Below are 57,671 nucleotides of genomic sequence, written 5' to 3' on the forward strand. Positions count from 1 at the left end.
TTTTTTTAAGTTGTCCAAAAGTTTTTTACTTTTACTATTAATAACATAATTAAGAATATCAATAAATGATTTACTATTGCTAACAAAATTACGAATTTCAGAATTATCTAACTTATTATTAATAACAAATTTTCAAAATTTTTTCATAAATTTATAACACTCATTGTTAAAAAAATCTTTATTAATGATTTTTAATAAAGATTTTTTTTCATTAAATAGTGAAATAATAAAAATGATCTCTTTCTTATTTAATTTATGAAAAAAATTTTTAGATTGGTTGCTTGATTTAGAAATTAAATTATTAAAGTATTTTTCGGTATTAAATAAGTTTTTATTATCTTTTTTATTTTTTAGAAAGATATATTCCGAAAATTTAATAGAATTAATATCATTTATCAAGCTACATTGTTCGCATAGATAGTTTATTAAAGAAAAAAATATTCATATATTTTTTTGTTTTGAAATTATTTTAGGTGTATCTTTGAATACGTTTAATTTAAGAAATTTAAAATTTTTCCGAGCTTTTGAAAGCGGTGGCAATTTCAATTCATCAACTTCTAAAGTGTTTGTTTTCGTGCATTTATTAATGTTGTCCCATAAAACATAAAATAATGTTTTTTCTTGATTTGAAATATTTTGTGCTTGAAGAAAACCCGTTATCTCAGATAAAAGAAAATTATCATTAAAACTACACCCGATGAATAAAAATATATATTCTTTTTTAATACATTTTTTTATAAAATTAACGAAATTTTTTGAGAAGGACTTATCTGTTTTTCATTTTTCAGTTAACCGTCGATTGGTATCAATTATATGACTATCATCGTTAACTATAGTCCCATGAATAGGAACTATAATTTTTTCATTATTTGTACGAGGTATTTTTATATTTTCTATATTTTCTTCGTATTTTCAAGCTAGTCTTAATTCTTTTCCATTATCATAATTAAATATATCATCATAATTAATAGTTAAAATGGTATTAAAATGTTGATTTATTAATGGTAATATATTTAAACTAATTCCGCTTTTAACATAATCTTTATTATCATTTATATGTGAAACTAGCGATAATTCTTTTTTATAAAGTTGATTTAATCATACTCTTTCTTTCTCATCGGTACATTCCAATATTATATCTAAAATCTGCGAAATTGGTTGTTGAAGACAATCTTGGTTTAACGCATCTAAGATATTTTGTAATTTTTTTTTATCTTGAGATGTTGTTCCGTTATATAATCTGTCCTTAGTAATTATTATTAATAAGTTTTTTAAATTTGGTAAGCCAAAATTAGAAGAAAACCCAGCGCCCAAAAATAAAATAACTTTGTTTTCTACTATTTTTTTACTAATTAATTTCAAGTCGACAAAATATTTTGAATTTTTAATCGTTTTTTTTATTTTAGAATGATCTTTGTTGAATATCTCTGGAAGCATATATTTTTAAAAAATTTATAAAGATTAAATTTAAGATATTTTTAAAAGACTATTATTTTATCGGTTCAGATTCTTTACTTATAACTAAATCAAAAATTAAAATAATTAAAAAGTATCCTAAACCAGCGATAACAAAGCAATCTGCGATGTTAAAATAACCAGCATGTAAATTAAATAATTGAAGATAATCAACTACTCCATGATATTGAAATCTATCTAATAAATTACTAAAACCACCAACAAAAATCATTCCACAAGATAATTTATGAGTAAAGTCTTTCGTGAAAATAAAAGCTAAAAAGAATCCAATAATAATAATGAAAAGAATTACATAAACAGGAGTGCTAAAATTTCATAAAATACCACCAGCTAAACCTTGATTTAAAGCAAAACCGAAATCAAAAAATGCTCAAAAGCCAGTTCTATTTTGATGTCCTTGTCACCCTGGTTGATGATTGTGAAAAATTAATGATTTTAATACTTGATCGATTATTAATCCAAATAATAAAAATATAGAAAGAAAAATAAAACATAAATATTCTTTTTTTAAGTATGTTCAATAAGAAAAAAAATAAGATTCGATCTTTCCTTTAAATGAAGAAAATTTTTTATTTATCGGTGTTGACATAAATTTTAGATTTTAAAATTAAATTTTATATTTACCTTCTGCTTTAGTAAAACCAAAAGCATAAGGATCTAAACCGTGTCTTTCGTTTTTATCTAAACTCTTAATTAATTGCATATCTCCATCACTAATAATAAAGTTATCTAAATCTTGATTTTCAAAAATTCTATTTTCATGAACTGATTTAGGAATAATTATGATTCCCCTTTGATATGCTCAACGCAGTGCTAATTGAAAAGGTGTAACATTATATTTTTGAGCTAATTTTTTAATTTCTGCTACTTCTCCAATTTTTCCTTTCATGATAGTTTGTCATGAAGTAATTTTAATATTTTGACTTTTAGCAAATTGAACTAAATCATCTAATTGTAAGTGCGGATGTAACTCTACTTGATCAACCGCTGGTATAACTTCTACTTGTTGAATAAAATCTTGAAGTTGATCTTTCATAAAATTAGATACCCCAATCGCTTTAATGATACCTTTTTTATACAATTTTTCTAAACCTTTATAAACATTTACTGAACTAGGAGTTGGTCAATGAATTAAACATAAATCTAAATAATCGGTTTCAAGTTCTTTTAAAATTCTTTCAACAGCTTGAACTACTTCTGCGTCAGTTTCAATGTTACGTCAAATTTTTGAAGTTATAAAAATATCTTTTCGATCTATTCCAGATTCTTGAATTGCTTTTGCTACAATATGATGATTTTTATAAAAATCTGCAGTATCAATTAATCTATAACCTATTTTTAAAGCGTATTTAATGGCATTAACTCCAATAATAGGATCTTCGATCATGTAACTTCCAAATCCTAAAGCAGGTATTTGTACCCCATTATTTAATGTTAATTTTTGATCTAATATTTTTTTCATATCAATAACTTTTACATGGATTAGAGTTTTAACAAACCCTATTCATTTATATTATGTTTTTTAATTTTTTATATTTTATTAAAAAAATCATTCTTAATTAGATTAAAACAAATGAATTAACAAAATTAAAATTATCATTTTTTATTATTAAGATACATTTTAATAAAGCTAAGAATACGCCTTACTAATCTTAATAATAATGTGATGGGAACGAAATTGTTCTTCATTTTTTGTTAATAATCATGATCTTAAAAAGATTGATCTATTTTTTATATATTATATAGATAATTAATTGATTAAAAATAGACTATGACTTTTAAATACTTAAAAGATAAAAAGATAGTATGCTAATTTAATGAATTAATAAAATCGGTAAAATGTTTTGGAAAAATTCTAATTTTTAAAATGTTTTGGAAAAATTCTAATTTTTAATATATTGTTATCTGACAACTAATTCAATTTATTAAAATTTTACATTATTTTAAATTAAAAGTTAAAAGAAGTTGGTAATTTTAAAATTGTTATATAGTTATAAAATCGGGGCAAATAAGTAATCATTCATCATAAAAAATTTTTAAAATATCTTAATTTTATGTCATCTAAAATATCATTTAATGAAAGCGTGTTTTCTTTAGCACCTTTCTTGAAATGGAAATGAAAAAAAATATTTTTTGGTTTATAAAAATCTTTTAAATTTTTATCTGAACATATATTTTTATCCATTTCAGAAAATCTATTTCTTATATGATCGTTTAGTATCTCTTTAAAAGAAATATCTAAATCATTAATATATAGTGTTGGAAAATTACAAATAAGGAAAAATTCTTTATCATTAGTTTTTAAATGTTTAAATGCCGCAAACTCATTAATCTTTTTTTCATAATCAATAAACTTTTTTAGTTTTTTAATAATTAATTCCTCAAAATTTAAGGACTGTAATAAAAATCAAATAGATCAGCTGGATCAACTGTTAATTTCATTACTTGTTCAAATTTTATTAATATTGTTCAAATATTCAAAAATAAAATCATCACTATGTTTATCCATGTCAAGTCTATCTGAGGCTTTGTTAAGGTTTTTAAGTTTTTTTAAAATTTTTTTATATTGGGTTTTTTCTTTTTTATTAATTAAAAAAATAATTCCTTTGTTGTCATCAATATTTTGCGAGCTATAATCTTTCATCCATGGTTCAAGTAAATCTATTGATAATGAACATTTATTATTAAATTTAAATTTTTCTTTAAATTTTTCTAATGTATCAGAATTAATTTTACATCCTAATATAATTATTAAATTTTTTGTTGTTTTTTTTAATTTTGTTAAAAACGCATGAGTTTCGTCTAATTGGTTAAAAATAAGCAGATAATCTAAAGAAACAATTTCAAACCCTAAAATTCTTTTGTCGTTTGTTAAAATAAAATCTGGGGATTCGGATTTATAAATTCTATATTGATTAATATTTGATAATAAATGTTTGTTTGTTTTTAAAAAAGAATACATTGGAATAAATTCATTGTTTATTGCTTTAACATAAGCTGAAACAGAATTATCATTAAACAATTTAAAACCTGATAATCCATTTATAGAATCTTCTAAAGGAAAAACAAATTCATCAAAAAAATTCTTTAAAAAGTCTTTATTAATTGATTCTTCATTTAACTTATTTAATAATTCATTACTTAATAACGGCTTGCAAATAAAATGCTTACCCTGTATATTAAAGTTTGGAGTAGTATAATATCGTGAAAATTTTATATCTTTTAAATAAGGATAAATTTTTTCAAAATCAAAAATATTTAAAGAATTAAAATATTTAATTTCATTGGAATTTAAATTTGATTTATCAAAAATTAAATAATATTTTTGATTTTTTATATCTTTAATTATTATTTTAATGTTACACAATATATTTTTTACTTCTAAAAAGTATTCTTTATTGCTGATTAAACATAAAAAAGTGTTTAAAAGATTTAAAGGTTCATCTAAATCAAAAGATTTATTACATACTTCGTTTTGGTATAAAATGGATGTATCGATTTGTTTTAAAAATCCTTTAAAAACAAAAATTTCTTTTCCTAGTTTAATATTAATTTGTTTTATTAGTTTATTTAAATCTATTAAATCTAATGAATTAATAAAATCAGTAAAATATTTTGGAAACTCAGTTTTTAATTCAAATGGTTTATTAGTTATCGGATGAATAAATTTTAAATAATAGGCGTGTAAAAATTGGCTATGATAATTTTCATCTCTTATTAATAAAATTTCATTTTTTATAAATAAAATGTTTTGTTTAAAAAATGGATTATAAACTTTATCAGCAAAAACAGGACAATTAATTGCTTTTAAATGAACCCTTATCTGATGAGTAGATCCTGTTTTTATTTCAGCTTCAACTAAAACCAAAGAATATGGTAAATCTTTAATCTTTTTAAAATAAGTAATTGATTGTTTACCTGTTTCAGCAACTATTTTTTTAGCAAAATTTCTTTTATCATTGCTAATCGGCAAATTAACTTCAAGCGTGGAATTTTTAATTTTACCTTGACAAATTACATAATATTTTTTTTGAATTTGATGAGTTTTAAAATATTCAAAAAACTTTTCTGCAGCAGAATTGGTTTTTACAATAATCAATAACCCTGTTGTATCTTTATCAAGGCGATGAACTATTCCATCGCGATTTTGACCACAAATTTCAGCTAATGGTTTTTTTAAATAATAGAAAAAATAATTGTAAACCGTTTTAAGGGTCTTTAAATTAGGATCATAAACAATAATATCCTTTGGTTTATCGATGATCAAAAAACTTTCATCTTCAAAAAGAATTTTAATTTCAAAGTTAGAAAAAATCTCATCCCAATTAATTTCTTTAGAATGATCAGGAATTAATTGATCATCTATCGTTCAATCTATCTTAATCGAATCATTTAAATTAACCAAAAAACTTGGAGTATTTTTTTGATTTTCATTTACCAAAACCCCATATGTTTTTATTCATTTAACAATTTGTGTTCTTGAATAATTTTTTAAAGTATTAAAGATTAACAAATCTAATCTAATTGATTTTTGATCTTCGTTTATAAAAGTTTTATTAATCTGAATCATTTATTTTAACATTGTCCGTGATGACAATGACTATCATCATTGTTATGACAACCTGCAAAAGTAACAACAAAAGCTGAAAATGTTAAAGGAATTAAAACTAATTTATAAAGTTTTCGTGATATTTTTTTTTCATAATAACTATTATTATTTTATAACTTTATGACAAGATTGACAAATTTCACCGACCATTTCTGATGCTTTAAAATATTTTCAACAACGAAGACATTTTATTTTTTGACTATTTTTAATGTAAAAATAACAATTTGAAACATTTATGAATTTATCATTTAAATCTGCTTCAGATTTAAAAAATATTTCTCTTACAGTTAAAATTTGTGAAAGATTATCAATTGATTGAATTTGATTAAATTTTTGATCTTTAAAAATTACTTCAATTTCAGCTTCTTGTCAAACTTTAATAATTTGATTATTTTTAGCTTCTTCTAAAGCTTTATTTAATTCTTTTTTGAAAAGAATAAAATTGTCTCATTTTTGTTCATTAATAGAAACTTGAGGTAGTCTTAAATTAGCAAAAGTTTCTAAGAAAATAGTTTCTTTTTTATCTTCTTTTTGAAAGACTTGATAAAACTCTTCTGCTGTTAATGATAAGATTGGGGCAAGAAAAAGTAAAAAATGATCAAGAATATAGAAAAAGACAGTTTGAATTTGTCTTCGTCTTAAAGAATCTTTGTTTTCAATATAAATAATATCTTTAGCAAAATTTAAATAAAAAGCGCTTAAAGTGGTTGAAAGAAAATTTTTTAACAATTTTAGATTTGAATTAAAAGCAAAATTTTGCATATTTGTTTGATAAAGATCTTTTAAATTTTTTAAATTAAATAAGATATATGTATCTACTTCTTCAAACTCAGTAACTAAATCACTTTTATAATCAAAATCAACTAAATTTGTAATTAAAAAACGAAGTGTATTTCTGATTTTTTGATAATCATTTTTAATAACTTTAGTTATTTCATCTCCTAAACGAATATCAACTAAAAAATCAACTGATGCTGATCATAATCTTAATATATCAACACCGTTTTCTTTTAAGAAAGTTTCAGGAGCGATAATATTTTTTAGCGACTTAGACATTTTATGCCCTTTGCTGTCTAAAACAAACCCATGTGATAAAATATTTTTAAAATTTATTTGCGTTTTAGAGTTAGTTTTATTTCAGATTGTAGAAGTAATTAAAGAGGAATTAAATCACCCTCTAAACTGATCATTTCCTTCAAGAATTAAATCAATATCAAGATTAGTTTTTGAATTAAGACTAAATAATAAAAAAAGAAAAGCAATTCCTGAATCAAATCAAACATCAAGAATATCTGTTTCTTTTTCAAGATCTTTATATTTAACTTTAAGTTGCTTTAAAGTTTTTGAACTTAAAATATCTTCTATTTTGTTATTAAATCAAAATAATATCCCTTTTTCTTTGATAACTTCGATAATTTCACTAATAACATCTAAATCTAAAATTGCTTGTGTTTTATTTTTAGTAAACAAAATTGGAATCGGAAGGCCTCATTTTCTTTGTCTTGAAATACATCATGATTGTCTTTCTTTAATCATGTTTAATAACTTATTTTGACCTAATGGCGCAAAAAAATTAATTTTTTTAATTGTATCAAGAATCTGATCTTTAACCTTATTGATATCAATAAACCATTGTTCTTTAACTAAATAAACAACCGGTTTTTTAGTTCTTCAATCGTGCGGATATGAATGATTAATCGTTTTAGATAAAAATAAAGTTTTGTTTGTTTCAAGGTGCTTTAAAATTTCTAAACTTGCTTTTTCATAAAATAAAGCATGAAAATGACTGTCAGGATAATGAATAAAACCGTGATCATCAATAACTGAAAAAATGTTCAATTTATGTTTTTTTGCTAATGAATAATCATCTTCACCATGTCCTGGAGCAATATGAACAATCCCTGTTCCTTCGTTTTCAACAACATGATGACTTAAATAAACTTTATAAATTTTCCTATCTATAGGATGATGATAAGAAAAAGTTAAGATATCTTTAATTGCGATATCTTTAATAATTTTTGTTTGATAAGATTGAAAAAGAGGATTTGAAGTAATTAAATTTTTATTAATAATAAAATAACCAAACTTATCATCTTTAACAAGACAATACTTAATTTTGTCATTAACAGCTAACCCTTGATTTCCTAACAAAGATCAAGGGGTTGTTGTTCAAACAAGAAATGAAACTGCTTCATTTTTAAATCGAAAATTACTAATCTTAACTAAGAAAAAAAGCGAATGAGATGGTTTATTCAAATATTCAACTTCAGCATCCGATAAAACCGTTTTTGAAGATCAAGATCAATAAATTGGTCTTAGATCACGATATATTAATTTTTGTTGAACTAAAATTTTAAAAAAATCTAATTCATAAGAAATGTATTTTTGATCTATAGTTTGATAATATTTACTAAAATCGCTTAATAAACCAAGCTTTAAAAACTGTTCTTTTTGATTTTGAATTTGTTTTTCAACATAGCAATACGATGATGAAAAAAATTGTTCTAAAGAAAATGTTTCGCTTTTTAAATTATCTTTAACCTTTTGTTCAATTGGTAAACCATGACAATCCCAACCTGGTAGATAATTTATTTTTTTGTTATTTAATAACTGATAACGAAGAATAATATCTTTAAGAACTTTATTTAGCGCGTGACCAATGTGAATATCACCGTTTGCATAAGGTGGTCCATCAAGTAATGTATACTCTTTTCGCGAAGTAGTTTTTGATTTTAATAATTCTTGAAAATTGATTTTTTGATAATATTGAGCAATTCTTGCTTCAAGTTCAACTAATTTCGCTTTCTGATTGACAGGGGATGTAAAAATATTTAAGGTTTTAAAATAATCCATCGAATTTAATCTAGAAAATTTAATGTATTTATAGTGCTTTATAAATTATAGATTAATACATAAGAAAAATATATAAAAATCATTTATAAAAGAAACCAAAAACCTTATTTATTTTTTTGGAAGTTTCTTAAGAAGGTCGTGATTTAGAAGTTTGGTTTCAATGCAATAATCAATGATTTTATTGACTTCATTTTGAATTTCATTGCTATTGATTAAAAGATCAATTCTTGTTAATTTTTTTAACTTTTCTTCTAGTTTAGAAATTTCTTCTTTTAAAATTTTTAGTTGATAATTATGTTCAATAATTTTTTCTTCTAACTTGTTAAGCGCTGCTTTATTAGAAAAAATACCCATGTTAGTATTCTTTATCGCCTAAATATTGCGTATAACCAATATTGTTTGGTGAAAGAAGAAAAATTCCGCTTTCAATTTTGTTGATTTGTCCATCAAGTGAATAGATAATTCCGCTTAAAAAATTAATGATTTTAATGTAGTTAACATCTTTTTTATCAAAACGTGATAAATTGATAATAACACTTTTTTTATTTTTTAAGTTATCAGCTACTACGACAACATCATCAAAGCATCTTAATTCAAATGAAGATATTTGATGTTTAGATTTTTTTGAAAAAATTTTAAAACTGTTGTCGTGGGCACTTGATTTAGATCATGCTGTTTCTAGTGGTGTAAAAATTGATTGATCATACTTCTTGTTAAAGATAGCCATATTAACTCCTTGAAATTTTTAATTTTATTTATCTTCTTAAAAATGATGGAATGTCATCATCTGCATCATCAGATTCTACATCGTGATTATCTTGAGCATCAAATTGTGGTTCTTGTTTTGAATAAACATTCATTGGTCTTGTTCAATTTTGGTTTTGTTGTTGACTTGAACGAGATGCTCATGGACTTTGTTGTGGTTTGTATGAAGATTTATTGAATTGTTTTTTATTACGTGGTGAATTGATTAACTCTTTTCTTTTTTGTCTTTCTGCATAAATGTTATCATAGTTAGGATAAATAATTGCTGATTCATCAAAACCAGTAGCAATAACAGTCACAATTACTTCATCTTCTAAAGCATCATTAACAGCGACCCCAAAGATAATATTTACATCATTTGAAGCAGTGTTTTTAATAATGTCAACCGCATCATTAGCATCAAATAAAGTCATCCCTTGACCGCCTGTAATATTAACAATTGCATCTTTAGCTCCAACGATAGAAGCTTCTAAAAGAGGTGATGCAATCGCTTTTTTAGCGGCTTCTTCAGCTTTATTTTCGCCTTTAGCAGCTCCAATTCCAATTAAAGCATACCCTTTTTGTTCCATAGTTGCTTTTACATCAGCAAAGTCAAGATTAATTAAAGAAGGAACAGCAATTAAATCAGTAATTGTTTGAACCCCTTGTCTTAAGATTTTATCTGCTTCTTGAAAAGCTTCTTTTAGTGGTATAGTTCCGATAACTTCAAGTAATTTATCATTTGAAATTACGATTAATGAATCAACATATGATTTTAATTCTCCAAGACCAAGTTCTGCATTATCAAATCTTGTTTTACCTTCAAAAGTAAATGGTTTGGTAACAATTCCAATTGTTAATGCTCCTGTATCTTTTGCTAATCTTGCAACTGTTGGCGCAGCACCTGTTCCAGTACCTCCACCCATTCCAGCAGCAATGAAAACCATATCTGCTCCTTTAACAGCTTTTTTAATTTCATCTTCTGATTCAATTGAAGCTTCACGTCCTTTTTCTGGATTTGCTCCTGCTCCAAGACCTTTTGTTACGTCTTTCCCAAGGACAATTCGATTACGAGCTTTTGAGGCTGAAATTACTTGTGAATCTGTGTTAACAACTCAAAACTCTACTCCTTGTACCCCTTCTTCGATCATACGGTTAACAGCATTACAACCGCCGCCGCCTACTCCGAAGACTTTAATTGTAGCAACGCTTTCAAACGGATCGTATTGAATTACTTTGCTATCTATTTTATTATCTGTTTTCATGGTTTTTTGTTTTTTTTAATTTAATTCTTTCTTAATAATTGTTGAAATTTGTTGTTTTTTTGACTTAGTTTTAATATTTTTAGGTTTAAAGTGTTAAAAATTCGTTCTTTTAGTGATTTATGTTTTAGTGAATTAATTTTATGATCGCTGACATAATTTACCATATTTTGATATATACCAATCCCAACCACATTACAGTAAATAGGATTTTTTACACCAATATAAGTAGATTTATAAATTTTGTAATTAGTAAAATAATTTTCTTTTTCAAAAAAGCAATCTAAGCCTTTAATAGCACTTCCGCCCCCTGTAATAATGATTTTAAATTTATCACTATCACCATGTGTTAATTCTCTGATTAATTCTGTAATTTTATAGAAAATTTCTTTAGTTCTTCAATAAACTATTTCTTGCAATTTATCTTCATCAATTAATGGTTGTCCATCGGTTGAATATAAAACTTTGAAATCATTGTTCAAAAGAAAACTATCTTTATCTTTATTGATATTTAAATAGCCAGCTTTTAAATCAGCATAACGAAGTTTTAATAATTCAATGTTTTTGTCACCAACGTCTTTTATTAAATATTTGATATCTTTATTAATTGAATTTGCACCCATTTTAAGAACGCGATAATCAACTAATAAGTTTTGGTGAAATAAAGATATTTTAACAGACTCTGCTCCAAAATCTACGATTACACATCCATCTTTTAAATAAGTTTTGTTGGCTACTTCATAAGCGGTTGCGTATGCTTCTAAACAAAAATTTGAAACCGAAATTTTTGCTTTTTTAAAGATCTCAAGTAAACGATAATATGTTTTAAAATTACCTAAGTATACAAGAGAATTTAAATATAGTTTTTGGATTTTTTTACCAATTGGTGGGATCAGGGTTCTATGATGGTCATATTCATAACTTTCTGGAATCAAAGTCAAAAGGACATTATCATTTAAACCGTTTAGTTCCTGAGAATATCCAATTAACTTCGCTACATCTTCAACTTCTAAAGTCTTGTTAATCAATATTCCACGTTTGCTCTGCTTTATTTTACAGTTAATCATTGGGAAGTTTAAAATTACATTATCAACAGTATAGTCTAAAGTTTTTTCGCAATTTTTTACTGCATATTTAATAATCTCAACCAATAATTCATCATTGCAAATCTCGCCATTAACATTCATAACTTTTGCTCTTTTATAGTATGTTAAGATTGGATCTACATGATTTTGAGAAATTTTTATTACAGCAAATTTAACACCGCTAGTTGAAATGTCAAATGTTGCATACATTTTATTCATAAATTCTCCTTTTTAATTCCTTCATTTTTATTTTAGTTTTTGAAAAGTTCATAACTTAGCTGAACTTGCTCTTTTGTTGGTGATCACCTCGCTAAGAGATGGTAAAATTGGTTTTTTGTTAATAAGTTTATAACATTCAACTTCTTGATCTATAACTGGTAATTTATATAACTTTGGATTAGGTTTAAAAGCTTTAAAAAAGTTTTTTAAAACCCTTTCTTCCAATGAATGAAAAGTAATGACAATTAAAAGTCCTTTGTTTTTTAATAATTCTCAAATTCCTTTCAATCCATCTGAAAAGACATCTAATTCTTTATTAACTTCAAGTCTTATCGCTTGAAATAGCAACTTTACATACTTTTTAATTTGGACTTCAGAACCAAAAACAGTTTTTCGAACAATTTCAGTTAATTGTTCTGAACGAGTTATTCCCTCTGCTTTACGATAATGAATTATCTTATTCGCTAGTTTTGAACTAAAAAGGCCCAAACCATATTTTTTGAAAATTCCAATTAATCTTTCGTTTGAATATCTATTTAAAATATATTGAGCATTAACTTTGCTAGTAGTGTCCATTCTCATGTCTAACAAACAGTTTTGGTTGTAAGAAAAACCGCGCTTTAAATCATCAATTTGTAAACTTGAAACCCCTAAATCAAAAAAAGCAACATCAATTTTAAAAATACCCTGTCCTAATAAATAACTTTTGACATCAACATATGATTTGTTAATTAATTTAAAATTTGAAAATGGTAAATTAATTAAGTTCTCTGTGCAAACATCAATTGCTTCTTTATCAAGGTCAAAACCAAAAAGAAATCCTTGATCATTAAGCTTTTCTAAAATTAATTTAGCGTGCCCTCCCAAACCTACTGTACAATCAACAATTATTGGATCTTTATCAACTAAATTTTGGTTGAATAAAATATCCATAACTTCGTTTGTTAAAACTGGTACATGTCTTTTGTAATTGATTTGATTCATTAAAGATTTATTTTTTCTTCAATACTTTCAGCGTTTGATATTTCTTGTTTTTGAAGTTCAAGAAATTTAGATTTTTTAAATAACTGAATATAACTCCCCATTCCGACAAAAACAAGATCTTTTTCAACGTCTAGTTCTAAACTTTTAAAAAAATTGTCGCTTAGAAGTAAACGATGTCTTTTGTCTAATGTCGCTTTTTCAATACTTCCGAAAAATGAACGTTTATATATTCTATTATTTTGAACATTTTCTGGTAGATCTGAAATTTGTTCACTTAATTCTTTGTATTTAATTTCTGGAAAAATATCAATACATTTATCAGAAGTTGCCCGAACTTTTAGAAAAAGGTTAATTTCTCTAGGTCCGTATATATGTGTTAAAGATTCATAGATTTTTTTTGGTAAATTAAATCTGTTCCGTTCATCTAAAACGCCATAATATGTTCCTGTTAAGTAAATTTTGTGATCTGACTCCTTTAAATTTATGCTCATATTAAATATTTTAATTACCTAATGGTTTTTTGGAGCAATTTATTTCTATTTTGCCCATTTTTACCCATTAAGTACTTTAATTATTTTGAAAAACACATACAAAAAAATAAAAACTATAAAAAAAAGATAATAAATAAAAAAAAATTAATTAAAATAGTAGATAAATAGTAGATATTTTTTTCTAATAATTCATAATCCTAATAGACATAAAAAAAATAAGCCCTATTTTTATAAAATAGGGCTTGATATAAAAGTTAAGTAAAAATATTAAATTTTATTTTTTACTAGAAGTTTTATTTTGAATATTAACTTTTTTGTTTTTGTAAAAACCACACTCTTGACAAACATAGTGAGTACGATGTAGCGCTCCACAGTTTTTACAAACTGCTATTGTTGGAGCTGTTAAGTGATCGTGGGATCTTCTAAATCCTTTTCTGGTTTTTGAGGTTTTTCTAAATGGTACGGCCATAAAATAAATTTTTAAAAATAATTAAAAAATAACTAGATAATTATATAACATTTAAAAAAAAGAATAAAATTTATTCTTTTAATATTTCAACATCATTATTTTTTTCAATTTTGGCAATTGATGGTATTTCTTGTTCATCTTCATGATTATAATCATCGTTGTGAAAATGTTTAATTTTTCTTGAATGTTTTAACAATTTTTCCATCGTTAAATTTCGAACATTAAAATAAAAGTCAATCATTACTACCAAAGCTAAAATAAAGTCAGTTGTTGGAAGGGAAAGAAAAATAAATAATTGATCTTTATCTCGAAAGATAAAGTAATAGATTAAAGAAACAGGTACATATAAAATAATAAAACGAAGAAAAGTAATAAAAATAGCTTTTTTGTAACGAAGGGTTGATTGATAATAAGAAATTGGAATAAAACTACATGAAATTAATGGGAAAAAAATAAAGGTATATCTTAATGCCTTCGTTGCATAATTAAAGACTACATCATTAGGATCAACAAAAATAGTTACTAAATAAGGAGCGAGTGCTAAAACCAAAATTTCAACAACAATTAAATAAACAAACATCATCGCAAACGAGATTGAAATTGATTTTTTAATTCTATCAAGATATTTTCTAGCTAAATTATGTGATGTAAACATATTCATTCCTTGCAAGAATCCGAAAATAGAAATGGTGAAGAAAGTTAAAAATGGAGTTACAGCCCCAAAAATCGAAACAAGACTATGATCAGGGAGTTTCGATCCCGCAATATTTTGCGACATATGCGATAAAATAATGTTAAAAATATAATACGCTACCCCTTGTAAAGAATTTCTAAACAATGATGGAAGCCCAAAAATAATCAAAGTAATAATAATACTTTTTGAAATTTTTCAATGTCTGAAATTTATAGCATCGAAAAAAACTCATAAATCTTTTACAATCGCACAATAAATTAAGGAAATAAAAAATTGCACAACTCAACATATTGCAGTCGCTATGATTGTTCCTAAAACCCCAGAATGAAAGACTTTTACAAATAAGACATCTAAACCGATGTTCAGCAATGAACAGATTAAAGTTATAGACATAGAAACCATCATAAAACCTTTTGTTCTGATAGTTCAAATGATGATATTAGAAACATAATAGAAAAAAATGCCAAATGTTCAAGTTCAACAAATTCATTTCGAAATACTTGCAAGTTCTAAATCTTTCGGATCAGATCCATTAATTTGTAATTGAATAAAAATCTTACTAAAGGATAAAGCAAAAATTAAGAAAAAGATAATAATAATTAAATTGATGAATAAACTATTACCCAAAGTTGAAACAGCATTTTTACGATCTTTTCTACCAAAATGAAATGATAATGAATTAGAAAGACCCCCCGATGAAATAGCCAATCCTGCTACAATTAATGTATAGTATGGAAGACAAACTTGAATAATTGTTCGAATATCAGAAGAAGTTAAATCAAATCCATAACCACCTGCACCTCATTGTTTTCCAGGACCCAATTTAATAGCAATTATCTGATCAATAATGGTATACAAACTGTATATCGCCATTGAAATAGATGCTGGGATAACTATTTTCAGAAGAGAAACTAAAACGGATTTATGAAAAAAAATATCTTCTGAGTTAGTTTTTTTTCTATATTTTAATTTATTTAAGCATTTAAACATCGTAATCCTAACTCAAAATGATAAAAATTTAATTTTATCGATTAAATTTTAGGTTTAAATTTTATTTTAGTAATACATAAAAGTTTATAAACCATTTACATTTTATCGATCAATTAATGATATGAATCGTAAATGAAATATAAACTTTATAGTATAAATACAAGAATTATTATATTAAAAAATATTTTTAAAAAACAAATAATGCGCTTTATTTATTAGTTTTCAATATCATCGTTTGGATGATGAAAAATAATAGATTTTGTAACATTAACACTATCACTGATATTAATTTTATCAAAGATATTCATAAGTTTGTTAACTTGAAATTGACTAACATCAAAATAAAAAGGAACGATATAACAAAGAATAAAAATTAAATCACAGATTGATAATGATAAGAAAATAAATTTTAAAGACATAGATCCTGTAAATTGATTAACAACAAGTAAAAAAATTAACGAAATAACTAAAAAAATCATACAACGAACCGTGATTGTTCAAATTGATTTTATATAAAGAAAAATTGATTCATAGAATGAACTTATCAAGATCGTAAGACCAAACAACGGTAGTAAACAAAAAGAATAAATCAAAATACTTTGTGCATCATGTAAAGATTGATGATAATTACTTAAATTTGTATCTAAATAAATTGATACAAAAAAATCAGAAAATCCAAGTAAAAAGGCTTCTATGATTAACGCTGAAATGATAATAAAAACGATTGATAACTTAGCAGCGTCCCTTACTCTTTTGCTTTTATTTCTGCCAATGTTTTGAATAATAAAAATATTAACCCCTTGCACAAAACCTGAAATATATCCCATGATCACAAACATGTAGGAAGAAACAATACTAAATAAACTAATTCAATAAAGATTGGTATAAACGACAGTATGAGATATTGCTAAAATAATGTTGAAAAAAAATAAACAAGCCCCTAATCAAACATTTCTAATCAGCGATGAAATACCATATAAAAATGAATTTCATGACAGATTGTGATCTATTTTTAAATTATTGTTTAAAAAAGAACGACTTATATCATTTGTTTTAAGAAAGAAAAGAACTAAAATTGTTAAATAAAATTGAAAAATAATAGCAATCGCTGTTGCTATAGCTGTTCCAAAAAGGCCATACTTATAAACAATTAAAAAAACCAAATCTAAAGCTATGTTAATTGCAAAAGATACTGCTGGAACAAGTGAAGTTAAAATATTTCAGCCCCTAATTTTTAAAACAACTAAAAAAATATTGCTAAAAAACTGCAGAAAAGAAGTAATCGCTAAAAGTCATGCCATATATTTAGCAAGACCCAAAAGGACGGGATTAGTCAACCCTTGCATCTTTAAAAAAATATTCATAAAACTGAAACTGAAAATAACATACCCAACCCAAATCATAAAATGGACCGTTATGCTATTACCAAGGTTTTTATAAGCTTTGCTTTTTTCGCCTTTTGATAAAGAAAGACCAAAACTGTTAGATAACGAAGTTGCTCCAGCGAATAAAATTGAAGTAATAAATAAATACAATGGGGTTAAAACTTGAATAATACCCCTTATTTCTTCTCCTGATAAGTTATAACCACTAATAATCAGTTGATGCTTACCGGTTCCGAATTTAATCGCTAAAATTTCATCAATAATCCCAAATGCAGCAGCTAAAAAAGCAGATAATGCTGTGGGAAGAGAAACTCTTATTATTGATGATGCTACAGATTTTGTATGATACACGCTAATATTTTCTCAATCTTTATTATGATTGGGTTTTGGTGTTATTATAAAAATAATTACCGAATTAAATAATTTAGTTTTTTTGTCAAAACATCTATAACTTTATCTTCGATTTTTTTTATTTTATCTCTGCTAAACGTTTCGTCAATTGGATAAATTGTAATTCGAATACTGTATGATAAATTATCTGTAGATGGTTTAAACAAATCAATTAATTTAATTTTAAACTTATATTGAAGAACATTTTTTAAAATCTTATTAATTTCATCTAATGTTTCATTTACTGGTTTTCAAGGTTCTTCGCTTTTTAAGAAAAATGAAAAATCTCGATCTATAGAAGGCACCGATGGAAATGGAACAAACTCTTTATTATTAGAATCAGAAACACACTCTTCAATTAAAGATAAATTAAATTCAGTGAAAATAACTGCGTTTTGAAATAAATCTATTTTAGAAGATAAAGCGTTTGAAATTAAAACTTGTCCAATAATACCGATTAAAATATTGTTGTAATAAATAAAAATCCCACTTTTAAAATATTTTTTTAAATCTACTATTGTCTCTTTATTTTCTAAGAAAAAAGGTTTAACCGTTAATTTATTAATATCTAAATCAACAAATTTACAATAATTTTTATAAATTGATTTTAACAAATAGGTATCAATGATTTGTGTTTTCTTAACTGGAGAAAAAGTATTAATTCATTCTCCATAACTAATAGTTGAAACTAAAGTATTTTTAACTATTTTGATTTCTGAAGCTTGATAGTAAATATCACTTATTTCAAAGATATTTAAATGATTAATCTTATTCGCTAAATTGTAAACTAAAGTTTGGAAAAGAAAATGAAATAAAGATAGTCGATAATATTTTGAAACCGTTTTATTTTTAATTTTTAAAGGAATTAAAAAATTAAAAAAATTAATAGTTGAACATTCATTTGAAACCAAAGAATAAGTAACAACTTCTGTAAAATTATTGGCAAGGAAAAAGTTTCTTGTTTTAGATTGCATTAATTGTTCATAATTTTGTTGATATGGAATAAAATCAAAACTTGGAGGCAGTGATTCAACTTTATTTAAATCGACAAGAAATCTAATTATTTCTTCAAAAAGATCATTTTCGTTTTTAACATCCAAACGATGAACTGGAGGGGTAATTTTAAATCTAACATCTTTTGATTGGAGTTTTTTAATTTTAAAATTTAATTTATAAAAAAGATCTCTAACTCTGGTCTGATCTAACTTACAATTAATTACCTGCTCTGCTTTATTTAAATTTAAAATAATTGGATCTTGATTTTTATCAATTGGTCTGTGCAGGGAATGAATAAAAATTCATGGTGAATAAATAGTAAAAGTTCTTAAATATCTTCTTAAGAAATATATAAAAATGCTATTTGTTAACTGATAATGAAAACTATGGATAAAATGTTTAGTGTACATTGAATTACTATTTTTATTTTGATAAACAAAATAGTTTTTAACCGTTAAAGGATCTAATTCTAAGTATTCAAATAAAAAGGTATCACTTGCTAAGGTCGCTGCGCATTTATAGTTTAGATTTAGACCAGCTAAAGCAATCGGTGTTTGTTTGTTTTTAATCACTATACCTTGATTTAAACTGATCTTGTTTTCTTTTGAAATTTGAATCCATTCATCTGTTCTTTGAAAACTGATATTAAATGGTGAAGTTATTTTTTTAAAATCATAAACTTGAATAGGAGAACCACCGATGAAAGATGCAATGGTTGCGATATCTGAAATAAAGTTATTTGGCGTAATATTATTATTTAGAAGAAGGATTTGAAGTTCTAATTTAGATCTAAAATTATTTTTTAATTCGATTAGTTGATAAATCACTTGACTACATTTTTTAGTTTTTAAATTAACGTTAAAATTAACATCTGGTTTTTGATACAAACTAGGGAAGTTTTTTAAAGATTGAATAATTTTAGGAAATAAATATTCAGTATCCAATTTAACTGATAATTCGTGTGCTAGAACTGCAACTGCATTCAAATCAGGACGATTAGATGGATTTGAGAAAATAAAAATCGTATCTTCGAAATATTTTGGATTAATAATACTTCCGACATCTAATTTTTTATCTAAGATAATAAAACTGTTCCATTTTTTATAAGTAATATTTAGATTTTTGAATGTTCCGATTTGAGCATCCACTTGTTGGTTATTTTTTAATTTAGATAAAGGGGTTGTTGTTTTATCTGTAATTAAAAGAAGAATTTTTTCATTTAAAATAAGCGAAATATCATCAACAGTATCATTAAAAAAATAAAAATTAACTTGTTTGTTTGATCCAATTTTAACAGTACAGTTATATAACTTTTTTGTCGCTTTTGATTTAGTGTAATTTATCAATTTCCCGATGATCAAATTGTTATTTAATGGCGATAAGGAAACTGTTTTTTCAAAATCAATCCCAAGACTGATTAATCCTTTAACAATTGTTTTATCAGAGATATCGTCAAGATCTAAGAAATAATTTAAAAGTTTTTTTGATACTAGCATTTTTAAAATTGTATATTAAATCGTAAATTGTTTTTATAAAGAAATCGAATATCAGGAATCTTATGTTTAATCATAACCAATCGTTCTACGCCTACTCCAAACGCAAAACCATTAACTTCATTAGGATCATGGTTGGTGTTAATTAAAACATTGGGATGAATAATTCCTGCTCCTAAAATTTCAATGTATTTTGTATGTTTACAAACCAGACAGCCTTTTCCTTGACAATATGGACAAGGAATATCCACTTCAAGACTTGGTTCAGTAAAAGGAAAATAACTAACCCGAAATAATGGGTTCATTTTCTTACCAAAAAAATATTCCAAAAATTGCGTAATTGTTCATTTTAAATGCGATAAATTTGTATCTTTGTTAACATAAACAACATCAACTTGAAAAAATTGACTTGAATGAGTTGGATCATCTTTATCATTTCGATATACCTTGCCAATACTCATTATTCTAACTGGTTGATTTGGTTTGCTTGCTAATAAACCACGAACTGTTAAATTTGTACAATGAGTTCTTAAAAGTAAATTATCAAAAGTTTTAACTTCGTTAGTTAGAAAAAAAGTATCATGTTCATTTTGTGCAGAATGAGCTGAATCAAAATTTAATAATTTAAAATTATTTTTTACATCATCAACTTCATAACCTTGGAGAATTTCATAATTTAAAGATGAAAAAAAATTAATAATTTTTTGAACACTTTCTTGTAAAAGATGTTGATAACCTAATGTGTTTTCAATATCGATTGTTAAATCTGGACCATCAGCTAAAAAAACATCTTTAGAAGTTGCCTTTGTTGTTAATTTTGCTAAATGATCTTTAATTTTTAGTTTTAATTTATTAAATTCTAAACCGATAACTTTTCTATCAGATCCATCTTGATAAACCGATAATAATTTTTTAAATTGATGATTAACAGTACCTTTTTTTGATGATAAAAAATCATATTCAAGATTTTTGATATCTTCTTCTGTAATATCGGTATTTTTAAGCAATGTATACTTTTTTAGAAAATCTTCTCAAATAAGCGATGTTGTAAACTTAATTTCTTTAATCATGAGTAAATATGAACAATTTATTTAAATATGAAAATAATTTCTGATAAATGTTTATTTTATTATAAACATCTTTGAGATTGATTATTATATTTATTTAAAATATTGTTAAAAAATATATAATTTTACAATTATTTAGTTATAATAAAACAGCAAAAAATAATCATAGTTTTTAACTTAAACGATTATTTATCATTCTGAAAAATCAAAATTATTTAATATGTCAAAATCAAATCAATGCTTTCTTCTTTCTGATAAAAAAAAATTATTCGGAAACTCGCGTAGTAATGCGATGAATGCTGTAAAAAGAAATTGAAAAGTAAATCTTAAAAAGAAAAAATTAAAAATCAACGGCGTTGAAACTGTAGTCCATGTTTCTGTTCGTGGATTAAGAAATTTAAAAAAACAAATTCAAAAATAAAAATCTCTCTTTCATAGAGAGATTTTTTTTATTAATTATTTAAACCCGGTAAATTATTATCAATTTCTTCTGAATCGTTTTCTGGAACGGGATTATCTTTTGAATCTAAAATATTTTTCTTTTCAAGTGTTTTTGAAAGTTTTAATTTTTCATCATCGATAATTAAACTTTTATTCTGAATTTTAACCAAGACTTCAGCAAATTTGCCTTCTGTTTTTTTAATTTTTCTTAAATCATTGCCCAACTTATCAGCATTATCAATTACTTTATCAAAATCTTTTTCAAATGCTTCAGCTAATTTAATTCCTTCTTGAATTTTGTTTTTGATAAAATCAAAGTTTTTAGTTAAAATTTGCGATAATCTTTGCTCATTCGCTAATTTTGATAATCAAAATAATGTTAAAGCTAAAGTGGTTGGGGATAGAATTCAAATATTTTCTTTGAATGATTTTTGAAAGACAGGATTAATTTCTGGATTATTACATAATTCTGCAAATATTAATTCTGAAGGAATAAAAATTAAAACATGTGAAATATGATCTTTATTAATGTATTTTTTAACATTTTTAATATGCGCTTTAATATCTTCTTTTAGTTCCTTAGAAAAACGTTTTTTTTCTAATTCTGTTTCAGCAGTCTGAAGTTTTTGGAAATTTTCACAAGGAAATTTAGAATCAATAGCAACAAATTGTTTATCATTTTCGTTGTTTTTTAATTTAAAAATAACATCTGGTCGACTTTTATCGCTTAATTGTTTTTGTTTTTCTCAAATATATTCATTTTCACCAAAGATATTTGTTAAAATTAAATTTAACGAAATCTCGCCATACGTTCCACGTGCTTTTTTATCTAAAAAAATAGTAACTAATTTTTTAGTATCACTTAAACTATTTTTTTCAAATTGTTGTAAAGAATCTTTTACATTAATCAAAGAATTAGAAATTTCTTGATATTTTTGGACTAATGTTTTTGTTTTCTCATCTTCTTCAATAAACTTTTTTGAAACACTTTGAAAATTTTCTAAAATTGGTTTTAACTTATCCGTATTTATTTGTTGAAATGATTGCTCTGTTTTGGTTGATAATTCAGTTAAAGTTTTCGAAACGTTTTTATCATTATTAAGAAGGGTGGTAATATGTGCTTCTAAAGTTGCGTTGTTTTTAATTAAATCCGACATCGCTTCATATTGATTTTTATATTGTTCTTTTAATAGATTCATTTCATCCTTTAAAGGATTTGAATCTGGATTTAATACTTGATTTGGATAAGGAACAGATTTAGAACGTTTTGTTATTAAAATATATATTAAAAATCCTAATAAAACAATCGTGCACGTTGCTAGAAAACCTAAAATTAAATAAATAACTGTAGACATTGAAAATTATCTATCAAACCTTTGCTAATTGGTGATACATTTTTTCATCTAGTTGTTCTAAGAAAATTGTAATTAATTTAATTGCAGCTTCAACATCTGCAAGTGAACATACTTCGTTATGGGTATGAAGGTAACGAGATGGAATTGAAATGGTTATTGTTAAGACCCCTGTACCTGATTTATGAATTGACCCAGCGTCAGTTCCACCAGAAGTTAAAGGATCAAGGTTATAAGGAATTTTATGATCTTGACAGATTTGAATAAATTTATCAACTAAAGTTGGAGTACAAATACATGTTCCGTCCATAATCGAAATAGCGACCCCTTTATTTAATTTGGTATCGTTATCGCTTAATGGTTTGAAAGTATCATCTGTTACGGTTGTATCAATCACAACAGCGATTAAAGGTTTAACTAAATTGGCTGTTGTCATGGCTCCCCTAATCCCAACTTCTTCTTGCACAACTGCAGCGCCATAAAGATGAAAATTAGGTCTTTTATTCGCAAAATGTTTCAGAACTTGGTCAAGAATTGTAATCCCAACACGATTATCAACAGACTTAGTGCAGGCATAAACGCCATTTGATAATAAAAGTGAAGTATCATGTTTAACAATCGGATCTCCAATATTAATCCCAAAACTTTCAACTTCTTGACGAGATGATGCTCCAATATCAATGAAAATTTTATCACGATCCATTAGTTTTGTTCTTTGTTCAACTGAAAGTAAATGAATCGGAGGGGCACCTATGATGCCGATAATATATTTATTTAATTTACGTGAATAGATTTTAACTTTTTTTCCGATTAAGACATGAACTCATCAACCACCAAGATTACCGAATTTAATCAATCCATGCGTTGTAATCTCGTTTATAATAAAACCAATTTCATCAGCATGAGCATCTAATAAAACCCGATATTTTGAATCTAATTTACCTTTTTTAACAGCAATAAGGCTTCCTAAATTATCACTAATAAACTCATCAACATATGGTTTAACATTTTTAGAGAACATATCAAGGACTGGTTTTTCAAAGCCAGATGGTCCAAATTCTTCGCCATAGTTTTTTAAGATATTAAATAAGTATTGATATTTACTAGTCATGTTAATAATTATTTTGTTGTCTTTGATAATTTATTTTGTTTTTATCTTTGTATGATTGAAACAGAACTGCTCAATCAATTTTTAAAGCAAAAATTAATTTTAAAAAATCTTGAAATAAAGTTGTAAATAAAATGTTTATTTTATCTGATTTTTTTGGAAGATTATTTTCTTGATTTTTTATTTCATTAAATAATAAACTTGAAGCAAGAAAAAGATTTAAAAAAGAGATTGTAACTTCAGATTGATTATGTTCTGCCTCATTTTTAAAGGTTGAAAAATTAAAATTAAGTGATAGCCCTATGCTGATTAAAAAATGTAAACAATCAGCGGTTTCATCTAAGATAATATTGAACTCACTTGAAGGTTTTTGCGATCAATACTTAAAAGATCTAGTTTCATTTGCAAGTTCAGCAACTTCAACTTGAAACGCTAAAATCTTTTTTTCAAGATAAAAGGAAATTGGTTTGTTGATATTTTTTAAAATATAGTTGTCTAATTGCAATTGTTCATTAACAATTGTCAATAAAATAGTTAAAAAGTCAGATTCTGGTTTTGGTTCTAGATTATCTTTTAACACTTATTCGATTTTTTTTAAGCTAAAATGACTATTTAACGTTTTTTACTTGTTCGTTCTTTAATCCGTCTTTAGCTTTTAAAACTAATTCTTGAAAAACAGAAGGTTGATGAATCGCTATTTCTGATAAAAGTTTTCTATTCAGATTAATATTAGATTCTTTTAAACCGTGAATAAATTTAGAATATGAAAGGTTATCTGTTTTTAAAGCAGAATTAATTCTTGTTATCCATAGTCTTCTAAACTGCTGTTTTCTTTGTTTTCGGCCTTTATAGGCATAAACTAAGGAATTAAAAACTTGTTCTTTGGCAGTTCTGTATAAACGATGTTTTGAACCGAAATAACCTTTCGCTTGTTTTAAAAATTTTTTTCTACGATTTCTTGTTATGACTGAATTGGATATTCTCATGGTAATTTATCTTAGTAATTTATCTTAATTTATTTAATATTCCTCTTAATAATCTTTTACGATCTGTTTTATCAATAACTGTTTCTTTCGCTAAATGACGACGTTTTGAAGGATTTTTAGTTGTAGCAAGATGACTTTTAAAAGCACGATGACGCATTATTTTATTTCTGGCTGTGATTTTAAAACGTTTTGCAATTGATTTTCTTGTTTTAAGTTTGGTTTTTTTCATTTTTGTTATTTAAATTTGATTTAGGCTTTTTTTTATTAACAACTATCGGATTTAAAACTGTTTGATAAACATTTTGGGCAAATTTTACTTCTGGAACGATTTTTAAATAATCTTTAACTTCGTTAATAATATTATTTATAATCGTTAATCCTTTTTCTTTGTTTAAGACTTCTCTGCCCCTGAACATAACTAAAACTTTTACTTGATGTCCTGCTTTTAAAAAAGATACAATTCTTCTCGTTTTAGTATTTAAATCTCCTTCACCTATTTGTGGTCTTAATTTTATTTGTTTCAGTTTCTGCCTTAAAGTGGCTGCATTTTGTTTTCTTTGCTTTAATTTTTGCTGATATTTAAACTTCCCATAGTTCATAATCCGACAAATCGGAATATCAGCTTTTTTCAAAGAAACACAAACTAAATCCAGACCTTGAACTTTAGCTTGATCATCAGCAACCTTTGAAGCAATTTTTATTAACTTATTTTTACCAGTTTTTTCATCATCTGGAGAAATCAAAAGAATTTCTGGGAATTTACTAACAATTTCTTCGTTGATTAATTCATCATTTTGATGTTTAATTGGATTGGTTTTAATAAATTTTTTAATAATTACTCCTTCACTTTTTAGAGCTATTTTAATTTCAATTTAAGAATAAATAAATTATTGTCTTATCATAAAATAAGAATAATTTTATCTTTTATATTATATATAAACTTTAAAAATTTTATAACTTTTAATATTTTTAAAACCACCTTAATTAATAAAGGATCAAAAATAATTTAAAAAATTTAAGATAAAAATGTTTTTATTTCGGTTTTTAAATTATTTAAAAAATGACTCAATTTTGCTTTGGTGGTTTTATTACTACGACATTGTCTAAATGAAATTAAAGCATTTTCAAACTCAAAATGATTTTCAAAACCGCTTTCATGAAGTTCGTTTTGACCAATAATTAATTGATATGGAATTTTTTTGATTTGTCCATAACGAATTTTATAATTTAAACGTTCTTCTGAATCATCATATTTAACTCTAAACCCTTCATCTATCAAGACATTTGAAATATGTTTTGAATAGGTTGAAATTTTTTGTGATATTTTTTCATCTTGTTGTAAAACTGGAATAATCTGAATTTGAACTGGAGAAATAAATAACGGTAAAAGTCCTCCAAACTGTTCTAACAAAACACTAATAAAACGTTCAAAAGTTCCTATTATCCCGAAATGAATCAAAACAGGATGTTGTTGTTGGTTGTTTTTATCAATATAAATGACATTCAAATGATCAGATGTTGGAAGAAGATAATCAAGTTGTAATGTAGCGATTGTTATTTCATGATTTCAAATCGTATTTATTTGGAGATCGATCTTAGGACCATAAAAAGCTGCTTCACCATAATTAACAACATAATCAATTTTTTTCTGAGCTTTAAACTGTTCTAGACAATTTTTTAACATTAATTCAGATTGATGCCATAAATCAGAATGTTTATCTGCTCCATCATCGCTATCACCAAGACTTAAGGAATAATAAAATTTAATTTGAAACTTATTTAAAACTTCTGTAATTAAATGGAGTAATTGAAGAACTAATTTTTCGATTTGTTGATGTAAACAAAAGATATGAGCATCAAATAATTCCATCCCTCTTACTCTTTCAAGTCCAGATAATGCTCCGCTATATTCATGTCTGAAAAGAGGCGATTCTTCAACCAACTTTACTGGTAAATCTTTATAACTAGGTTTTAAATGATTAAATATCAAACAATGATGAGGACATGTCATTGGTCTTAGAAAAAATGTATTTTCAATATCTGAATTTAATGATTGAAAATTACCATCTAACTGAGCATGATCTTTAATGTTAATTTCTGAAAACATGCAATTGTAATAACGTTTTAAATGACCAGATTTTAAATACAAATTTTTTGAACCAAGGACAGGAGAATTAACAAACTGAAAACCGTATTCTAAGTATTTTTTTCTTAGATAAACTTTAATTTTATCTTTAATGATTGTTCCATTCGGTAGTCAAATTGGAAATCCTAGTCCAACATTTTTTTCAAAAAAATATAAATCAAGTTCTTTCCCTAAAAAACGATGATCAATTAAAGCGTTTTTATTATATAAATCTAGATTTTCTTTTAAGTTTGTTTTTGATGGAGCACAGGTTCCAATTAAAGAAATTTCAAAAACTGGTTTTAAAATTGATTTACCATAACAGATTTGAAAAGCGTTTAAAATCTTTGCGTCTGTAATTTGAACTGCTTTAAAAGAATGGTTAAAAATACTAAAATGGCTTAATTCATGACAATTTAAAACGACCGGTTTATTAACAGGATCAACGACAGAACCTAAACAAGACTCTTTTAAAACGATTGTATGACCGCAAAATTGTTTACAATTATCATATTTTTGATTTTGAAAATGAATCTGTTTTGTATGTTCTTCAAAAATAATATTAAAAAATTTAGCATCAAAAAATGAGTTATGTTTAGAATTTAAAATCGCTTTTAAAATGGGGGCAATATCTTTTTGTAAACTTTTGATAAATCTATTATCTAAACTATCAGAAATAACATAGAACTTAATTTTAAATTGCTTAATTGATTTTGATTTAGTAATTAATTGAACTGATGGATTAATTAAAAGTTTTTCAAAAGATTCAACTAATGTAGAAATATTTTTTTCTCAATCTTTCGGTTTTATGTTAAAAAGTGAAAATAGTTTTTTAAATCTTTCTTCATCTTTATTATTAAAAAATAAAGATTGGTATGGATCAAAAAAATAATTTTCTTGATCAGAAGTAGGTTTAAATTCAACTGCTTTAGCATGTTGTTGAATTAACAATAAAGCAAGTAGTCCTGCTGAATTATTTAGTAAATCTAAATATGAAAGATCATTTTTATCAACGATAAAATCTAATTTATAAATTTTTGATGATTGATCATTACAAAACGTTTTATCATAAAATGATAAAGTTTGTCCAATTCCAATCGTGTCCTTGTTATTTATCTGAACAGCGATGATTTGTTTTAAGGTTTTCTCATTAAAATTAAAATGATTCGCTTTTTTTATCGATTCTTTAATAAAATCAGGTAAAAAAGATTTGCTTTGATCATTTAATTTTAAAAAGTAAAAAAAGAAAGGAAGATCACGACTTATTAAGAACTCAACGTTATTGACGATAACTTTTGATAAATTCTTGTTTTGATAGTCCATCGTTTATTCCTTTATAACATCTTTTGGTTGCTAATATTACTATTATTTGTTAAATAATAAATATTTTAATTTAAATTAATGATACATTTCCAGCATCATAAAATAACATTTTTTTAACTCAAACGTTGTTGCTTATGCTATTTTTATAATAGTGATTCATACAATAAGAAACTAAAAATTTATTTATGTCATCTTTTGTTTCTAATTTTTCACTAGGCTCATTTACAACAACAAAGCCAGCAGATAAATATGCTAAATTATTGAAATCTTTATTTTTAAAGATAAAAATTGGAATATGTAACTTGAAAGAGCTTAAAATTTTTAAGTCAGTTTCTGTATAAGTTTTTAGAAAAATTGCTCCAATGTCATTGTATTTTTCAATCAATCCCAATCAAGAATTTATATCCTTGTTATTTAAACGTAAAAATCATTTATAAAATTGACTTTGTTTAAACTTAAAGAATTTAGATTCAGTATAAAAAATGATTTTATTCATCGCTGATGCTGCTATAACTGGATATTTTCCAGAAGCTGTTTCAGCAGATAACATAGTAGCAGTTGCACATTGCATAATCGCAACATAAACATCATTTGCTTCTGCTCTTGTTGGAATAAGATTATTGGTCATTGATTCTAACATATGAGTTGCAACAATAATTGATTTTTGATGTTTTAGTGCTAAATTGATGAATTTGAATTGATAATCTGGTAATTTATAAAAAGGGATTTCAAGCCCTAAATCACCACGAGCAATCATAATCATATCTGAAAATTTTAAAATTAATTCAAAATTGCTTACTGCTTCAGCGGTTTCTATTTTTGATATTATTTTAATATTTGGTTTATTATTTGCTTTTAAAAAATTACGAATTGTAATAACATCACGATGTGTTTTTACAAAAGAAATCGCAACAAAATTAAAGTCATTTTCACAAGCAAATTTAACATCTGCTTGATCTTTTTCAGAAAAGAAATTTAATGACAATGAAGTGTTTTTAGCAGTAACACTTTTATGATCTGTTAATGCATGTGTATTTTCTGCAACTGCTATGATATAGTCATTTTCAATTTTTTTAATTTTTAGTGAAAATTTACCATCATCGACTAATATTTTAGTATCACGATGAGTAATGTCATTTCCTAAACCACTGTAGTTTACTGAAAATTGTTCTTTATCTCCAACCACAGTTTTTGCTAAATGGATTTTTATAGTTGAACCTTTTTCATATAAAACTTTACCATCTTTGAAAGTATCAGTTCTTACTTCTGGTCCTTTGGTATCTAACAATAAACCTACGTTAACATCATAGGTTTTTTCAATTTCACGGATTTTAGCAATCTTATCTTTTATGCCTTCATGAGTTCCGTGTGAACAATTAAAACGAAAACAATCAACGCCGTTGGCTATTAATTCATGAATTATTTGAGGTGTATCAGAAGCAGGTCCAATAGTTGCAATAATTTTCGATGATTTAAGATAACGTTTTAACATATTTTTTTTAATTTCATCCATATTATTATTGATGTATTTTAAACTTTGATTTGATTTTTGATTTATTTAAGTATTTTATTAATTTTTTGAAACTTTGAACCAAAATTAAATTACTTTACTATAAAAAACTTTTAGATTATTTTTAACTTGATTTTTTGAAATTTTATTGAATCCTTAAAAAATCCAATATTACAACTACACTTATTTATGTACATAACTACGAACAATCACAACATCTTAAATATACGAAAATAATTTAATTTAGTAATATGCATTTAATATTAATTAAAAAAAATATATTCTAATTTTTAAACAAGATAAATAAGTAAAAATATTGGTCAAAAAAATTTTTTTTATTTATATAGAAAATTATAAAATAAAAAAATAAAAAAGTAAGAAATAGTATAAAAAAACATCAAATAGTATAAAAAAATAGAAGTTGTAAGATAAAAATTATCGAACAACTAATATTTAAGTAAATATAAGTTAATTTACCGTTTCTTTTATCTGATGGTGGTGATGTGATCTATAAAGTTTTAGATGCGGTAAAAATCAAAGAATTAAACCGTTTATTGCAGTACCAAAATATAAAAGATACATAAACATTAAATTAAATGTTGAAAAGTCTCATTGCCCATCGTGTACAAATTTCCATGGTCCTCATAGTAAAATTAGAAATACATCTGACAGCAACCATAATGCATATTGCTCTCTTTTTTTAAATAATGCCAAAGTTTGGGCACAAATAAAAATAGATGTAGATATAGCATCAAAAATTCTTCTAGTGATAGCAGAAGTCCCTGTTTGAACCCCACCTTTGTCAAAGAAATAACTTAATCCAGCGCTTTCAAAGTATAAAAATATTGTTAATAAAGCTCAAACGTATGCAAGCATAACTCATTGAAATTTATCCAACTTACCAGGTTTAATATCCCTGCTTTCACCTTTAAATTCTCCTAATTCTTTTTTTCAATGAAAATAACTATAAACATTGATAGGAAAAATATAGAAAAACATATTTTGAAAATTCAGTCATGTATTAGTAGAGATAGCAGATAAGCCAATCAAGCATACATTAAATGCTCCTCAGAAAAAATTTGTAACTTTTCTATTCATTAAAAGCACAACACATACAACACCTGTAACAACCGATATTACACTTACAACGCTCATTACAGTTGCGAAATTTCAACCATTTTTAGACTGTCAAATTCACGGTCCTAACATTTCTGACTTTTTTCCGCTGATTATAAATTGCCAATTAACCAAAGAGTTAACGGCTAATAATACAGCTAGGGTTAGCATAACAGTTCAGAAGAACCAATGTAAATCTAATATATCTTCAATCATCATTCGTACCCCTTTTTTGATAGAGTTTACGAATCTAATACCAAGATTATCTAATTTTGGATCTGCTTTATTGATAATCATTAAATATTTTCCTTTTAATTTTGAAATATATATTTTTTTGCTTTTTTCAGTACTATTAAAAAAATAATTTTAATTTTTTAAAAAAATAAATCTAATTAAAAATAAAAATAAACTGGAAATAAAAAATTATTTCTGCTATTTTTCTGAAAAAGACAAAATTTAAAAATCACTTATTTTTAAGTTTAAAATAAGTTCTTTTATTATAAAAGAATAATCATACCTAAAATTAATTTTAATAAAAAAAATAACTAGGTTATAAAAAACCTAGTTATTTTTTGAAACGACTGAAAACAATTTATTTATCTTTTCTTTTTGAGGGATTTATTTTTATTTTTCAAAAAGCAAAAATAGCTGCAAATATTAATAAAAATATATCTGAAAAAATCATTAAAAAAGATGATATGGCTGGTAAAATAGGTGCTGAAATAAACAAAGTGATAACTCCAGATGCTAAAAGCAAGGCACAACAAATGTTATAAATAACTGCTCAAAACATTGAAATATAAATAAATCGATTCGTTAATTTTAAAAGTTTGAACAAATAAAAAATATTTAAAAGATTGTTGTTTGAAAGAATAACATCAGCATCAATTCTTGAAATATCTACCCTTGAACCTAATCCAATTGCGATATCAGCAGATTTTAAAGCTAAAACATCATTCACCCCATCTCCTACATAACAAACATTTTGCTTATCTTCAGATTTTAGTTTTTCAATGATTTTCGCTTTTGAAGCGGGTTTTATTTTAGTAAAAATATTATTTGGATTAATATAATAATTTATCTTTTTATCATATATCCGATCATCGCCTGTAATGATATATAAATTATAATTTTGGGCTTTTAATTTTTCTAAAGCATCTCAGGTTTCATCACGATAAAGAAGATCAAAATCGAAACCAACGACAATTTGGTTATCTAAAACCATAACAATTTTATTTTGAATCTGATTTGTTTTTAGATTTGGAAAATTTTCAGTGGCATATTTATAACTTGTTACTGATATTTTCTCATCATTAGTAGTTGTTCCAAAAACGCCAATCCCTAATTTTTCTTTTCTATCTTTTAATTTAGCGGTTTTAACTTGAAGCATATTGTTTAACAATGCATGAGCTAAAGGGTGGGATGACTCCAATTCTAAAGCTTTTAAATAACTTAAATATTTTTGATTGTTTCCGAAAACATTAAGATTGTGAACCATGATTTCATTTTTTGTCAAAGTTCCTGTTTTGTCAAAAACAATTGTCGTTAATTTTGAAACTTTACTAATTAACTCTTGATTATTAATTAATATGTTATGCAATCTTGCTTTATTTGCTGAAATAACTGAAATTAAAGGAATTGTAATTCCAAAAGCGCAAGGACAAAAAGCAACCAAAACAGAAATAGTAATAATGAAAGCGTTGACAAAAATTTGCCCAACACCAACATCACCTGTTTTAGCAATAAAACCATAAACTACCCAACCTATAAAAGTTAACGCACCAAATATTAAAATTATGTATGATAGTTTTTTGCCAATTTTATTTGCTAATTTATTGAGCGAACCTTTTGGTTTAGAAAAACTAGAAACAGAATTTAAAAAATAAGTCAAGGAAAAGTCTTTATAACTTTTCGTTACCCTTATCTGAATTTCAGGTCCTAAATTGATATCTCCACTCGCTATATATTCATTTTTTTTAGCAGATTTTGGAAAAACATCGCCTGTTCATAATTTTGTATTTAAAATTGTTGGTTGTTCTGAAATTATATATCCATCGCATGGTACCATTTCATTAGTGTGAACTACAACAATATCATTTAATTTTAAAGTTTCGACAGGAACATTATTAATTTTATTATTAAATAATAATTTTGCTTCTTTTGGGATGATTTCTTTAATTTTTTTTGAAAAGTTATTAGTTTGTTTGAAAACCACATCTTCTAAATATTCACCAAATACAAATAAAAAAACTAAAATTCCAGCAGAAAAAAAGATAACGGAAGTATGTTTAGGCGGTTCGTTAAAATGTGTGATGTAATTAACAATCGAATAAATAATTAAAAGAAGACTTGAAACAGCAATAATATTGTTAATTGAAAATTGTTCCCCTTTTTTGGTTAGAAACAGTTTTAAAATAATTGGAATAAGGAGAAAACAAAAAATAACAAAAATTGAAATTCAATCTAAAATAAAATAGTTAAAAATGATGTTATTAAAATGCTTTTTATCGATAAAATTATTTACAATTAAAAAAATAAAATCAAACATAAACCATAAAAAAAACGGCAAACAAACTAAAAGAAATTTGTTTCTATACTTATCATAAAATTGAACAATTTTACTAATTCGTGTTCTAAATGCTCCATACTTGGCAGTATCTGAAGGATTAATGGCACAATGTCCATGATGATGACTATGATCATCGTCATGATTATCGTGAAGACCTTCGTTTTCAGTGTCAGAATCTTCAGAACACATATCACAATGATCTTTATCTGAATCTGAAATGACTTCTTCTGTTGATTGACTTAATTGAGGTAAATTAAGTTCCTTTGTATCATCTGATGCGTGATTGGAAACATCAGACTTTGTTTTAATGTCTTTTAGATCTAACATTTGATTAAAATTAGATTTCTATATAGGTAAAAAAGTTTTTCTAAATAAATTATATTAATAATTATTTAATTTTTGGTTTTTATATTTTTGATAAAATCTAAATCATTAGACAGCTTATGATACGCTTTTTCTGCTGCTTTTTTTTCTGATAATTTTTTTGATAAATCAAAAGCAGAAGCAACAACTTCATCATTAACAATAATACTTGTCATAAAAAACTTTTTTTTAGAGTTTGAAGCATCATCTAAAATGAAATTATTAACCGTTTTTGTCGTATATTTGACTTTAACATCTTTAAAGCGATGAAAGAATTCTTGGAGTTTTGTTTTATAGTCTTCAAGATATTCATTATTAGTTTCAATTAATAATTTATTAATCATTGGAAAAAAATAATTTTCAAGAAAACTTCTCGTTCCGCTAATCCCAGAAGTCAAAAAAACAGCCCCTGTTAAAGCTTCAAAAACGTCAGAAAAAATTTTACTTGAAAATTTATTTATTTTCTTAATTTCACCATATCCTAGAAAAATAAATTCATTTAAGCGAAGATTTTTTGAAGCTTTAATTAAAGTTTGTTTTTGAATTAATTTAGATCTTAGTTTTGATAATTCCCCTTCATTTAAATTGACATAATTTATAAAAATATATTCTGAAACTAAGTGATTTAAAATGCTATCGCCCATAAACTCTAATCTTTCATAATCTTTTAACTGAGAAAAAAAATTCGATTTATTTTCGTTTAAATATGATGAATGAATAAACGCAGAAAGAAAAATAAACGGATTTTTTTTAACGTTAGCGATTTTTAAACTAATAAGATGTTGTAATAGACGTTGTGAGTTGTTAAGAAAATGTTGATCAGGATAAGATAACTTACTTTTTTTGTTATGATTATCTGATTCTTTGCCAATCTGTTGTTTTGGAATTGATGGGTCTTGATTATCCATTTAATTATTGTTCTGTTTATATAGTAAATTTTTTTGGTTTATCTATAGTAATTTATTTAGCATTATTTATTTCAGCATAAGTTTTTATAAAAGCAACCGAAGATTTTAAACTTTGATAAATACTTTCTTCTTTACTGCTTCCATGTGCTTTGATACAAATTTGATTTAACCCTAATAAACAAGCCCCGGATGGTGTAAAATGCTCAACTGTTTTTTTAAGATAATTTTTTGATAATTTTAACCCGATTTTAGTTAATAATGATTCTTTTTTAAGGTTAGCTTTTAAATAAGTTAAAAAACCTAATACTCCACCTTCAAGAGATTTTAATGAAATATTACCAGTTCAACCTTCGCAAATAATAATATCTGCATCGGTTACAAGCATATTTGAACCTTCTATTTTACCAGAGAAATTATTTGCGTATTTTTTGGTTATTTCTTTCATTAAATCATTGATATACTCAATCCCCTTATTATCTTCTGTTCCGTTGGCTAGAATAACTATTTTAGGAGTTTCAATGCGATGAATTATTTGACAATATTTAATACAAAAGTCTAAATGATAAACTAATTTATTTGGTTTAAGGAACGGACTTGCTCCTAAATCTAAAAATAATCTTGGAATTGCTTTATTACTAGATGGCAAAAGTCCTAAAAAAACAGGAGAAATATTATTATCCTTTTTTAGTTTTAAATAAGCATACAATGTATAAACTGAACTATTTGCAGCTGATACTAAAGCTGAGGCTTTTTTTTCGCTTAAAAAATTAATAGCTTTTACTAAACTTGCATTTGGTTTATCACGAAAACTTAAAGCAGAATCAGATTGGGCAATAAATTCATCACAAACTATAAACTGAATATTAGAAGGATATGATTGTTTACTATAGGCTTTATTTTGATTTAAAGTGTCAGTAAAAATAACCAAATTCCAATCTGTACATTCATATGCAAATCTTAGACCAGCATTAATGGCTTCGATAGGTTCAAAATCTCCCCCAAGCGAATCTAAAATTATTACTTTTGATGGAACTTGAAATTTAAAGTCTAAAGAATTATTAAGTGGTTTTAGGTCATCTTTAGGATTCTTTTTTTGAACTAAAACTTTTTCTTTTTCTATCATATAGATAATTTTTGGTTTTTATTTGAACAATTATTTTTATTACTCTGCGCAGAATTCGATTAACTTAGAGTTATAAAGTTTAACAAATGAAAATTTAATCGCATTTAATTTATATTTTTTGTCTTGAATAATATCTAAAAAATTTTTTTTAATTTTTTTATATTTTTCGTCAATTAAAATTGTTAAAAATTCTGAATTGTTAATCTTAATATTTTTTAATTGATTAACGAATAAAGTCATAATATCAGATGAAGATAATACATCATTATTCAATTCATTAATTAATAAATAACTGTCATTCGTTTTAATTTTATTTTTAAATTTGAGCGTTAATTTTTTGCTGTTTTCGATGATATAACTATAATCAATGTTTGAAATTAATTCATTAATTTCACGAATATTTTCTCTAAATGTTCAATCTGCATTTCAATAAGAAACTATAAAATATAAAACAACTAAACTATCAATAAAAAATAATCTTTGTTTATTTAATTTATATTCTTTTTTCTTTTTAAGTAAATATTTATTAATTGTATCGATGGTTGTTAAAAAAATAATTTCTTTACTTTTTTCTTGCCTAATTTCTTTATCAATCCGTGTAAGTTCATCATCTGTTAACTCATTGTTTTTAAATGTAAATATCTTTAAATTTTTATAGTTAAGTTCCTTTATTCAATCGTGAATAATGTTATTGTTAATAAAAATATAAAGCTTTGGTTTTTTATCGTTAATGTTTGTTGTTAAATCGGTTAAACAATCAGTTTTAGAAGGTAAAAAACTATCATCTAAAGTTATATCTTTAATTATTTCTGCATCTGAAGGAATTTTATTTGTTTCAATTTCAGATTGTGAAAATAAAGTATGAGATTCAGGTTGATAATTCATGTTTTCGATTTTAATTTTTAAAAGTTGACCATGTTTACACGCTTCTTTTAAAAATAAATCAGGAGATAAACTATGTGCGTGTAATTTGATTAAGTTTGTGGTATTAACAATACAAATTGAATCCATTCCTAATTTTTTTAAAACGGTTGAAATTTCTTTTTCAAAAAATGAATGTTTTTCATCTTTCGATTCAATTAAAACTTCACAACAATAACCATGATCTTTACTATCATCAGTTATTCTTGCTAAGTTAATTGTATTTGTAAGTTGATTTTGTTTATCTGCATTTATCCCAAAAGATGATATATCGGTAATAAAATTTAATTCCTTACCAACTAATTGAAAACAAAAACCTTCCCAAAACCTAAAAAATCCTAAAGCGCCAGAATCAAAAACCTTTTCTCCGTTTGAATCAGGGTAAACTTTTGCTGTTAGCTTTAATTCTTTTTTTAAATATTTTAAAAATATTTAACATCTTTCATTACGTTTTTTGAGATGTTATATTTATATTGCTTATATGCACTAGATAAAACTGAAATAATACTAAATTTTGCAACTTTTATAACTGATTTTTTTGAAGTTTTAACAGCATAATTTAATAATTTTGTCAGATTTTTATACGTAATTTGTTTACAATTTTCACTAATACCTTGATACATCCCATCAAATATTTGAGATAAAATAATTCCAGAATTACCTCTTGCACCAAAAAAAGCGCCTTTGCTAAATAACTCTAAAAGAACCTTGCAATCGTCGCCGTTATATTCATTAAAAAAAACATAAGCATTGATTGCTGTAATTGCCATATTAGTTCCTGTGTCTCTATCAGGTACTGGAAAATAATTACAATCGTTGATAGTTGTCTGATTATTGACTAAATTTTTGACTCCGTTAATTAATGCTTTTTTTAATAATATAGCGTTCATAGTTCATTAGATCTTAAATTTCGAAAAAAGAAAAAATATTTAAGTTAAATAAAATTGAAAAGAACAAAACATACTATTAAATTCCAACTAAATACTTAAAAAATTTCTTATTTTTTATATTATTTATATTATTTAAATTAAAAACGATATGCTAATCCCAATTAAAAATATTATTTAATTTTGATAATTTCTAAACGATACGACGATCCCAAAATATAAAAACAATGAAAAATTTCTCAAGAAAAATATTTTCTCTTTATGAAAAATTATGAAAAAACATCTTGAAATCTATTTTAAATAATAAATATTTTTATAAAATTAAAAAATAAGTTCTTACAAATTATATCAAATAAGATTTTAATAGAAAACTTTATTTTGTAATTTTGTAATTTTTTAATCTGTCAACCAAATAAAATAACTAAATATAAGAAGTTATTTACTTATTTTAATTATTAAATCCCCTAGCCCCTTTTTTAATTTCTAAATAATTTTTAATTGATTTTAACGTTGAATACAACTTTGCTAAATTTTTAATCGATGAGTTAAAAAAAGAAACTAAAATTCATAATTTAAAAGAAGCTGAAATTAATCAATTTTTAATTGAAAAAATCATTAATGATTATAAATCTTTCATTGATGTTAAAAAATATCAGTTAAATTTATCTGATAAAAAACCATCTATTATTTTAGTTGCAGGTGTAAACGGATCAGGCAAAACGACATTTTATTGATGTTAAACTTCATAACTTTATTTTTATCAATACTATTTTTTAAAATATCATAAATAAAATTGCTTACAAAATCAGAGGTAAAAACTGTGACGTTTTTGTCTTTTTCAAAAAGGTTAATTCTATCTAACTCTATACATATTTTGAACTTCATTTCTTTTGTTTTATAAATATTTTTACTATAAGTTATGTTTGTTATGTTAAAACAAAAGAATTTTAGAAATAGGGAAAAGAAGTAAAAAGAATTTTATTATATCTACCTCTATTTATTCCTTTAGTTTCATCAAAATCGCCCTTTTAGTTATGTCCGTTTTTTGACAAGTAAATAAAAAAACACCCTAAAAAAGATGTTTTTAATTATTTATTTATCAAAGCAACTTGATTAATTAGAAAATAATTTTGATGATAGAATGACTAAAATTGAAAATAAATATTTATTATATTAAAGATATATTGAATAAAAATTAATCCAATAATTTAGTATTTTTCATTTGTTTTAATTTTTTAATGTATATATAAGTCTTAATTCCAAAAAATAATACTGAATAACATAATAATAATATGGAAAAAGTTATATAAACATTAGTGTAATTCGGAAATTTTAAATAAATAAATATTAAAAATGCTGTACAAAGAACTATGATAAAATAATGATAAATAGATGCTAATATATATCAGAATTGTCATTTTTTTAAAAAGGAAAAAATATTTTTCATAATAGTATTATTAATTTTATTTTAAAATTTTGTTTTGAAAGTATGATAGATTGCAAAACATATCATTTACTATCTCATATTTACATCGTTAAATAGTGTTTAAGCGGTTTCAGAACACATTCATTAAAACTCTTAAACCCCCTTTTTTTTATATTATAATCAAAAAAATAATATAGAATAAGAAAAAAGTTTTATAATTTTTTAAAAAGAAAAAATATTTTTCATGTGATACACTTATATATTTATTTTTTTGTTGATAATATCTTCGCTTTTTTTTATTTTTGATATTTATTTCATATTAAGATATATAAAATGAAAAAACAGAAACAAAAATATAAAAAATGAACTAGATCCCAACATTAAAGATTCATAAAATATAAAATATGCCAAAAAAATACCAAAAAACATCATAACCAGTATCGTCTTCCATAATTGCTCTTACGTAGGGAATTCCAACCGTGGTTACTAAATCCATTAAAATTCCTAAATATGGTTATTCCCCATAATTTCTTTAAGAATTTCTCCAACACCTTCTTCTAAATCTAAATCTCTTAGAGCAGTTTTACATTGATTGCTAGTTATACAAAAGGCATATTCTCGTCAGTATGCAATATAGAAATTCTAGAATTACAAGTACATCCTTTAACAGGCACTCAAGCTACATTTTTATCAGAATGAATTTTATCCAACTGATTTAATATTTTGAATATTTAATGTAATTTCTTAATAAAAAAATATATAAACTTTATTACTTAATTACTCAAAAAATTCATAAAAAGAAATGTTAAAATAATTATTTAAAAATAATCAGCTTTACTCTTCTTTAATTATTTTTTAAAAAATAAAAACATTATAAAATATCTAAAAACTTAGATATTTATATTTATCTATAAATAATTCATTGAATAATTTATTGTTAAATAAAAAATAAAATTAAAAACTGAAAAAAATATTCAGAAAAATTAAAAGAAGAAGCGCAAAAATAATTCCAGCGACTGTAGCTACTGTTTCTGTTTTTGGTGGATGTGGCAGCGAAGAAGAAAAAGAAGATATTACTGTAACAAAAGAAGAAGAAAATACAAATGAAGCCAAAAATAATCAATCTAATAACCTATACGAAAATGAACAACAAGCTGAAAAAAATGAAAATCAACAACCTAATAACCTCAATTTATTGTACAAATTTTTAATTGAACAACACTTAATTGGAAGTTCATGGCTTTTAGTTTATGGATAATTTTACTGTAAGTTATATTTGTTCTAACCGTTTTTTAAATATCTACAAAAATAGACTTTTTTATCTTTTTCGATTGTTATCATTATTGCTTTAAATAATTCTCTAAAAAAATAAAAAAATGTGATAAATTTTAATGTTTTTTTATTTTCAAAAATGTTATAAAATATCTAAAATTAGATGTTTATATTTACTTATAAATTTTATTTATAAATAGTTTATTACTAAATAAAAAATGAAAATAAAAAATGAAAAAAATATTCAATAAATTTAAAAAAAGAAGCGCAAAAATAATTCCAGCAACTGTAGCAGCTGTTTCTGTTTTTGGTGGATGTGGCAGCGAAGAAGAAAAAAAAGAAGAAAAGCAAGTTGTTTCTGATAAAAATAACAAAGAAGAAAATAAAGACGTAATAGATAATCCTGATGAAAAAAAAGAACAAGTTGTTATTGAAACTGAAGATGAAGAAGATAATCCTGTTGAAAAAAACGAAGAAAAGACAAATGAAGTTAAATATAATCAACCTAATAGCCTAAATGAAAATCAACAACCTAATAATCTCAATTTAATGTATAAATTTTTTGTTGAACAAGAAATTGAACAAGAAGTAATTAAAAAATTAAAAATTTATATATTTATTAAAACTAGAGAAAAATATACTCAAGATGGTTTTGGGAGAATGCCCAAAGCATTACAGGATTTGGTGAAAAAAAATATAAAAAATTATTTAAAACCTAATAATTGAGTAAGTATTATCGAAAATATAGATGATTTAATTATTGATCAATCAGAAGAACCAATACCAGAAATATTAGACAATCCAGATGATGAAAAAACAATAAGACAAAATAAATTAAATAAAGATTTAGTGTATTTAAATTTAAAAGTATCTAATATACAAATTCATCCTCTTGAATCATTATCAATCAGTGATAGTCAAAAAAATATAACAATTGAAGCTTTTCAATTTGAAAAAATTAATGCAAATATACAAATTCGTTTAAAGAAAAGTGATTTAAATCAAATAAAATCTTTGACTGATAAAAATGAATTTTACAAACAATTGAAAGGTAAAAGAATATACTCGATTGTAAATATACAAAACTATGATGGAAATGCGATCAATCTCCCAGATATTACAATTATTGATAATAAAGCGCAAGCGGATAATCCTGATCAATCATAACTTTAAATAATCTAAAAAAATAATTATTTAGAACTACAATTCATTCTGCTCTTCTTCAATGTTCTTTTAAATAAAAAATGTTATAAAATATCTAAAATTAGATATTTATATTTATTTATAAATAAAATTTATAAATTGTTTATTACTAAATAAAAAATAAAGATGAAATAATCATTCAGCAATCAGAAGAAGCGAGACCGAACAATGAATATAAAATGTATTGAAACATTGAAATGTCTAACATACGATTCCATCCTCTTGAATCGTTAACGCTAAGTAATAATGAAGCAATTATAAAAATTGAAGCTTTTCAATTTAAAAAAATGAAGACAACTATAAAACTTATATTTAATAAAGAGAAATTTAATGAAATAAAAACTTTAACCGATTCCAAAGAATTTTATAAAGAATTAAGTAATTCCTTATTAGGGTTTGAAAGCAAAATTTATCAAGATAATAATGGTGAATCTGAAATTATAATTCTCCCAGATATTACAATCAAAAAATATAATTAAAATCCAGGTAATAATCCTAACAAATCATAATATTAAATGATTGAAAAATAATGGGATAAAATAATAAAATTTTTTTTTAAACAGCTAAGATTTTGGCTAATGTTTGATAATTTTTTATTTTATAGAATTATCATAAAATAATTTATTAATTTTTTTACATAAATTTAACTTTTTAATATCAGAACCAAGTATTTAAGATGAAAAAACTATTCAACAAAATCAAAAAGAAAAGCGCAAAAATAATTCCAGCAACTGTAGCTGCTGTTTCTATTTTTGGTGGATGTGGTAGCGAAGAAGAGAAAAAAGAAAAAATCAAAATCCAAGAAAATGCAAAAAATACAAATGATAAAAAGTCGGGAACAAAATTAATTCCTGACGAATATCGTTTATCAAATAATTTTATATCATTAAACAACGAAAAATTTTACCAATATAAATATTTCTGGGATATTATTGATCAAAAAATAAAAGACACATTATCAGATGAAATAGAAAAATCGCTTAATTCAATTGAAAAAAATTATGATCTAAATCTATTAATTGAAGGAACTTTAAAAGGATTATATTCCAACAAAGAAAATGCTTCTAATCATAACAGACCTGAAAATATTTTACCAATAACATCGATTCAAGTTCAAGAAAACGATGATAAAATAACATTTACTATCAATAGCGTTTTAAAAGAAATAATAATTCCAATCGAAAACAACCAATATACTTTTAAAACTAAGAATTCAGAAGTAAATATTCATTTTACGCTTCCTAAAATGTTACATGAAAAAATGTTAGAAAGCGAAATATTTAATCTAAATATTGAAAATATTAAAGTCGTATTCCAATCTGATTTTGTTGAAATAAAAAAAGATGATAAAGTGTTATCTATTTTAGAAAAACAATTGGGGCAAGAATTTCTTATAAAAGAAACAAAACAATATATTATTCAAAAATTAACTGATCAAATTATTTATGAATATGAAGATAAACACAAAATAGAAATTTTCTATCAAGTAATTAATCAACTAAAGTTAGAAATAGAAAAAAAATTTATTAGTAAATCTATTAAAATACAAAATATCGAAACAATAAAAAATGATGATCTTTCATCATCATTTAAAATTAATTATCGTTTTTTCTTTGAAAATATTGAAAATGATCAAATTGAAACTATTGATGAAAATGGTGAAAAAAGATTATGATTATTGTCTATGATCAACTCTTTCACTGAAAATTTTTATATCACTGTTGACCAAACAACAATAAATCAAATTGAACAAGATATTGTTCCATCCCAAACATATTTAAATGAAATTGAAACAGAAGATGTTAATGATTGATTCACACTGACACAATTGGCTAATGAAAAAGAAATGCAGAAAACATTTGAATCTAACAGAGATTTATTACAAAGTTTGCTTGAAGAACGTTTAGAAATTGTTCATGATCACGAATTGTCTTCTAATATAAACCATATCGATAATGATTTTAAATTCTTAAATTTTTTTGAAGTTGATAAGATTGAAAAAGCTGAATTTGATGAAACGGATTTTTCTAAAATAATAACATATTTTATTAAATGAAAGCTGAAAGAAAATCAAAGTCCTGAAATTAATCAAAATTATCGCTTTTTACAAAATGATGAAAGATATACTCTTTTCTTTCAAAACTTAGAAGAAAATAATTCAGAATTAATAATCGATCAAAATTTAAACACTGATGTATTTTTTAATAATAAAAAAGTAAATATTAATGGTTTAAAATTAACAGGTAATTTAAAACTAAAAATATCAAAAACTCCCTTAAAAAACTTAATTCAATATACACCAAGGGCGATTGATAAAAGTATTAATGATTTAATTGAAAAAGAATTAGTAAAAGAGTTGTCTGCTAAGCTTAAAAATGAACTTATTCAGCAGTATCATAAAATAAAATTTCCTATAACAGAAGAATTAGAAGCATCAATTGATCAACAATTAAAGACTTATTTTGAACGTAATGAACATCCAATTAAGAACATTGATCAAGTGATAGTTTCAGAAATAGAATTAAAATCGCTCGATGATGAAGAAGTATCTTGAATATTTTCAACAATATCAGAAGTTGAGGTTGCTCCAATTGATCGATTTGAAGTTGAACATAATTTAGAAAAAATAACAATACAACCTTTTAATTTGGGGAAAGTAAACATAACTATAACCTTTGAGACCCTAAAAAATTATTTTGAAATAATCAAAATTATGACCGATAAAGAAGAATTTCTTAAGCTTTTAAATAACGTAAATGTAACATTTCAAATCGATAAAGATGATTTTCCAAGTGTGACTGTAACTAAAAGATAAAATTATCGTTAAATTAAAAAAAACCATAGCAAGTTATGCTATGGTTTTTTTAAAATAAAGAGTTTTTTTTCTTGATTATTCCTTAGAATCTAATTTTTTGTTATTATTAGATATTTCAGGATCATCTTTCTCTTTAGATGCATGGTTTAGTTTTTTTTCAACTTCAGCTTGTTGCTCGCGTTTCTCTGTTAAATATTGATTCAATTTAACTGTAATTATTTCAGCTTTTGGACCAAAAATTAACTGATAGTTTTTGCCAACCAGAAGAACTTTAAAGCACCCTAACTCTTGAATTGCCTGTTCGTTAACGACAGTAGTGTCTTTAACATCGACTCTTACCCGAGTTGCACAATTTGATGCAGCTAGAATGTTTTCAGCTCCGCCTAACGCTTCACCTAATTGAGAACCAATACCGATGGTACGCATTTGTTTTTTAGCTTGTTTTACATCTGTTGTTTGTACTTGTCCGCCAACGATTGCTGGAATTTGTACTTTACGTCATTTCATGTAATAGAAAAAGACAGCAAAATATATAGGGAAAAATACAGCAGCAAGAATAATAACTAAATAACATTTTGTACCAAAACCATTAATATCAGGTATTAAACCATAAAAAATTCAGTCAAGGCCGCCACAACTAAAGGCAGATCCCATGTGACCACCTAAACCGTAAGCGACAGCAGCCCCAATTCCACACATAATTGAATTAAAACCAAAGAATAATAACGGTGCTATCAGAATATAACTTCAGAACATCGGTTCAGTTACCCCGATTGAAACTGATGAAACATAAGCACTTATCATCATTGCAGAGATTTTTTTTCTATGTTCTTTTGGTGCTCTAGCAATAACTGCTAAAACTGTTCCAAGATATCCACCGATCATAAATGGATAGTTTGGACCAATAAATCGACCTGGATCTAATGTTAATTTGTTGTTAGCTGCATCAAATAATTGGGCATTGAAAGGAACCCCGTTTTGATACATTCAGAATCAAATATGTTGATCACCTTGAATATCAGAAGCAGGCCCTGCATATCTATGCCCATTTAGCATAAAATGTGAACCAGCTGGAATCTCTCCTCCAGCGGATGTTCATCATAGAAGTGAATAAAAGGCATGGTGAACTCCAAATGGTGTTAAAACTCTCCAAATGAAAGCAACGATTCCTGAATCAACCCCAGGACCTAATTTCCCAGAATTTGCGCCTAATCATGATAATCCAGCCCCAACAAAAGGCCATAATATCATGAATATGAAGGACAAACCCATAGAAAAAAATGTAAGAATTATTGGAACAAATCTATTTCCAGAAAAAAATGATAGGAAAGATGGAAGTTGTATAGTTTTAAATTTTTTATAACATCATACAACTAACACCCCAACTAAAATCCCTCCAAAAACACTAGTAGAAAGTGATAAAATCCCAAGATTCAATGCTAAAATTGAATCTGGGATTTTAAGTCCTAGAAAATCAAACGAACCATTCTGATCAGAAGGCATATTTACTACTCCAACGAAAGCTAAAATAGAAGCTTGAGTTACCAAGAATATTAAATAACCTCATATCGCTGATACAGCCGAAATACCTTCTCCTGTAAAAACAACAACAATCGCAATCGTAAAGAATATGGGCAGATTGTTAAACAACGCTCCCCCAATCTGATTAATGAAATTCCCGATTTTTCAACCAATTTCATTATGATTAACAATCTGACCTGTGATTGACGCTCCAACCCCTAGCAAAATACCAGCAAATGGCATTATAGCTATAACAACAAAAAAAGCACCACTTAGTTTTGTTAAAAACTGTCTAATTTGGTGCTTACTAATTTTTGTTTTGGTAGCATCCCCTTGATGAACAGATTTTTTACGAGTAAAAATACTTGCGACTCTCTTAAAATCTATTTTTTTCAAATTCATTAAAATTTATTTTATTGTTATCTTTGTAATACTTTATATAAAATTTGAGTTTATTGTTAGTTAAATTGTCTATTTTATGTTTTAAGAAAATATTTTTTAATATATTTAATTTAGATATAGAAAAAACAAGAAAATAAAAACACTTAAAACAACACTTAACTTCATATAGTATATCATTTTTAGAATACCTGTTTTGAAATAAACTATAAATGTAAAAAAAGGAATAATTACGTTATTAATTTAAATTATTAGGTTATTTTTATGAATAAAAAAAGAAAAGTAATTAAGAATTAAGATTAATTTTTTCTCAAGTTATCGGTTCTTTAATTGCTTTAAAAGAGTTAAAAATATAAACTTCTGTAGCTTCAAGGCTTGAAAAATGTTTTTGGGCTTTAACTTGATTAAGAAACTCAAGATAGGTTATTGTTTCTTCAAATCGATTACAAGCAAAAATTTTAGTTAAAACTTTTCGGTAATTTTCGAATAAATAACTGAAAGCAAACTGATTAATGCTTGATATTTCTGCTACTTTATGTGATAAAGTGTTAACTAAATTGGCGATAATCCATTGTTTGGAATCACTAAATTTTTTGATTGTAATCCCAGGAAAGTCAAAAATATAAAATTTTTCATTTATTTTTAAAAGTTGGGGGCGTTTTGTCACCCCTGGTTTATTAGCTGCTTGAACGATATTTTTTCGATATAAACGATTTATTAAGGTGCTTTTACCGATATTAGGAAAACCCATCACTAAAATTGTATAAATTAATGGTATTTTTAGGTTGTTTTTTTGATAAGTTTTAATAATCAAATCAAAAAGTTTATTAATTGTTCCTTTGCTTAAACTTTTTGAAAGATCAAGGGAAATTGTTGGTATTTTTTTACTTTGATTAAAATAATTTAAAAATAGATTAAGTTCTCTTTTATCTGCTAAATCTGATTTTGTTAAAACGAGAATGTGAGTATGGTTTGGAAATTTTTTAAAAATATCAAAATCAAGTGTAGCGATTGGAGCCCTTGCGTCAGCTAATGTAATAATAACATCGTATTTATCCTGATTCTTAACAAAATAATCGTTATATTTTTTCATATAACCAGGATATCATGTATTCATATGTTGTTCTGTTAAATTTTAATATTTGCGATTTTAAGATAAATTATTGATGAAATTGCTTTGATCTAATCATTTCTATTTCTTCCTTATAAGGTGGTTTATTGTCAATATAAGGGGTTTCTAATATTTTTGGAATACCATTCAATTTTGGATGATAAATAAAATTTATTAAAGGTTGAAACCCAATATGACCATGCCCAAGATTTTCGTGGCGATCTTTGTGGGCGCTGATTGGATTTTTTGAATCATTAACATGAATTGCGATGACTTTATCAACCCCAACAATTCGATCAAATTCATCAATAACATGATCTAAATCATTGATTAAATCATATCCTGCATCATGTAAATGACATGAATCAAGACAAAAACCAACTTTTTCTTTTAACTTTAAATTGTCATAAATATATCTTAAATGTTCAAATTTAAAACATATCTCATGTCCTTTTCCAGCCATCGTTTCAAGGGCAACTTTACATTTCATATCCTTCGTTAAAGATTCATTCAAAGATTTAATACATGTCTTAAGGCCATCTTCTAGGGTTCCTGAGACATATGATCCAGGATGTACAACTAAAACTTTTGCTCCGATTGCTTCAGTTCGTTTAATTTCCTCTTTCAAAAATTTAACTGCAAATTCTTGTTTAACTGGATCAACTGGATTGGCTAAATTAATGATATATGGAGCGTGAACAATGATATGCTCTAAACTAAAATTTTCTTTTAATGCTAACTCTTTAGTCTCTTTAATTTTAAACTTATTAATGTCTGTTCTAATCGTGTTTTGGGGAGCGCCTGTGTAAATCATTAAACAGTTCGCTTTATTGGCCAATGAAAACTTTAAGCTTCCTAAAAGATAGTCAGGAGCGGTTAATGGGGTATGCGATCCAATGATCAATTTATAGTTATTTTTCATATTATTGGTTGTTATTTTCAAAATCAAAATCTTCTACTTTTTCTTATTCAAAAAAATGCTTTAATCAAAGAACATTAAGGAAATGAATTTTATACATCCATATTTGTTTAATTAAATGGTTTTTATAGAAAAATATGAAAGAATTTTCTAAATATAAATTAAAAATAATTAGTAAAGGTTGAAATTTTTGAAATATTCCAGCCAGCGGATATCCGTTCGGTGAAACAACATTGTACCACGGATTAAATGGTAATGATAATGATATAAAACTTTTTACTGATATTATTAACCAATACCTTTCATATATAAGTCCTAAAAAAATTCAAATTAAAAATATCGATAAATCTATTTTTGCAGAAAGTAAATTAATTATATCAACATGAGAAAAAAGAAATATAAATGATTACTTAAAAGCAAGAATGATAGGATGATATAAATTTACGACATTTCAACCATTAAAAGAATTTGTCGGGGTTTTAACAATTTTAAAAGGCAGTAAAAATTTTGGTTCAATCGTTGTTTGCTTTAATTTTAGACTTGATAAATTAGGTAATATTAAAGCGCTTGAAGAAATAGAATTTGATGAATATGGTTACTTTCATCATTTAGAAAGCGATTTTTTAGCCAAAAGTTTTTTAGGTATTGATAAAAATTATTGAAAAATTCATACTTTATATACAAACGAAATGATCAATTTAGATCAAAATGGTAGTCTTTTAAATTTAGCTAAAAGTAAATATTCAAAAAATCTTAAATTATTAAAATTAAAAAATAAAAATATTGACGATCTAAAATTGGAAATAAAATTTAAGAATTTAAGTAATTTTAAAAATTTAGCAGGAATTATTTCACGAATCGATAATCTTGATTCTAAAATTGTTAAAACTCAAAATTATTTAATGAATATTATTCTAACCGCTGATATTATTTTTTTAAATCCCAAAACTTGATATGGGGAAAATAAAGAAACTGCTAAAAAACATTATTCTAATAGTTCATGTTATGTTAAAAAGATTATTTATAAAAATATCAGAATCAATCATAATCATAAAAAGAACCATTTTAATGGCGATTTAATATATGAGTTAGATGATTTATACAATAAAAATCTTTTTGCAGGAGAAAAAATCGAAATATCTTGTTCAAATAAAATTAAAAATTAATCGTTAATAATATTTAAGTTCTTAAAAATTTTTAACTGTGTTTGGTTTAAAATTTTTGCTTCTTTAAATAATTGATGATTAAAGTCAGGATTACTTTTACGAAATGCGACAATTTTTTTACCAACTATATCACCAAGACCTTTAATTGATCTAAATGGTAAAATTAATGAATTTCTTTCATGATCAATAATAAATTTATAGGCATCTGATTTTTGGAGATTAACTTGTTCAAAACTAAAACCCCTTGCTATAAACTCTAACGCACTTTCATAGGATGTAATTAAATCTTTTTCTTCGCTTGTTTGTCTTTTTTCATCAATTGCCTTTATTTCATTTAAGCGTTTTTTAATTAAAAAGGGGTCCTTTAAAATTAAAAATTCTGGTTCAAAATGAGTGCAACGAACTGAAAAATAAACTGAATAATATTCAAGAGGATAATAAATTTTAAATCATAAAATCCTTCACGCCATCATAACATAGGCTGTAGCGTGCGCTTTAGGGAAAAGATAAGTTATTTTTTTACATGATTCAATATATCAAGAAGGAATTTTTGCTTCTTTTAAAATATGTTCATAATCAGCATTTAAACCTTTCCCCTTTCGAATTGATTCCATGATTTCGAAAGCTAAATTACGATTTACTCCTGCATCGATTAAATTAATCATGATATCATCTCTACAGGCAACAACATCTTTTAATTTATGATTTTTCTTTAAAATTAAATTTTTAGCATTATTAATTCAAACATTCGTTCCATGTGATAGACCTGAGATTCGAACTAGATCAGAAAATTTAGTTGGCTTACCATCTAATAACATTTTTCTAACAAAATTTGTCCCAAATTCAGGTGCTCCGATAACACCAATTGAATCATTTACCAAACCTTTAATTTTATAACCTAACGCTTCAGTTGATCTAAATAAAGAAAGAATCTTTTTATCATGAAAACTGATTTGATTTAACAAAGCGCTTTTATTAACCAGTTTCGTCATAATTGAAATTACCTCAGGATCTAAATGCCCTAATAAATCTAATTTCAAAAGAATATCGTGAATAACATCAATATCAAAATGAGTAATTTTGAAATCAGCCTTTCTATCATCGCCTGGATAACAAACTGGTGTAAATTGATTAATGTTCATCCCTTTCGGAATAATAACAAATCCGCCTGGATGTTGTGAAGAAGTTTTTTTAATGCCAGTTAATTTTTTAATGATTAAACTTTTATTTAATTGATAAACTTTTTCTGGATTATTCTCAGCATATTCCATAAAATAACTATAAGCTAATTTATCTTGAATTTTAGAAATTGTTCCTGCTCTAAAAACTTGTTTAGGTGAAAAAAGATCGACAACAAATTGATGGATTTTATTTTGATAACTACTTGCAAAGTTTAAATCAATATCAGGAACTTTATTTCCATCGATTCCTAAAAACGTTTCAAAGAAAATATTATGACCATCGCCGACCATTTGGTTTGAACATTTAGGACATGGAATGATATCTAAATCAAAGCCTGAATCAATGTTTTTATCAACGAAATGATGATAATGACAAGATGGACAAACATAGTGAGCAGGAAGCGGATTAACCTCTGTGATGTTTAGTAAAAAACCAACAAAAGATGAGCCAATCGATCCTCTTGAACCAACTAAGTATTTATCTTTCAAAGATTTATTTACGATTAAATTTGAAATTAAAAAAATATTTGCATAATCATTTCGAATAATAATTTTTAACTCTTCTTCAAGACGGAAAATAATCAATTTATCAGGATTTTTACCATAGATCTTTTCAAGTTTACGATAACAGATCTTTTTAATTAAATTTGATGCATTTTCATCGATAACAACAGGATATAGTTTACTTTTAATTGGAATTAAGTCATTGCTTATCTGATCGCTTATTTTTTTTGGATTGATAAAAATAATTTCTTCAACTAGATCTTTATCATTTAAAAAGTCAAATTGATCAACAAGTTTTTTTGTTTCATATAAATGGGCTTGTGGAGATTTTTGATCATTATCGTATGATTTTAAATAATGGGTTCATGATTTATTTTTATAATTTTTAATTAATAAATCACGAACTGAATAATCTTCTTCATCAAGATAAAAACAATTTGATGTAACAATAACAGGTTTATTAATTTTTTTTGCTCATTTGATGAAAGTTTTTATGATATCTTGAATTAAGGTGATTGATTTAAATTTATTATCGCCTATAAAATTAAGATATGCACGAGGTGGATTTAATTCAAGATAATCATAGTTAAGAGCAAATTTTTTAAAATCTGAAAAATTATTTTGAATAACAGAATTAAAGACTGGACTTCTAAAATCGCATGAAGTTAAAATAAAATGTTCTTTCATTTTTTCAATATTTTCAAAGAAAATTTTAGGACGCTTAAAACAATAATCGGTTGAAGCTAATGATAATAACTCGTAAAGTTTTTCAATTCCTGCTTGATTTTTAACATAAATATTAATCGGCCAACCTCTCGTTGTTTCATAATACTTTAATAAATTTACTGATCGATTATCATTATCATCAATTTTAATTTGACAAATATCTTTAAAGTCATTCAATCCATTGTTTTCTAACAGTTCTAAAAGTTTTAAAAAACAAGCATATAAAACCTCTGCATCATAACCTGCCCTGTGCGCATTTGTAGTTGGTCCTGAATTATCGTTACTTTTTTCTAATGATGGACTATTTTCAAGATACTTAATCTTAAAATAACCAGCCAATGATTTTAAGCTAAATTTCTTTTTATCAACTAATATAAATCTTGCTAATGAATAAGTGTCTAAAACTAAATTTGATAAAACATCATCTAAATATTTTAGATAATATGATTGTAAAAAGCTATAGTCAAAAAGAGCGTTGTGGGCAACTAAAAGATAATCACCGATAAATTCTTTAATTTTAAGAATTCCAGATTTTGGATCATAACCATCTTTAAGCATTTCATTACTAATACCGGTTAAATTTTGAATAAAATCATTAATAGGTTGAGAAGGTTTTAAAAAAATTTCTAGTTTATCAACGATTTTACCATCAACGATTTTTATTCCAGCAAACTCAATTATTTCATTAACAGAAGCATAAAAGCCTGTTGTTTCAAGATCAAAAACAATAAATTGTTTAATCTTTTTAAAATTAAATTCTTCAATTTTTTGATTAATAAAAATATCAGGAACTTTTGGAATAACATTTAAAGATAAACCATAAATCAATTTAAATTGTGGTTTGTTTTTTAACTTTCAATAATAAGCAGATGGGAAATTTTGAACCGAATTATTATCAGTAATTGCTAATCCATCTAAATCATACTCAACCGCTCTTTCAAGATATTCTTCGACTTTATTAACTCCATCCATCATTGACATGTTGGTATGAACTGATAATTCTGTTCGCTTTAAATGATATTTGCTATATTTTTTTTTAACTTTAGGTTTTTTTTGCAAAATTTCAAAATCTTTTAAAAAACCGCATTCCTGTTTTAAATAAGAATCATGCCGGTAAGTTGAATCAACAACAATATAATCGTCATTTTGGAGTTTTTTAAACTTATTAAAAAAGGTCGAATGTGATGAGCTGGTTTTAAAAAATTTTTTAAAGCATAATCTTTCAGTGCCGTCATTTAAATAAAATTGAAATATTGTTCAATCTTTGGGGGTGGTTTCTTGCAAATCAGTAACAGTCCCTGTTAAAAAAAATTGTTCATTTTCATGGACGTTTGATAATACATCAGAAATTTTTTCAAATCTCAATGTATTAGAGTTTTTTGTCACTATTTTTGAACTTTGAAAAATTAAATTAGGATTTGATTGACTATTATCACTATCATTCTTGGTTTTCTTTTCATCAATAATTAACGGGTTTATAAACCTGTTTTGAAAAGAATATTTTTCACCGTTTGATAATATTTTTTTTTTAGGTTGAGCAAGTTTAACATGATTGTATTTTTCTTCAATCATTTCCTTATTTGATCCTTGATTAACTTTTTCAGAAGATTTAGTTTCTGTTAATGTTGTGTTACTTTCTGATAGATCTTTATTTTCAACAAATGGTTTTGAATTTAAAAAATATTCCCATCCATAATGACCAATTAAATATTGATCAAAATCAGAATTTAAGATTTTTTGAAAATTTATTAAATCATCTTGAGAGCTGAAATTAATCTGGAATAGATCTTTATCTTTTTTGTGTTTAAAATCTAAAAATTTAAATGATGAAAACTTAAGTTTTAAATCAGATTTAAAATCTTTCGTAAATTGGGTGTTAATTTGATAATTACAAATAATATCAATATTTTGTAATTTTAGGTTTTCAATAAAATTTTTGATTGATTCGTATGAAAAGTAATGAAAAACTTTAAAAACAATTTGGATTGTATTATCTTTTATTTCGATTGTTTCAAATTGAAACTTTTCTCAAATATTTATTTCTTCAGGTGATGGTTGATATTTAAAATAAAGAAAAAAATTCTTTATTCTTGGGTCTAACTTTTCTGTATCATCTAGCATTTTATTAAGGTAAAAGAAAATTTAAATTATTATTTACTATTATAAAAAATGTAGAAAAGATATTAGAAAAATGTATTCTATTATTTAATCTTAAATATGTTTAGGTTGAGAAATTAATTTAAAAGTGGTCTGTGTATTTTTTTTGGTTTGTTAAGGCGATTCAAAAATTTATTCATAGTTTTTGAAATAACCGATATTTTATTCTCATCAAGAATTAAAATTAATTTTGTATGAGCTGATACTATTCTTGTTTGTGCTGATAATAAACTTTCTTGTTGATCTAAAGAATATAAAAGAACTGTTTGGAAAATGCTGTCAATGAATTGAAAAGTATTTGATGAATAAATTAATTCTTTAGCTAATCTAAAATTATTCATTTTATGTTCATAAATTTTAATAACTCCAGCATTTTCATGTCTATCAATGTTATATAAATATTTATTAAAGCTTTTGATTTCTATTTTTTTGAAAATTTTAGCAGCTTTGTCATAGATAGTAACAACACATTGCGTATTGTTTGGATCTTGAACTATTTTCACTTTAAAACCATTTTCTAAGAAAAAGATAAAATCAAATGGCCCGATCGCTTTTCAAACAACCACTTTATGATTTGCTCCATCAACGTTAATGAAGAAATGCTCATCGGTTCTTTCAAATTTTAAAACAAAACAAAGACAAAATTCAGTTCAAAAAAACTGTTGAATCAATGAATCTTTGTAATAAAGATTTATCTTGCTGTTTTGATCAAGTTTGAATTTATACAATTTTTCATTATTAATCACTTCAGGGTTAATGTCATGGAAAAATCATTTAACTATTTCTTGATTAACTTGGATTAATTTAGGGGGGTTTTTTGGAAAATAATATTCAAATACCCTGTTTAATAGTTTTTGGTTGATTTTATTAATTTGTTTTGATAAATGGTAAACTTGCTCAATATTTTGTTTTGTTAGTTTTTCGCTGATATTAAAACGTGGAATTGATTCATTATCTAGTAAAAAAGCATCATGATTTATCGTATCAAATGGTCAAATAATCGATAAATCTTGTAGTTTTTGATCAATATCTAGTTTATGATAATACTGTTTAAAAATTTTACTTTGTTCTTGGTTAAAGTTTAAAATTTGTTTGTGTAATCTTTCAAAATCAAGTTCATTTAAAAAGTCAATCCCTTGCAGATTAGGAAGTTTAGCAGTTAAAGGAGAACCATCTAAATATGATTTAAATCCTAAATCATTAATCGTATCAATCAAGGTTTGAAATTTTTGATCAAGGAGTTTTTTTTGCTCATTATTTCAAATTTTGCATGTTTTAATATAATTTATAACTTCTTCTTTTAAATTTAAACTTGTTATATCTAATAATAACGGATTGACGATATTTAAACTACTATTAAAATCTGTTTTTATTAATCTTGGAATCTGAGTTTTTAATTGTTCTAATAGTTGGTTTTGCTCATTGTTATAATCCCTAATTTGAGATTTAAGGGTTAATAGTTCTTGTTTTAAAAATATATTTGCTAAATCAACATATGGTTGTGAATAATCTAATGGTAAATTATTATTTTTAGCAGTAAAACCAAGATTATTAACAGGAGGGATTGTGTTTTTTAAATTTTCTAAAAGATATTTTTGTTCATCGTTTCACTTATTAACTTTATTTGCGATAAAATGAACTTCTTCAACTGAACGAATATGAGATAAGTCAAATAAAGGTTTTTTTTGCGTTATGCCGTCTTCATAGGTAAAACCATAATCAAGCATCTCAGGAATAGATTTTAAACAATCCTGAAATATTTTTTTCTGTTCTTGGTTATAAAGGTTGATTTGCTGTCTTAAAACCAAAATTTCTTCATAAGTTAATTCGCGATTAGAACAAATATCTGAAATTTTTGGAAGCGGATTTTTTAAAGGTGAACCATCTAAATATTTATCGATTGAATATCCTTTGATTTGTTTTAAACATTCATTAAAATGATCTTTAAAAATTGATACTTGTTCTTGGTTAAAGGTTAAAATATTAACTATTTGAGCATCGATTAAATGTTTTTGGATTTTATTTTTAGATTTAAAAATTTCTAATTTATCACGACTGACAGATAAGGCTGAACCATTAAATTTTGAATAGTAACCTAAATCTTTAATTGGTGGTATTTTTGAGTAGAATTTATTTAATAATTCTCTTTGTAAATTATTTCAACGTTCAATATTAGATTGATGAATTTTTATTTTTTCAACATTATCTAGAACATTTGTTCCTAAAATCGTTGGTTTAGGGATATTAATACCATCTTCTTCTATAAAACCATAATCAAGGATTTCTTTTGTATTTAAATTAACTAAGTTTAAAAGAAATTTTTGTTCATTATTAAAACTTTCAATCGATTCTTTTACATTTAATCATGAATGATAATCTATAATTTCGTCAGGTTTATAGTGTGGAACTTGATGTTTCACCGGTTCGTGCGTGACTGGATTTTCTTTGATATGATGATCTTCAATAGCAGGAATTTCTTTTAAATGCTCTTTTAAAATTAATTCTTGTTCATCATTAAAATTTTTGATTAAAGCGATGGCGTTAATAATATCTAATTTATTTTCAAATACTTCACTACTTAAAAGCGGGAAATTATATTTTATTAATTCTCCTGTGTAATAATGTCTGAAACCTTTATCAATTATTTTCGGTATTTTTTTTAAAAGAATGTTTCTACATTTAGTTTGAAAATTATTCCAGATTTTTACTTTACTACTTAATTTAATAAATTGATTATATTCGTTGAACTTAACGACAGGCTTACCAAACGGAGCCATATCTTCTTGAACTGTAAAACCAAAGTCAAGAACAGGATCTAATAATTTTAAATATTGCTCTCTAGCTTTTATTTGTGATTTATTAAATTCTTTAATTTTATCAATAGCTAATAAAATATTTGTTTTATTTTTGAAAGTTTCTTCATCTAAATATTTATCAACTTTTTCTATAATTTCTCCAGATGGAAAATGTGGAATTCCATAATCTACAACCTTAGGAATTAATTTTTTATATTCTTTTAAAATTGATTTTTGCTCTTCGTTAAACTGAGTAATTGATCTTTCAATTTTTTCAAAATCATATAAAGTCTTAATAAAGGTAATATTTATCTCTGGTTTTTTATGTTGTAATGGTGCGCCGTTTGGATAAATAGTAAATTTTAAATCATTAATTGGAGATAGAAGTTTATAACAATTTAAAATAATTTCTTCTTGTTCCTGGTTAAAGTTTAAAATTTTATCTTTTATTTCATCGCATTCAACTTTATCGTGGATGTTTTCTGGAACTATTCTTGGTTTTGGGTATTTTAGTTTATTACCTAAATGGTCTATTTT

42 protein-coding genes (2 of these 42 only partly in view) are annotated in these 57,671 nt (G+C 24.8%); 5 read left to right on the plus strand and 37 right to left on the minus strand.

Going from position 1 to position 57,671, the window contains the following annotated elements; translation table 4 throughout:
* The 16 genes from JRW51_RS02385 to pheS form a co-directional block, all read right to left on the minus strand.
* Positions 1–1,437: the 5' portion of an SIR2 family protein gene (locus JRW51_RS02385; RefSeq protein ID WP_250328584.1), read on the minus strand. It extends 2,556 nt beyond the left edge of the window; 1,437 of the gene's 3,993 nt are visible here — the first part of the coding sequence; the start codon lies at positions 1,435–1,437; the stop codon falls past the left edge of the window.
* A gap of 52 nt (positions 1,438–1,489) precedes the next feature.
* Positions 1,490–2,065, minus strand: a complete 576-nt coding sequence (locus tag JRW51_RS02390) for a signal peptidase II (protein ID WP_250328585.1) — start codon at positions 2,063–2,065, stop codon at positions 1,490–1,492.
* 18 nt (positions 2,066–2,083) lie between these two features.
* Complete coding sequence (locus JRW51_RS02395) at positions 2,084–2,938, minus strand: aldo/keto reductase (protein WP_250328586.1); 855 nt, start codon at positions 2,936–2,938, stop codon at positions 2,084–2,086.
* Between the two features lie 486 nt (positions 2,939–3,424).
* On the minus strand, positions 3,425–6,046 hold the full coding sequence (locus tag JRW51_RS02400) for an RluA family pseudouridine synthase (protein ID WP_250328587.1): 2,622 nt from the start codon (positions 6,044–6,046) through the stop codon (positions 3,425–3,427).
* A gap of 144 nt (positions 6,047–6,190) precedes the next feature.
* Positions 6,191–8,938, minus strand: a complete 2,748-nt coding sequence (ileS, locus tag JRW51_RS02405; protein ID WP_250328588.1) for an isoleucine--tRNA ligase — start codon at positions 8,936–8,938, stop codon at positions 6,191–6,193.
* Between the two features lie 108 nt (positions 8,939–9,046).
* Complete coding sequence (locus JRW51_RS02410; protein ID WP_250328589.1) at positions 9,047–9,292, minus strand: hypothetical protein; 246 nt, start codon at positions 9,290–9,292, stop codon at positions 9,047–9,049.
* A gap of 1 nt (position 9,293) precedes the next feature.
* Positions 9,294–9,665, minus strand: a complete 372-nt coding sequence (locus tag JRW51_RS02415) for a cell division protein SepF (RefSeq protein WP_250328590.1) — start codon at positions 9,663–9,665, stop codon at positions 9,294–9,296.
* A gap of 28 nt (positions 9,666–9,693) precedes the next feature.
* Positions 9,694–10,947, minus strand: coding sequence for a cell division protein FtsZ (ftsZ, locus tag JRW51_RS02420; protein WP_250328591.1), 1,254 nt, complete (start codon positions 10,945–10,947; stop codon positions 9,694–9,696).
* 20 nt (positions 10,948–10,967) lie between these two features.
* Positions 10,968–12,248 (minus strand): cell division FtsA domain-containing protein, encoded by a 1,281-nt coding sequence (locus JRW51_RS02425; RefSeq protein WP_250328592.1) that lies wholly within the window; start codon positions 12,246–12,248, stop codon positions 10,968–10,970.
* Positions 12,249–12,275: 27 nt separating this feature from the next.
* A complete protein-coding gene (gene rsmH / locus JRW51_RS02430; RefSeq protein ID WP_250328593.1) occupies positions 12,276–13,232 on the minus strand; it encodes a 16S rRNA (cytosine(1402)-N(4))-methyltransferase RsmH in 957 nt (318 codons plus the stop codon).
* Complete coding sequence (locus JRW51_RS02435) at positions 13,232–13,723, minus strand: division/cell wall cluster transcriptional repressor MraZ (RefSeq protein ID WP_250328594.1); 492 nt, start codon at positions 13,721–13,723, stop codon at positions 13,232–13,234. The genes rsmH and JRW51_RS02435 overlap by 1 nt, the downstream gene beginning before the upstream one ends.
* 274 nt (positions 13,724–13,997) lie before the next feature.
* The gene (gene rpmF, locus JRW51_RS02440) at positions 13,998–14,192 is read right to left on the minus strand and encodes a 50S ribosomal protein L32 (protein WP_250328595.1); all 195 of its coding nucleotides are present in this window, start codon (positions 14,190–14,192) and stop codon (positions 13,998–14,000) included.
* A 70-nt stretch (positions 14,193–14,262) separates the two neighbouring features.
* Positions 14,263–15,876, minus strand: a complete 1,614-nt coding sequence (locus tag JRW51_RS02445; RefSeq protein WP_250328596.1) for an MATE family efflux transporter — start codon at positions 15,874–15,876, stop codon at positions 14,263–14,265.
* A gap of 215 nt (positions 15,877–16,091) precedes the next feature.
* The gene (locus JRW51_RS02450) at positions 16,092–17,612 is read right to left on the minus strand and encodes a hypothetical protein (protein WP_250328597.1); all 1,521 of its coding nucleotides are present in this window, start codon (positions 17,610–17,612) and stop codon (positions 16,092–16,094) included.
* Between the two features lie 56 nt (positions 17,613–17,668).
* Positions 17,669–20,143 carry a phenylalanine--tRNA ligase beta subunit-related protein gene (locus tag JRW51_RS02455; RefSeq protein ID WP_250328598.1) on the minus strand — a complete coding sequence of 825 codons (2,475 nt, stop codon included), beginning with the start codon at positions 20,141–20,143 and terminating at the stop codon, positions 17,669–17,671.
* Between the two features lie 2 nt (positions 20,144–20,145).
* On the minus strand, positions 20,146–21,210 hold the full coding sequence (gene pheS / locus JRW51_RS02460; protein ID WP_250328599.1) for a phenylalanine--tRNA ligase subunit alpha: 1,065 nt from the start codon (positions 21,208–21,210) through the stop codon (positions 20,146–20,148).
* Between the two features lie 217 nt (positions 21,211–21,427).
* On the opposite strand from pheS, the gene JRW51_RS02465 reads away from it, so the two are divergent.
* Entirely contained in the window at positions 21,428–21,628 is a 201-nt protein-coding gene (locus JRW51_RS02465; protein WP_250328600.1) for a L28 family ribosomal protein, read from the plus strand.
* Positions 21,629–21,659: 31 nt separating this feature from the next.
* On the opposite strand, the gene JRW51_RS02470 is transcribed toward JRW51_RS02465, so the two are convergent.
* The 16 genes from JRW51_RS02470 to JRW51_RS02545 all read right to left on the minus strand — a co-directional run bounded on the left by JRW51_RS02470 (position 21,660) and on the right by JRW51_RS02545 (position 40,478).
* A complete protein-coding gene (locus tag JRW51_RS02470; protein ID WP_250328601.1) occupies positions 21,660–23,003 on the minus strand; it encodes a DNA recombination protein RmuC in 1,344 nt (447 codons plus the stop codon).
* A 10-nt stretch (positions 23,004–23,013) separates the two neighbouring features.
* Entirely contained in the window at positions 23,014–24,111 is a 1,098-nt protein-coding gene (locus tag JRW51_RS02475; protein ID WP_250328602.1) for a M42 family metallopeptidase, read from the minus strand.
* A gap of 1 nt (position 24,112) precedes the next feature.
* On the minus strand, positions 24,113–24,688 hold the full coding sequence (locus JRW51_RS02480; protein WP_250328603.1) for a dUTP diphosphatase: 576 nt from the start codon (positions 24,686–24,688) through the stop codon (positions 24,113–24,115).
* Between the two features lie 28 nt (positions 24,689–24,716).
* Positions 24,717–25,094: a 50S ribosomal protein L20 gene (gene rplT / locus JRW51_RS02485; RefSeq protein ID WP_250328604.1), complete on the minus strand. Its 378-nt coding sequence runs from the start codon at positions 25,092–25,094 to the stop codon at positions 24,717–24,719.
* A 19-nt stretch (positions 25,095–25,113) separates the two neighbouring features.
* Entirely contained in the window at positions 25,114–25,323 is a 210-nt protein-coding gene (gene rpmI, locus JRW51_RS02490; RefSeq protein WP_250328605.1) for a 50S ribosomal protein L35, read from the minus strand.
* Positions 25,304–25,966 (minus strand): translation initiation factor IF-3, encoded by a 663-nt coding sequence (infC, locus tag JRW51_RS02495; RefSeq protein ID WP_322948498.1) that lies wholly within the window; start codon positions 25,964–25,966, stop codon positions 25,304–25,306. Before infC ends, rpmI begins: the two co-directional genes overlap by 20 nt.
* Positions 25,967–26,109: 143 nt before the next feature.
* Entirely contained in the window at positions 26,110–28,542 is a 2,433-nt protein-coding gene (gene thrS / locus JRW51_RS02500) for a threonine--tRNA ligase (RefSeq protein WP_250328607.1), read from the minus strand.
* Positions 28,543–28,612: 70 nt separating this feature from the next.
* Positions 28,613–30,055, minus strand: a complete 1,443-nt coding sequence (gene pyk, locus JRW51_RS02505) for a pyruvate kinase (RefSeq protein ID WP_250328608.1) — start codon at positions 30,053–30,055, stop codon at positions 28,613–28,615.
* 465 nt (positions 30,056–30,520) lie between these two features.
* The gene (gene pnuC, locus JRW51_RS02510; protein ID WP_250328609.1) at positions 30,521–31,465 is read right to left on the minus strand and encodes a nicotinamide riboside transporter PnuC; all 945 of its coding nucleotides are present in this window, start codon (positions 31,463–31,465) and stop codon (positions 30,521–30,523) included.
* A gap of 295 nt (positions 31,466–31,760) precedes the next feature.
* Positions 31,761–34,064, minus strand: a complete 2,304-nt coding sequence (locus JRW51_RS02515) for an HAD-IC family P-type ATPase (RefSeq protein WP_250328610.1) — start codon at positions 34,062–34,064, stop codon at positions 31,761–31,763.
* A gap of 65 nt (positions 34,065–34,129) precedes the next feature.
* Positions 34,130–35,008 (minus strand): ribonuclease III, encoded by an 879-nt coding sequence (rnc, locus tag JRW51_RS02520; RefSeq protein WP_250328611.1) that lies wholly within the window; start codon positions 35,006–35,008, stop codon positions 34,130–34,132.
* Between the two features lie 52 nt (positions 35,009–35,060).
* Positions 35,061–36,131, minus strand: a complete 1,071-nt coding sequence (locus JRW51_RS02525; protein WP_250328612.1) for a hypothetical protein — start codon at positions 36,129–36,131, stop codon at positions 35,061–35,063.
* 39 nt (positions 36,132–36,170) lie between these two features.
* The gene (locus tag JRW51_RS02530; protein ID WP_322948500.1) at positions 36,171–37,484 is read right to left on the minus strand and encodes a hypothetical protein; all 1,314 of its coding nucleotides are present in this window, start codon (positions 37,482–37,484) and stop codon (positions 36,171–36,173) included.
* A complete protein-coding gene (locus JRW51_RS02535) occupies positions 37,475–37,942 on the minus strand; it encodes a DAK2 domain-containing protein (RefSeq protein ID WP_250328613.1) in 468 nt (155 codons plus the stop codon). The genes JRW51_RS02530 and JRW51_RS02535 overlap by 10 nt, the downstream gene beginning before the upstream one ends.
* Before the next feature lie 445 nt (positions 37,943–38,387).
* Positions 38,388–38,555 carry a hypothetical protein gene (locus JRW51_RS02540; protein ID WP_250328614.1) on the minus strand — a complete coding sequence of 56 codons (168 nt, stop codon included), beginning with the start codon at positions 38,553–38,555 and terminating at the stop codon, positions 38,388–38,390.
* Positions 38,556–40,319: 1,764 nt separating this feature from the next.
* Positions 40,320–40,478 carry a hypothetical protein gene (locus JRW51_RS02545; protein ID WP_250328615.1) on the minus strand — a complete coding sequence of 53 codons (159 nt, stop codon included), beginning with the start codon at positions 40,476–40,478 and terminating at the stop codon, positions 40,320–40,322.
* Positions 40,479–40,868: 390 nt separating this feature from the next.
* Between JRW51_RS02545 and JRW51_RS02550 the strand changes: the two genes are divergently transcribed.
* From JRW51_RS02550 to JRW51_RS02560, 3 genes are all read left to right on the plus strand, one after another.
* Positions 40,869–41,804 carry a hypothetical protein gene (locus JRW51_RS02550; protein WP_250328616.1) on the plus strand — a complete coding sequence of 312 codons (936 nt, stop codon included), beginning with the start codon at positions 40,869–40,871 and terminating at the stop codon, positions 41,802–41,804.
* 215 nt (positions 41,805–42,019) lie between these two features.
* Positions 42,020–42,319, plus strand: a complete 300-nt coding sequence (locus JRW51_RS02555) for a hypothetical protein (RefSeq protein ID WP_250328617.1) — start codon at positions 42,020–42,022, stop codon at positions 42,317–42,319.
* A 197-nt stretch (positions 42,320–42,516) separates the two neighbouring features.
* Positions 42,517–44,655 carry a hypothetical protein gene (locus tag JRW51_RS02560; RefSeq protein WP_250328618.1) on the plus strand — a complete coding sequence of 713 codons (2,139 nt, stop codon included), beginning with the start codon at positions 42,517–42,519 and terminating at the stop codon, positions 44,653–44,655.
* Positions 44,656–44,730: 75 nt separating this feature from the next.
* Here JRW51_RS02560 and JRW51_RS02565 read toward each other — a convergent pair whose 3' ends face one another.
* From JRW51_RS02565 to JRW51_RS02575, 3 genes are all read right to left on the minus strand, one after another.
* Positions 44,731–46,572 carry a PTS transporter subunit EIIC gene (locus JRW51_RS02565; protein ID WP_250328619.1) on the minus strand — a complete coding sequence of 614 codons (1,842 nt, stop codon included), beginning with the start codon at positions 46,570–46,572 and terminating at the stop codon, positions 44,731–44,733.
* A 289-nt stretch (positions 46,573–46,861) separates the two neighbouring features.
* Positions 46,862–47,692 carry a YlqF/YawG GTPase family protein gene (locus JRW51_RS02570; protein ID WP_250328620.1) on the minus strand — a complete coding sequence of 277 codons (831 nt, stop codon included), beginning with the start codon at positions 47,690–47,692 and terminating at the stop codon, positions 46,862–46,864.
* A 43-nt stretch (positions 47,693–47,735) separates the two neighbouring features.
* A complete protein-coding gene (locus tag JRW51_RS02575; protein WP_250328621.1) occupies positions 47,736–48,608 on the minus strand; it encodes a deoxyribonuclease IV in 873 nt (290 codons plus the stop codon).
* A gap of 134 nt (positions 48,609–48,742) precedes the next feature.
* On the opposite strand from JRW51_RS02575, the gene JRW51_RS02580 reads away from it, so the two are divergent.
* Entirely contained in the window at positions 48,743–49,771 is a 1,029-nt protein-coding gene (locus tag JRW51_RS02580; protein ID WP_250328622.1) for a hypothetical protein, read from the plus strand.
* Here the strand turns inward: JRW51_RS02580 and JRW51_RS02585 are convergent.
* Together JRW51_RS02585 and JRW51_RS02590 are read right to left on the minus strand one after the other, a co-directional pair.
* Positions 49,768–54,303, minus strand: a complete 4,536-nt coding sequence (locus JRW51_RS02585; RefSeq protein WP_250328623.1) for a PolC-type DNA polymerase III — start codon at positions 54,301–54,303, stop codon at positions 49,768–49,770. The genes JRW51_RS02580 and JRW51_RS02585 overlap by 4 nt on opposite strands.
* A gap of 113 nt (positions 54,304–54,416) precedes the next feature.
* Positions 54,417–57,671, minus strand: the 3' portion of a protein-coding gene (locus tag JRW51_RS02590) for a hypothetical protein (RefSeq protein WP_250328624.1). 3,117 nt of this gene lie beyond the right edge of the window; 3,255 of the gene's 6,372 nt are visible here — the last part of the coding sequence; its start codon lies off the right edge, out of view; it ends in the stop codon at positions 54,417–54,419.

The organism is Mycoplasma sp. SG1 (assembly GCF_023612375.1).
In the GTDB taxonomy this organism is placed as follows: Bacteria; Bacillota_I; Bacilli_A; order Mycoplasmatales; family SG1; genus SG1.